The following is a 57,671-nucleotide window of genomic DNA, read 5'->3' as shown; positions in this document are numbered from 1 at the left end:
GGATATCGAATTGGAATTAGCGATTTACCTGTGGAAGCCGCAAGGGCACTCGTCACTGAGCCCGTAGAAGGCAGGCTTCTCTATTTAACCGAAGCTAGAGATCGCATTGTAGAGCTTTGTGCTCGTCAACCTTTTTTAGTCCAGTCACTCTGCAATCACGTCTTTGAGAATGCCGCCCGAACTGGCGATCGCACGATCACTCCATCACATATTGAAAAAGCCATTGAGGAAATGGCAGGGGACAACGAACATTTTCAAACCTTATGGGGATATGCCGGGAAAGAACGCAGACGGGTAATTTTGGCACTTTGTGAGCAATTGGCTGAAGGGGACGATCCCGTCAACCTTGAGTTACTTGAGGTGAAGTTTGAGGAATTGGGGATTCCTATTCCTAGGCGGGTTGGACTGGGTGCGGACTTGGAATTCCTTAGGGAACTTGAACTGATAGAACTTGACTCGTCAGACCGCCAGGGTGCCTACACTCTTGCAATTCCCCTGATGGCAGAGTGGATTCGGAGAAATGTTGATTTTGCTGATCTACAGCGTAAAGCCGTGAAAGAGGCGGAGGAGGAAGTATGATTATTTCATATCAAGTACTGGGAGTAAATGTTCCTTCTTTTTTGGGACGTGAAAATTTACTGAAGAATCTGGAACGCCAACTCCTAAAACCTACACCTGATCATGTCTGTGTCGTTGGTCCTGCACGATATGGAAAAAGTGTTTTACTTCATCATCTGGCACAGAGATACCGTCAAGGTAATGAATCCTATATCGCGGCTGTCTATCTTGACTTAAGACATTCTCCCCCAAGTACCGACGAGGATTTCAAACAACGCCTTGCTAGAGAGTTAAAGACGACGTTATCCGAAATCAGCTCAGATTTAGCTGCTTACTTAGAGCCAGATGAGAACAGCAGTATATACGAGCTTTTAGATTTGGTCTTTGAGGATTTGGATAGTAAGGGCGATCGCTTACTTGTAATCCTTGATGGCTTTGATCATGTTCTTAAAGAGGCAGGAATTACCAGAAATTTATGGGATCAGCTAAGGAACTTAGCTCAACATAGCAGTCTGCGTCTAGTCACTGGTAGTCGTCTGCATCTGCGTAACCTGCGCGATCTCATGCCAACAGATTCCCGCGTCTCAGACTTCTGGGAAATTTTTAATCCAATGCCCCTGCTAGTGGGAAAATTAGAGGACTCAGATTGGGATGGCTTTCTGCTGCCTTTGAATGTCAGAAATATTTTGCTTGATAATTCTGCCCGTAAAGAAGTCAGCAATTGGACTGGTGGAATTCCAATTCTTGCGGTCGCTCTTCTTAGAGAATTAGCTGAAAAGTTTGAAGATGGAACTAACCTCACTAAAAGTGACATTGATACAGTTTGTGAGGTAATGATTGCTAGCCATCGTCAACTTTTAGAGGATTTATGGGATGACTGTACGGATGAGATGAGGGAGGATTTAGCTAGAGCAGCTATAGAAGATATAGACGCAAATACGCTACCTCACGAACGAAAGACTGCATTGCAACAACGTGGTTTCCTTCAGTTTTCCAGCAATAAACTTAAATCAAGCTGCCGCCTCATGCAAAAATATGCTGAATTGCGAGCACCAAGCGTCAAAGAGCTACGCCGTTTATTTCAAACCAACAAGGATTTTGAGACAAACATTCAAGAAGTTTTAGAATTACGGCTCAGCCAAATTCAAGGCTGCGATCCACATCTGTTTGAGTTAATTAGAAAAGCAATTCGAGACATATCCCCAAATCCAGTAGACGCTACAAATTGGATGCGTCGTGTCGTAAATCGCGCTCTAGATATTATCTGGTTCCATGAGTTACCACCTAATCGAAGTTTGCCTAACTGCTGGATTACTGAATGGCAATCTAAAGCAATTAACTTTCCTAGTGATGGAGGCAAACTTCCTGCAAGCCCCTGGGCACAATGCATTATCTTACAGTTAATAACTGGTTCACGACAGGAACTTAATCCAATCTCCAAATACGTCACTAAGCCCACCTATCTCTTGGTTAACCATATCCGTGAAGTAGCTGATTTTGGACAACATACAACCGCCCGTGACAAAGTGACAGTCGGTATCGCCAGTGCTTATTGCCTATCGGCAATCAGTCTATGTGAGAGCCTCATTAATGATTTGCCTACATGAGTAGAACTAGCAACCAAATCAATTAGCTTTTGTAGCCTACAAGAAAACCTAGACACCACAACCAGTAGTTGTAGCGACCTGCAATCATAAACGCTCAAACCTGCAATCAAAACATTTCTCAGCCAGGATTAACTGCAACTATAATTGTGTTTCAGCCTTAATTTGGTCTGAAGTTTTGATTCAGTTTCATTTAATGTGGTCTCGGAAAAATCCTGATTGCGGTCTTGAGCGATTATGATTGCGGTCTCCTACAATTAACCTGTAAGCAGATTATTTAATAAGTGGCTATTGAGTTATGTGAGACGGCTTGTTTATCCGCCTTATTTTTTAAGAAAAGATGTCAAATGGGTTCTATATTGTCGCCTGGGTGAAATAGCAGCAAGGCGATCGCCACTAGCAGGTCCAGAAATAGCGAAGATACTGTTGGCGAAAGTAATACAAGGCATCTTAACGTAGAGTATTACTAACCCCCAAAGCCAAGATTTCTTGTCATTGTAGCACGATTAATTACATAAAAGATTGCTTTTGCCAACAGTATCGACTGCTCATTTACCCCCGTTAGCCTGATGGTTTTGTCCAAAGTTCAATTCTAAAGCAGTGGCTCATTCAGAAGCCGCCACGTCGAATTAACCAGTGAGTTGTGACTCTGACGCTGGTCATTAACAGCTTTAAAGGTTTGGATAATAGGCGTAAGGCAACGCTTAGCATCTTCATAGCCTCGCTGTTTGAGTTCTGCGATGCGTTCGGCGCTAAAGTCCAACCAACTATCAACCAAGCCGATGAGCGGTGTATCAGACTTGTTAATTCGCTGTTCTGGCCTAATTTCAATAATGGTCTGGTCTGGGAAGTCGTAGCGATTCCATACCGACCCGTTTTGCAGGTGAATGACGATCGCACTCGTTATGCCCCGCGCTGCCAACGCTCTTAGCGGGACATTATCAGCCAAACCCCCGTCCACATAAGCCTTACCATTGACTTCGCGGCTGGGAAATGCCAGAGGAAGGGCAGCACTGGCAAGAAGTAAATTGTAGATGGCCTCTTCATCAGTCAAATCCTGTACGCAGAGCCAGTGGGCATCCGTGCCAGTACGAGCGCGGACGAAATCAATCAACCAGTCGTATCCTAAACCTGGAATTTTCAGAGAAGGAAAGACTGTCACCCATAACTCGATGCCCCGTTGCAATTGGGCTGGCTTTACGACTTCGTATAATAGCTGCTCAATTGGCTCTGGGTCAAAAATGGCGGTACGGTCTTTTACTATCCCTTCCGACACCAGGAAATCAAGCATCCACCCCCGCAGGGTTGGGACAAAAGTTTGGGCTGCGTAGCTTATGGTATGGAGCAAGGCACCAGTATTCGGGCGAAGGATTGGGGCAGTCCCCAACTGTTCCCATAGTTCGTTCAAACGACGAACACCCTGTTGGAATGACCCGTGAGATGACAAAACAGCACCGTTAAGAGCGCCAATACTTGTTCCGGCAATGATTTGGGGTTCTATTCCGAGTTCGGCAAGATACTTAAGAGCGCCCGCATGGTAGGCTCCTTTAGCACCGCCACCAGTAAGTACAAGTCCAAAGTCGGGAGTAGCTGATTTCATGTTCTTTCAACTCCTGGCTGTCATAGCTAAACAATCATTGGCAGTTTCTTCAACCACAGCAGTGACGAATTCCCGTGCGTCAGTGGTGCGAGAGATGGAATCAATTTGGGTGCGACAGAGTGCCAGAGCGCACTGTCCGGGTTTTGCAGGTCTAGCTTCTTCTGGAAGGGTTGCCAGTTCCAGGGTTGTACCGATGGTAAACAGAAGGGGTGTATTCAGGAGCCGATGTTTTGGAACCGAGCGAATTTCTAGTAAGGCTGCTGTAAGAACGAGATCGCTCTCTCCCATTTCACCCCAAGAGCTATCTAACAAGTCAGCCAGCCCAAAAAAACTTTTAGGCATCTGGAAGCTGGTAGACAGTATTTTATTCACGAGTAACGGACGAAACCGGGTTGTATCGCCAGTTTCTAATTCATAGATCGCGACCGAACTGCTAAAGACTTCCCGCGCTAACAAGACAACTTGCACAGGCCAAGGTAGCTTAGTATAGGTTTGTTCTGCTGCCCAAGCTGTTACAATTCTGTCTAAATCCTCATTAGCAGCAACCCGCACCTCTAACGAACGCACTCGCGCTTCTAATTGGTTGAGTCTTGTACCAACTTGTTGAGCGAGTCGCTCGAACTGTTTGCTGAGTGCTAGCAGGGCTTGTTTTTGTTCTTGTAAGCTTCGCTTTTGTTGGCGAATGGCATCCCGCGCTTCTAGTAAAGATTGCTGGGTAACTTCCAAGGCAACTTGACTAATGCGAAGGGAATCACTCAGTTCTAGTACCCACTGATGTAGGGCTTCTTGACCTGCAATGAGGTTGCCATCGAGGAGGATTTGGCGTTGGCGATCGCTTCCATCCAATGTGTCCATCAATCGACCAAAAAAACCTCGATTCTTGCGATAGCGGATGATGTCTTTACTGACTTGAATACCATTAACCAGGTCAATTAGGGCTTTGTCACCAACAACAGGGATTCGGTGCTGAAGTTCTTCCAGATGGCGTGTAGACGGGCTTGGAGAACCAGTGGGGGGTTTCTGTAAACCAAATTGTTCAGAATAAAAAGTATTAGACATTGGTTCGATATCAGTTAACTTGTGCTGTTTAATGGAGTACCTATAGTTGGATTAATTCTTTAAATAGATTTTCCATATCTATTTTAAATTCTTGCTCTAAATACTCATTAGCCCGCTGCTTTAGTCTTTCACCTCTTTGCTCAATTAATTGGTTAACCTGTTCGCTCAGTTCTGATAAAGAAACAGCATATTTAACCGCCGTTGTTCGATTCATTTTAATTAAGCTCAATCTACCCCACGCTTTTACTTGTTTCTTTTGATATTTCTCTACTGACTCGATTTCAGTCCTGAATTGACTTCCCCAAATTTTTATTCCATCTGGTTTAATAAAAATATTTGGTGAACTGCTATTTGAAGAAAAGTTATTTTGAAAGTAGTCTCTTACTTTTTTGCTAAACTTAGAAATTTCCTCTTCTAACCTATTTTGTAACTCTTGCCGCTTCTGCTCTAACTTTATACTGATATCTTGGGAGCTTACTTCTATTAAATTATCTAATTTTTCCTTGGTATAGTTCAAAGCATAATCATAAAATTTTTCTGCCTCTTCAGGAGTTTTTAAATAGACTACTCCTGTGGGAGCAAACTGTAATCTAGATAGTAGCCAACGGCCAAAACGCTGTACGATATGAGCTTGGGGAAAGCGTTCTAAGTTATTCAATTTCACAAAAAAAGATGTAGCATATCTTGTGATAACGCTAGCTCGCTGGTACTCTTCATAGAAGAAATATTTTTCCAAATTTACCAAAGTTTTATTCTTGATAATTTCCAAGTCTTCCCGAATTTGTTCGTGGAGTAAAGGTTTAATTTCCTCCAACTCAATCAAACTTTTACGCCATAGGTCAATTAAAATCAAATCCTCAGCTATACTTCTAGCTTCCGACCTAAAACGTTTAGCAGGTTTGGTCACAGAGCTAGGCAGAGATCGAGCTTCATTACAAAGTTGTAAAAGGCGACTATTACTAATATTTAGTGCTGATTTCATGCACCGGGGGGCAGCGCGTTCAATCAGAGCATCAATTGCTGTTTCTAAGAAAGGAGCGAAGCTTGATTTTTTCCAAAGCTTTTGAGCTTTTTGCTGTAACTCTTCTACCGTTGCATCTTCTAGGTCTTCTTCCCAATCTACCCCGAATACTTCTTGAGCTAAAGGACGTGCTGTTTGTAATTTGGTCACTGCTATACGCGGATGCTGCTGCAACTCCATAAAAAAGTTAGCCGCCGCGAATGCAAATCTTGCAGATATTTCAAATACCCGTTCGGTATCATCTGCATCACCGATGCCTAATTCAGATGCCACAAACCGCCGCACTTGTTCTGGAGTCATATCTCCTTCTCGGCGTTGGTCAACTTTATTGATTAAAACATACAGGTTTTCCTTACCCCTTAACTCGATTGCTTTCTGTACCTCTTCTTTTATTTGTTCGGCTGCTTGCGTTTTGAGTTGGGTGAAGTCCAGAACAATCAATACCATTGAACTTTTTTGTAGTTGTTGTTCTACAACAGCCGCTAGCCGATGTGTCCCCGCCTCATTTGGCCCTGGCGTATCGACAATTACTAAATTTCCAAGCTGTTCCGGTTGGACAATTTTCTGAGAAGTTCGCCAAAAAGGTGTGTGCAAGCGCGGGAAATCAGTGAGAGATTCCAAAGGCTCTATTTGTGGTGTAATTAGGTGGCACAATCGGCTAATATCGTTCAGGTGAGTCAGTGTTTGGTTGACAGCTTTACACCCTGAAGCTTTGGCAAGCAGGGCAAAATTTTCCTGAAAAAATATTGTTTGTATTAACTTTGCCAGATGCGGATATTGATTAGTTTGTTCGAGTATTGGTTCAATACCGGATTCAGTAATGGAATGCCTCAACGCCAACCACGTCTGCTCAAATGTTGAGAGAAATTGGCTGCTTAGGATTAAAACTGGCTCTTTTAGTTTGGCATTCAATAAAATCTCAGTGGGAAGCATTGTCATTGCCGCATTGCGACTTGGCAGTAAAGGCTGACCGATAATGGCGTTAATAATGGTGGATTTACCAGCCTTCATCGGTGCGACAATCGCCAGTTTCAGTTTTAGGTCTTGTACATTACGGCTAGCTTGAACAATTTCCTGCTGAAATTTTATATACTTCTGGCTAGCTTCATCAGAGCCAACTGCTACACTGGTCTGATACATCAGGTCGCTGATTTTACCCAGCAACTCGATAACGTTTCTCTGTAGAGAGCAAAGATGAAATTTCAGCGCCTCAGAATCTACCGGGTTTTCTTTCATTTTGTCTTTTCCATCAATTCCATAGTGTATTTCAGATAGTTGTCTGCCTTTTCAACATATCTGGTAGCTTCTGGCACTAAAGAACTAAGTTCGCCCACCAATTTCTCTTTTTCTTCAAGAGAAAGCCGTTGGTCATTTTGTGCTTGTTTTAAACTATTTCGGTAGTTACCTAAATAGTCTTCCAGAGCTTTAAAAAATTCACTAACTCGTTCTTGGAAATCTTCGTCAAGGTATTTATTTATTCCCTGGCTTATACTATTAATACCGGTTTCAATGGATTGGTTTACATCCTTAATTAACTCATCCAAAGAAATACTGTAATAACTCTCTTGTTTGTCAGCCCGCTTTACTTTTACTTTCTCTTCATAAGGAACAATCCAAAGCCAATGCCACAAATCACGTTTTTTTACTGTTTTTTCCTCATATCCCTGATCCACATAACGAGTTTTAGTATTGACACGAGGTTTAACCAACTGTAATTCGTCAGCTTTTAAAGCAGGTTGTGGTAACGAAAGATTTACATTAAAAGCTTCATTTAGACGAGTTCTCGCTCTTTCAATTATGGGCTTTGTCTCTTTTTCTAAAAAGTTGGACAAACCCGTGCGTGCTAGTTCAATTTCTTTGGCTGTTTCTTGACGAACTCCCGATAGCAAGCTGTCAGCCCTTTGCTTAGCGTATGTAATTGCTTGATTAGCAAATTCTTCTGCTTCTGCTTGAGTCTTAAATTCAAACAATCCAGAAGGTTTAAACTCAAACGCTGACTTCATTCGTTTAGAAACCCATTTAGGGAAAAACTCAAAGTCAGCTAGTGGAGTCAGCAACCAATTTCTTGCTTCTATATCTTTTTGCTTGAGCCAGTCAGACCGTTGATATTCCTCTTTTACACAATAGTCTTCAAGGCTAACTTTAGCGGCTTTTTTGAGGTCTTGAAGAATTTTTTGGAGATTTCGATTGAGTTGTGTCTTAATTATGTCTACTTCCTGCAAGCGTGTACGACAAGCTTCAAGACTTTTCAAATCTGTTTCTAATGAGCCAACTTCACGTTGTAGTTTCTCTGCATCTTGGGCAATGGCACGACTGCGGAGTTCTACATCATCCCGTAGTTCTACAAGTCGGCTACGACTGAGTTTGAGAGCAGAACTCATACATTGAGGAGCCGCTCGTTCTATCAGTGCCTTTATTGCTTTTTCTAAAAACAGGTCAAAGCCTGATTTTTTCCATAGTCTTTGAGCTTTTTTCTGTAATTCTTCTATCGTTGCGTCTTCCAGGTCATCTTCCCAATCAATACCGAAAACTTCTTGAGCCAAAGCGCGTCCTGTTTGCATCTGTTTAGGTGGTACAGTTGGATTTAGCTCTAGTTCCTGCATGAAGTTAGCCGCGACAAACGCTCTCCTACCAGCTATTTCAAACACCCGCTCGTCATCGCTAGGATCTCCAATGCCGAATTCAGCTGCCACAAACTGCCTCACCTGTTCCGGGGTCATGTCTCCTTCTCGGCGTTGGTCAACCTTATTAATTAAGACGTAAAGGTTTTCTTTACCTCGTAAATCAATTACCTTTTGAACGTCCTTCTTCACTTTTTCTGCTGCTTCCGTTTTTAGCTGCGTGAAATCAAGGACAATTAAAACAATTGAGCTTTTGCGAAGTTGCTCTTCTACTACCGCTGCTAGTTTGAGGTTTTCTCCTGCTTCATTTGGCCCCGGTGTATCGACAATCGCGAGGTTTCCCAGCTTTTCTGATTTCTCAGCTTCTTGAGATCGCCGGAAGGGAGTCTCAATGCAAGGTACATCCGTAAGTTGTGCTAAAGGATCGCTTAATGGAGCTATTAAACTACACAGACGGATAATATCGTTTAAACCTGTCAGAGCTTTGACAATCTGCTCGCGCCCAGAAGTCTTTGGACTGGTTAATAAGCCCCACCTTCCATCCCGAATTTGCTCTGATAACTCGTTTAAATGAGGGTATTGCTCCATCTTTTTCCCAATTCCCTCAGTACCTAGTTCCCGAATTTGGCACTGGATAGTGAGAAGTGTTTCTTGGAATACGGTTAAAATTTCAGGACTTAGCCTCAAAGCTGGCTCTAGTAACTCTGCATTAAAGACAATCTCAGTAGGAAGTGTTGTCATTGCAGCGTTACGGCTGGGCAGGATATCCTGACCGACAATGGCATTGACAATCGTAGATTTGCCAGCCTTCATCGGCGCGACAATGGCCATCCTCAATTCCAGTTTGTCCACATTCCGGTTAGCATCATCCACTTCCTTTTTGAAGGCTGCATATTTTTTACTATCCCGATCTGAGCTAAGGGCTGTACTGGCGCGATACATCAGGGTGCTGATTTGCCCCAGTAACTCGATAACGTCTGTTTGCAGATATTGGACATTTGGCTTGAGCGGATTGGAAGTCATTTGGTCAGCCTTGTTGAGTGGTGAAGAAATACAGCCCTGGGAGGAGCTTTTCTTAGAATTCCCAGAAAACTCAGCCAGGATTAACTGCAACTATAATTGTGTTTCAGCCAGGATTAATTGTAACAGAGCCAGGATTAACTGCAACCGAGACTGCAATCATCCACTTCAGCCAGGATTAAGGGTCTTGGCAACTTTTGGTGATCGGAACCAATGGCGAAGAGCGATCGCATCAAACTCATATTGTCCCGGCTGAGATGTCCGGCTATTGAACGAAGTCCATCCTTGTCATTTCAAGAGTAGCGATCGCAATACTCCTTGTCTGTGCGCCTTACCTCCGTAATCTTTGTGACCCATGTAGATATGTCAGAGTAGCGTGAGCCAACTGCAAGCGATCGTCAATGCCACACAGTCACTCATGTAGTATTGAAATGTACTCACCAAATAATTCTTAAACCCTCTTATAATTGAGTGTTATTAAGCACTCTAAATGAATATTACATTGGCAGAAATTATTCCCAGTTTACTACCCAGCCCCGAAATTTTACAATTAAATAGCTGGGAGTTGGACAAAACAGCAACTCAGATCGCAGTCAATGTCACTTCTGTCCAAAATCCAGTCAGATGTCCGGTTTGTTTAGCAGTAAGTCATCGCATTCACAGCCAATATAAACGAAAATTAAGTGATTTATCTTGGGCTAATTTTCGAGTCACTTTACAGTTAAATGTCCGAAAGTTTTTCTGTATCAATCCCCGATGTCTGCGCCGCATATTTGCGGAAAGAATTACAGATGTAGCAGCAACATGGGCAAGAAAAACGCAACGATTAACTCAACATTTAACAGCTATTGGTTTATCTTTAGCTGGGAATGCCGGAGTTAGATTAAGCCAATATTTCGGCTTCAAACTAAGTCGCAATACTCTATTAAACTTAGTGCGTAGAATTCCGCTAGCACCAATTCAAACCCCTCGAATTCTGGGAGTTGATGACTTTGCTTTTCGTAAACGCCACACCTATGGCTCTATATTAGTTGACCTTGAAAAAAGTCAACCCATAGCCATTCTCAAAGACCGTGAAGCCGAAACCCTAGCCGATTGGTTAAAAGAACATCCCGGTGTAGAAATAGTCTCACGCGATCGCTCCCGAACTTATGAAAAAGGTGTTCTGCAAGGAGCCCCCAATGCCATTCAAGTTGCTGACCGTTTTCATATTTTACAAAACCTCGCAGAAGCACTCGCGCAAGTATTTGGCAGCCAGCTAAAAACCCTTAAAGAGGTGGAAAAACTACACACTGGTTCCCCAGCCAGTGATGCTAATCAAACTGAAATCGTCCCTTTACCTCCGGCATCAAATCAGACCAAAAAAGAAGTATCAAAAGCGATTCAACGTCGAGAAAGAAGAGTTATTATTCATCAACAAGTGTGGGAGTTACGTCGTCAAGCTTTGTCAGGAAAAGCAATTGCCAAAAAATTAGGTATTGGTTGCACTACCGTGTTCCGGTACTTGCGGCATTCAACATTTCAAGAACGCAACGGTCGTAGCGATCGACGACGTAGCAAGCTAGATCCCTATAAAGATTATCTCCTTGAACAATGGAATCAAAAGTGTTATGATACAAAAAAACTATTTGAAGACATTCAAAAACTATGATTATGTTAAAGCGGGTGTGACTTTATCTGTAAGTAATGGCCCGGTTTAAGGACATATTAATCGATTAAAAATGCTGAAACGACAAATGTATGGTCGCGCTAGTATTGATTTATTAAGTCGCCGATTTTTAATCAAGATGTAAAGGGTTTTTCTCTCCCTAGAAGCAGTTTGAAAAACTGCGATCGCCATTCGCGATTGGTTCCGATCACCAAAAGTTGCCAAGACCCGTAATGTGGTTTCTTCTGCACTGAATGTGGTTTTGAGACTCCCGATGAGTGGCAGTTAATGTGGTTTCAAAAATCCCCTTTTTGCAGTTTTGACCTCTGCTTTTTGCAGTTCGCTACACATAACCATGAAAAAACGCAAATATAAAATTTCTAATTTAACCGATGCGGAAATCGACGCAATCGAATCGATTGAGGATGCGATCGCCAGTAACATCCCAGAAGATGCTGGCTGGGTTCAACGCCAGTTGAACAAACTTGAAAAGCAGGGTATTGATACACTCAACATCTGGTGTGCATTAGGAGAGGATCAATATCAAGTTTTCAAAAATTTACTAAGTTCTCCTGGTGAAAGCCAAAAATACGTAGGTGCAAAAGTTGTTTATGAAGGTTGGGATTCCGATTTGATGCAAAAATGTAAAGGCAAGCTTTTGACCGTCGTAGAGATCGATCACGTTGAGGGTTTTCGTTGTCGGCTACCAAATGGGGAAAACGTTTGGGTTTTTTTAAAAAATCTGAAGGTGCTGGGTTCGTGAGAGCGAGCGCCCACAAAGCAGAGGTAAAATAAAGCCTCAGCGGCCCGCCGCATGGGAGCTGGCAGAGGATACTCGGTGATCAACCCCAACCCCTAGCTGAAGCTCAGAACTTCCTTGGCTGAAAACTCTCAGCCGTTGCTGCTGCATTGGCTTTTGAACAAATCTTAATGGATTCTAAATCAGTTCACAACACGGCGCTTATCGTTTTGTTGAGGGAGATTATGGAATTGTTAACTCTTGCCGAAGCAGCTATAATTTTTAAACTTTCACAAAGAACTATTAGGCAATTAAACTTTGCGATATTTTTCCCTGTTTCTCTATATCTTAAATATCTTACTAATCACTATATATCTCTCTGGATTAGCCAACCTTTAGCTGCCATATCAACTGCTTCTTTTGATCGACCATATACAGCTATAGAGTCATAAATTGAGTCTTGGTTCCATTTAATAATAGCTTCTGCATTTGCAGAAATAGGTTCACAAGTTTGGTCGCGATTAGAGCCTCCCAACTGTAGAAGCAGCCGAGAACTTATTGGAAATAGTCCTAGTATGATTCTTCCTTGACTATCGCTTTGCAAAAAAACGGGATCATCAGGACAGATAAAACCATCATCTTCACTACGAATTAGAAAAAGGGGGAGCTGTTCAAGCTCCTTAAAAACTGTTTGGTAAAGATCCATAAACATTGGCAAATCATATTCTGGAGCAAGCTTCATTTGCGCTTGTATTTCCATATTCATAGGTGATTCTTTAGCAATGTGAGGTAAAACAACACTGCTCATAAATTCCCTTGTAGCTGGAGAGCGTGCATATTGTAATGACGTAAAAAGTCTTAACTCTTTTTGTCGCTCAGATTCACTCGGAAGTAGTTCTTCAGAGATGACTTCTTCCAAAGCAGGTTTGAGCCAGTTTTCTAAACTGGTCAATAGCTTTTCATAACATTCAGGTCGTTTATCGTGAAGCGTTTTATATTGATTCTTTTTGACAGCGGCATTTTCCACCTTAGTCCGTACAGGTGATCCACCGCGTCGTTGCATCCAAACTTTGTCCTCTGCATCTGCAAAGTGCCTGAGAATGGATCTAGGTATGTGATGTTGTCGCATAACAACTTATTGTACGGAATATTTTTCAAGGTAATGCCTAAATCGGTCTATTATCGAGATTTTTTCGAGATATTTACCCAATGGCGGACATTATCAAGACTTTTTCTGCATGATATCCCTGTCACAGGACATTATCGAAAAAATCCGTATATTTTCAGCGTAATCGCCCGACTGCTAACTATGCTATATGACGAGCTCGATGGAAGTAAGGCTTTTGTACCTAAAAAATGCTAATGCGATCGCTGCTGAGTATAGTGACACGATTATCGCAACAACTCTGCCAGGTGAGTCTGAGTAAAATCCTGAACATGGGGTAAAGCCGAGGATACGAGCTGTCCGAGGACGAGACGTAAAGTTTTGTGTGCGATGACAGGTTGGCCGCAGTTACCGCCTTTGGGTAGCTGTGGTGATTGCGTGCGATCGCATCCAAATTGAGATTTCAGAAAAACGCTGCACAGCAATCAGCAAGCGGTTGATTCCTTTTGCGGTATAAATATATCGCTGAACATTGCCTTTGCTACCTTCTGTTTCCAACGGAGGGAGTCAGATTGATGTGCCATGAAGGTGACATTTGTGATCACAATTCCATTGCTTGCTACCATCTTTCTCTGCTTTTCCCCCAGCTTCCTACCTTGCATAAATTTGCATAAATTTGCATAAATTTGCACATTTTTGAGTTTTTAGTTGCAAATACTGTCTCGACTTCAGCTAATAATTCAAGCTGAGCTTGCATAGTTTTACTCACAAAAACTCAAAAAAACTCAAATTTATGCAAAATAATGCAAAAAAAATCATGAAAACTTAGTCCCAAAAAGTTAATTTTGAGGTTTTTTTCTGTTCCGGTACACTTAAGACTTATTTAACAATTTAACAGCAAACTCTGCACTCCCAAATTCAAGCAAATACAGTTTGTTTTGAATGTTGACAGTTGCGAGAGCATTCCGGCTGAGTTCAAAGCAATGGAGTCGGATGGGTTTATTTCGTCTATGCGCCTGTAGAAGCGATCGTGACTCCACTTATTGTCCAAGCGCGATCGTATTGAATGGGAATCGGTACCAAATATCACATCAATATCTACGGGTTCTAATGGTGACAAGCCTGTTTTCTAGTTCGCTAACCGCCAAACGCTGTTCCCGCACTCGACCTACTCTCAGTGCGTCAATCAGGCTCCAGCTTGGCGTAAAGTTCTGGATCGTTTTTAGCAGCTTGGGGGACTGAACGGTACAGAGGCGCGCGCGATCGCCTGCCCTCTGACAACACCTTGAGGGTCAGGCCAGACATAAACCTCCGACGGTGAGGCAATCAGCTTGCTTTTTAGCGGTTCAGCAGAATGCGTTGTTGGCAGTCCTCGACTTAAATTTAATGTTCGGCGCTCGTTGAAGGGCGTGAGCTATTTCGGGAGTACAGCGATCGCTTGTGCTGAGAAAGCGGTTGTAGGAGCGAGCGATTTGCGATCGCTACACAAACTTCAGAAACTTGGCTGCAACTTTCCTCTGTCATTAAAGCTTAAAAAAGTATTAAACCCGACCTTACGGTTAGGCTTCCGTAAAAGGAGGGTGCATTATTTCTCTTTCTGCACGTAAAAGTCAGATTTGTGATCACAAAAACATTGCTTGCTATCGCTCATCTCTGCTTTTTCCTTAGTTTCCCAGCTTGCATAATTTTGCATAAATTTGCACATTTTTGAGTTTTTTGTAGCTAACACGGCCCCAAATCGGGTTAACAATTCAAGCTGAGCTTGCATAGTTTTACTCAAAAAAACTCAAATTTATGCAAAATTATGCAAAAAAAATCATGAAAACTTAGTCCCAAAAAGTTAACTTTGAGGTTTTTTTCTGTCCCGGTACGCTTAAGACTTTTTTAACAATTTAACAGCAAACTCTGCACTCCTAATTCAAGGAATTGTAGCAGAGGCAAGCTCAAAAGTAGTAGCATTTATAGCACAATACGGTTCAGTTAAAGTTGGTAATTGGCATGATTTTCAATAATTGAATGTAAGAATGAGTATTTCAGCATTACAAAAGTTGAAATTTTTTGTTAACTGAACCGTATTGGGCTATAACCCTAATTTAAAAAATACGATGCTTTTGCACAACTCATTTAGACCTGCTATATATAGAACCCATTTGAGATCTATTTAGCGATCGCTCACAACAGTCGATCCGTTCACAACAGGCGATCGGGTTCACAACAGTCGATCGGCTCACAACAGTCGATCGGCTCACAGCAGTCGATCGGCGCCAAAAGCTCTTTTTTGAAGTCATTCGGTTGTGGGCGATCGCCTGGACAGATTTTCAAGTTGGTTGTCCCCCATCAAGTTTTGAGCTAAAATTACCATCAAAACACCCTAAAGCCTAAAGCCGTCATGCCGTATTCTAGTAACCTAACGGACTCCGAATGGTTTATCTTAGAACCTCTACTACATCAAATATTACCGATTAAAAAGCAAACTCGACCACCCAACTGGACAAAAAGAGAAATCCTGGATGGCATATTCTATCAACTCAAAAATGGTGGCAATTGGGAAGATTTACCAAAAGATTTACCACCCTACTCAACTGTATATTGGTATTACAAACAGTGGCGGTCAGAAGGAGCGATCGAAGAATTGATGAAAGCCTTACATTCTCAAGTACGCGAACAAGTCAAAAAAAACCGAAGTGGACTACGTTAATCATGATTGACTCACAAGCCGTGAAAAATACCTGTAATGCCAGTATTGCATCAAAAGGGTATTGTTTTTATAAATCCACCAATGGTATTAAAAGGCATCTAGCTGTTGACACGCTTGGTTTTCCCTTTTTTACTCACTGCACGAAAGCTAGCTTATCAGATGATGCAGGTTTAATTGAAATGTTAAGCAAAAACATCGATTATTTCAAATCTAAACCAGTTAATATCCCCAAAATCACCATCTTGCTAGACAACGGATATCACCCCGAACATCTGACAATTGAGTTGCAGAAGATTTATCCAAAAATTATGACTAAAATCAAGTTTGAACTTTCAAAAAAACCCTCGAAAGTAGAAAAAGAAGCACAGGGGAAGTCGGGATTTGTTCCGGTGAGAGCCAGATGGATAATTGAACGGTCAAATGCTTGGATGGAAAGGTGCAAAATACTCATCAAAAACTTTGAGAGAACTTTAGATAATGCAACAGCCAAGGTTAATGTTTGTTTTATTAGGCTGATGGTTAAAAGGCTTGCAGCTTAAAAGATATCAAATGGGTTCTATAAAAGCGATGGTTAATCCAGATATGCAAGAACCATCTTTAATTCCTCAAATTTAGACCTGAATCCTTACTCGTTAACTGTCCGGAGTATTTTTACGATTGAATTAAATTTACTTGAAGGTAATAAATACCTTCCTTAATTTGACGAGGCTGAAAGTTGAAAAAATTGTCAAAAAGCGGGCTAAGAATGGTTGAGTTGCGCTACCTCAACTTTTGTGCTGCTCAATCTCAAATCAAAAATTGGCTAACCGTCCAAAAGGATCGCTCCAAACGGGCTAATAAAAACCACTGATTGTGGTGATGTCAAATAAAAAGCATAGTCCCTAAGATGGCGTGTAAAGCACACTTCGGAGCACCGAATATAATGCCAAGAGTCAAGAAAATATCAAATCCGAATGTCATCCTGAGCATAGATTTTGGCGGTTTATCAACTCGCGCCTTTTACCGTAAGGGTTCAGAGATGCTGGCTCATTCATTAGTAATGGAATCCCAAGTCGGCACTATCAGCCAAGACACAGCCAATGCCTTCACGAAACCTAATTTAGCCTCGGCAGCCCCCGAAAATATTGCCTGGGTTGCCATCGGGGATGAATGCCGCGCTGTAGGCTACCTAGCAGCTTCCCAATTCAACGCTCACATCGGCTTAGCCGGACTCAAGTACAGTACAGCCTTGTACAAAGCACTAGCAGCTTTGTGGGTAGCCTCTTGCAAACTAGATTTAGGCAATCAATTCAGCGCAGCGCTCTCCGTCTTCTTACCTCCAGGCGAGTTCAACGACTCCCAACAGTTTTTTACACTGCTCAGACAAGCTGCTAACGCCTTTGAAACGCCTTCCGGTACGATGCAAGTAACGCTAGACAAAACCCAGGCGCTTCAAGAAGGAGGCGGTATTTGTATTGCTTACAACAGCAAACTGGGAGCAGCTTTCAAGCACCAAGTAACAGCTTTCGTAATGGTAGGTTTTCGCAATGCCTCCGTCATCGTTTCAGCACGGGGAGCCGTAGGCAAAGGCAAAACCTCCGATTTAGGCATGGTGCGGTGCTGCGAGCTAGTCCAAGAGCGCACCTCTGGCTACGATTTATCTCGTTTAGCAACAGCCATAGCTACATCAGGCGATCGCTTTAACCGCCCTCCCTTCTACCGCATTGCTCGCAACCATGACGCAGGAGCGCGGGACACTGAAGTTGACCGTTTGGTTGAAGCAGTGAAACTGGCAAGAAGAGACTACGCTCGAATCCTCACCAGTTGGCTAGATGAAGTGCTGCCACCCGATCTAGATGAAATTGTGTTCTGTGGCGGTACTTGCGGTTATCTGGAGCCGGAATTGAGAGCATATGCCCGCGTTGCCTACTCTTGGCACGCCGGGATTACAGTACCACCCAACCTAGACCCTCAAGGCTTGGGATATCGGTTAGCGGACTTATGGGGGCTATGGAGCTATTTCAGTTCTCTATTCGCTACAACTTCCGACTCTGGGAATCACAAAGTGAATTTAGCATTGGATGCCACTAACAGCGTTCAATCGGAAAACAAGCAAGACAATGATTACTTAGAGGTTGCTGATACCGACTGTTCTAGCGATCGCGCATTCGGACAAACCTTACCTACTCCTGTAACAGAAAATGAGCACTCTAGCCTACCGCTTTTAAGTGTTCAGAGCGTAAGAGAAGCCGAAGTTTCGGCAGTAGCAGGCCCCTATCGATCGCCAAAGTTCAAGGAGCGTAATTGGGGAGAAGTAACATCAGTGCGATCGCCTATCGTGGGACAGTCTAGCACAGCAGTAGAGGAGGAGAGACATGGCTAAAGAGCGAACGAACTATTACCTGCGGTGTCAACCCTACGCTGACTCCCCCGACGGCATTTTACTCAATTATCTCCTGCACCATCCCGTGTACGACTCAAAGCGAGCAGCATTTGAGGCATTCGAGGCATTTTGGAAAGCTTTGGCGTATCAGGCGCAAAGTGCAGGTTCAGAAGAAGAAGTGCGGATACTAGGCTGGGATTGCATCAATTCTTTGCTCAATCAAGTTGATTACATTCGCACTCGCCTCGAACTCGAAGGTTCGCAACTTGGAGCCTTACTCGTTTCTCGCGGGTGCGCTCACCTCCCGGGCTACCTTCCCAGTTTTGTACCAAGTACAGGTTTAACTACAGCAAGCGAGTCATTTCCCTCTAAACCATCTCGTCAATCTTCAAGAGCGCCACAAGCTATCAGTTCGGCTTTAGAACTAGAACAGGTGACAGACTCAGAATTTGACCCCAGCGAGGGTGACACAGTAAATCTAGCAGGATTCGATCCAGCCATGTTAGGGCCTACCTTTAGTTAGGGGCTAGGGACTAGGGAAAGAAGGGAATAAAATAAGCGGGCTTCGCGGCTCGACTGAGCATCACCGAACCTCACCGAAGTCCGAACGGTTTGGTGGAAATCAAAAAGTCCTAACCGACGAAAGCAGTTGCTATACCTTGTCCAAGATTGCTATTTACGAGCAACATTGTGGAGATTTTTTATGACTAATACGATTCATTTAGTTGATGGAGAAATTGGTGGTGTTGGTAAGTCTATGTGGAGTTGCCTTCTCGTAGAGTACAACAACAAGTATGACTTTCTTTATACCCTAATCGATGGTGATGCTGGCAATCCCAACGTGCAGCAGCGCTATCCAGAGTCCGCTAAGATTATTACTTTGGCGGAAGATGAAGAAAACTTTGAGGCAGACATCATTTTCGAGACAGCTTTGCAGGCTCCTGTCATTGTCAATTTACCGGCTCGTGTTTCTTCTATCATAGATGGCTGGATTGAGACGGCGGGTTTGTTAACTGCTTCTTTTAAAGAAAAGTCAGGCATAGATGTTTGCAAATGGTTTTTGTGCAGTGGGCGTGCTGATAGTATCGAGATGTTTTTGGAATCAGTTAACCGCTTTCAAGGCCGACTGAAACACATTTTAGTCCGCAATTTTGGGGTGTGCAAAGATTGGTCTCACCTCAGCAGCCATAAAAACCTAAATAAGCTGCTTGAAGAACACAGCATTTTAGTTGTTGACTTGCCTAAACTCAGTGCTTTAGAACGAAGGTTGCTCGACACTAATAAAAGCCTGTCTCTAACAGGTGCGCTATCACATCCCAGCTTTCATTTACTCAACCAACAGCGAATGTACACTTTTCTAGAAAATACTTGTGATGCAATTGAGGCAACAAGAATTTTCAATCAAGCTCCCTATCGACCTAATCTAAAAAGTGAGAATCGTTCACGGTCAGTAGTGGTACAAGATATTAAGAAACAGCCATCAGATGAAGCTGTGTTAGATACCGAGGAACATCAGTCGGCAGGAGCCGTACCAGATTCTACCACTTGAACTGAGAAACTATTGACAGAGTTTGACCGCGCCGTAAGCATCGCCCCTTCAGGAGTCGAGAGGGGTGGGAGTGTCACTGTAATTTCAGGGATTATGAGAGGAACTTATGTCAGATGATGCAACCGGAGTTAGCGATAGAAAGATTGAAAATTTGTCAGAAGTTGAGCTTGATCATGATTTTTCTGAGGAGACTGTAGAGCATTTAGTAAATGATGAGAATTTGGAGGATCAAGATGAAGAAGATGAAAATAGTGACTCATATTTGTGGCAGCAAATAGACCAGGAGTTAACTACTGCTAAAACTTCTGTGGGAGATAACTTATTCAAATTAGCTGCACCGCCTGCTTTTGAGCATGAGCGTGAGTCTCTTATCAGTCAGGCACTCAAGGGCAAAAGTGCTGAATTTCGTTCCGAAGTTATTAACAATGCTTACCGCTACGGTTTGGATAAAAATGACCCTTTGTTTATTGTGCTTCTAGCAACGGGTCAGCTTGAATTGCTCCTCGAAAAAAAGCCTCAAGAAATTGATTCATTTTTCAGGAATTGGGAGTCAAAATGGCAAGCGGAATTAAAAGACTCTGAAGCTGTTATCTCTCAAGAATTAGAGCAAGTACGGCAGCTAATTGATAACTGGGAACAGGATAGCCGGGAGTTTTTAGAACGACAGGGTAAAGCAGCAGTCAACGTACAGCACCGAAAGATTGCTAGTTCAGTTAAAACGTTAGTTCAACAAGCTGCTTTAGAGAAAGTTGCTCACGATATTTGGTCAGTAATTTTTGGAAGTGCGGCCGTGTTAGGAGCAATAGCTATCGGCGTGTTTATCGGGTTGGCAATTCCCAAATTTGCTCATACGCCACCACTCGATCCAAAAGGGCCTCGCCAGCTAACTCTCAAAGAAGCTGTGGCAATGAATTGGGGGTTGAGTGCTGAAGGACAATTTGCAATGAAAAATGCAGAAGCTATCAAGTGGGCTATGAGTAGTGAGGGAAAATATGCTCAACAATTTATGAGTTGGAATCAAGCTTTGTTGAGTGAAAAAAATGGAAAAATGTTGTGTGAAAGTGAGGTGAATCGATTGGGAGTGACGCTAACTGTAGAAGGTAAAGCGGCGACAGATGGCTTCTGTACTTTATGGACGAGAAATCCCAAAGAGCGAGTTTTTGCTCCCTAATGAAGGGGAAGGGGAAGGGGAAGGGGAAGGGAAGGAAAAACGCAGGTTATTGTTAGCTTTTATTAAAGAAAGAAAAGCAAAAATCTATCTTCCCTTCCCCTTCCCCCTCTCCCTTCCCCTTCGTTCTGTATCGCGTTTCAATCTGTTCCAAATATTGCATTTCACAAGGTGTGTGAGCGACACGCTGTTCGAGCAAATTCAAAATTTCTACCTCAAATGGGTCGAGGTTCCCTGATTCAAAGAGCAGGGAGATGCGATCGCAAATTTCTTGAAGTCCCGGTTGATTTTCGAGCGGTACAACAGTGAGAGCCGAGTGCTTGAAGGTGTATAACTGCATGGTAATGGTAGGCATGTGTCGCATCCACACAGTGGCAGTTTTCTCGCCCACTGACTGAATGCGCCCCAATCGGCCGTTAACGTCCTGGCGATCGGGCGCGTACACCTCTACTAAGGAACCAATTTTGAGCGTTAGGTGATGAGCGATGGTAGGTTGCTTTTCAGGCTTTACCGAAGGGCACCGCCCCTGTAAAGTTTTGGCAACTTGAGCCGGACGACTGCGAGCATCCGAAGCCAAAGCAAGAACTTCCTTCTTTGTCAGCCCAGCAGAGCGGGTCAGTATTTTCCACTTCACTTCGTCTCCTCCAATAGAACTGAGGGCATCCACAGCTTGAGTAAATTTGGCATCCCGGTAAATCGTCCTAGGGGAAGCTTTGAACCGTTCTCCCAACTCTCGTGCTGTTTTGTCTGTCAAGCTGCCATTTTGACAGCTTGCTTTTTCTGAAACTGTTTTGTCTGTCAAGTGGTCATTTTGACAGCTTGCCTCCTCTGGCGCTGTTTCATCTGTCAAACTGTCATTTTGACAGTTTGCCAAACGCTTGCCCCCGTGAGATTGCTTGGTTAGCTCGTACCACGTGCCGCGCAGGTAACTAACAGATTCGGGTGTCAGGTTGCGACGCCCTAGTTGGTTGCCAATCATCCAAACCTTGACTGCATTCCGGCTATCGAAAGACATCTCTACAGTTTGGTAGGGGATGCTATGTGCGACACATATGCTGTACCTGTTGTGACCGTCAATAAGAATACCCTCTTGAGCCCAGACTACTAGCGGGTTGAGACATCCTACCTCCAGAATACTGGCTTGCAGGGCTGCTTTTTCGCCCTTACTTAGGGGAGGGATGAGGGATTGGAATTCAGAGTCTATCCGCAGTTCTTCCGCAACGGAGGAGGTGTACACACCAACACCCCCTGGCAAAACGATTAACGGTTGTTGCTCTTGATAGTCGGCTTCTGATTGCATTTGACGCATTCCTGACTCGCTTGTCTCATGCCAGTCGCGCCCGCGCTGACTATTGTACGCAGCTTATGGCTAGGCGCGGGCTGAAATTTCGTTTAATTATTCAACGATAACATAGCGACTGTCGAAAACCGTCAAGAAAATGCGAAAATAGTTGAAAAAGGGAAACGTTATCGACGCTATGCCACCTAGTAAAGGAATCCAGCCTCATCCCAACTCGTTAGCCAATCTCAACCGCTCAGGCGGACAACCTCGCTATGAAGAACCCAAGAAGCAAAGAAATATCCAGGTAACGTCGGTAGGGTGGGAAGGAATTCGCGCGATCGCGATCGAACGAGGATTGAGCCTCAACGAATTGATCGAACAGATTGGCAGGGGTCTGATTCCCCTTGGCGGTGAAAAAAGTAACTAATCGCCCGATATGGAAAGGGAGGTTGGATCAATAAAACTTTCTATCAATTCGTTACTAAAAGTTTTATTGAAATAAAGCACTAATTGGGTTTATTGAAATAAAGCACTAATTTAGTCGTTGCTTCTCCGAGCATTCTAACTAGCTTTCAAAATTTGCTTAATTAGGGAGACAACTTGCTGCGGTCGATGCTCAAAGTGCTTCTTGATTTGAAATTTTAACGAATCTGCTGGCACATCTTTTTTGTTGAGTTTAAGGCGAATATGCTCACTTCGTGGGAGAGTGGAATTGAGCGCTCGAATAACGGTACGGCATTGTCGAAGAGTGAGGCTATCGACTTGAATTAAGGGTAAATTTAATGGGTCGGTATCGAGTTGAATATTAGAAGCAAATTCGGCTTTAACTTGTAGCGAAGAGGTGAGGCGCTGTTCTTCTGTTGGTTTTTGAGTTGCTGCACATTCAGCAACAGCAGGAAAGGAAGCAATTTCATTGAGAAGAGGCACCAAATTTTGGGCAATTTTTGCTGTGATTTGTTCAGAATCATTCATCCGCTTCGATGCTAACAGCGTAGCGATATAGTGAACAATTAAGCCACCGTAACCAAAAATTACCACAGTTTCAATTGTGAGGGTGAGAAAATGCTGAATAGGTTCGTACATGATTATAATTTGCAAGTGGAACATCTCTCAAACGCGCTCGCGTTTAATATCAAAGCTTTTTAACAAAAACAGTTATTTAATTTATTGCAAAACGGTTTTACGCTGACTTATTGAGCAACCTACATTCTCGGATAAAACCAATTAACCATAACTTACGGTTTGTAACTGTGTTGCAAAGGTTTAAGATTATTCGCATTACTTGCGGAAGCTTTCCTACGTTCGATGGTAAACTCCGTCAAGGGTTCAGAATGACATAATCAAGTTATTACTCCATAAGTGCTATTAACTAAATCCTTGTGAGAATGCGCTCATAAATGTCGCAAATCGAACTGATGCGGTGGGTGGGCGGGCAAATAAAATCCTGCTTGGAGCAGGATTTTATCCCCTTTATCGGGGGTCGTCATTGATTACTTGACAAAATCATCAATCTCTTCATTATCGTCAGTTGCCTTTTTCTTATGAGAAGCTTTGACTGCCGATTCGATATAACGGAAGTGCAAGTCAATCACTGCTTGCTCAGATGAAAGCCAGTAAACGTTGCTCAAGATTTCTTCAAGCATCTCGTCAGCCGAGTAGCCTTCATATTGCTTGTTAAACCAAGTATTGAACGCTTCCCAGTCAAGAGCCTTACCTTTCTGCAACTGTCGTTGTTTGGCACGTCCCGTTAACTCGCGGGCAACGTGCAAAAACATCTCGAAGCGCTGTTCTTCAAGAGTTTCTGCAAATTGCTTTTGCATCGGAGTTGGAGCGGATTTACGATTAGCCATGATTAAGCCTCAAGCGTGTTTTTTCTTCACAACTAAAGCGACGGCAGTCTGCTAATTACAATTAATTCAAAAAAATTAGTGGGTGGGTGAGTGGGTAAAATTAAATTCACAACCAAGGTTCAATTTTCCTTGATTGTGAATTTGTTGGGTATGCTTCCCAGAGCGCCCTGATTCGGACGGTGGCGACAATCATTACCCAGCATCGCGATTCGTGGAAAAGGCCTCGATAGAGGCAAAAAAATGCTCTGCTTTTTCAGCAGAGCTTTCTAATCAAACTTTAGCAATTATTCGTCGTCTTCCTCAAATTCTTCGTCTTCGTCTAAACTAAAATCATCCTCCTCATCGTCATCATCCTCATCCTCATCGCCTTCGGAGTCTTCGTCATCCTCATCAATTTCATCGAGTATGTCATCAATTTCATCATCTTCATCATCGAGTTCGTCGTCCTCATCGAGTTCTTCAGTATCTTCTTCAGAGGATTTAGCTAACTCGTTGCGACGCTTTAAGCTTTGAGCATTGAACTCCATTAAATCGGCAATGGCAGCTTGCGGGTTGTCAGCAATTGTATCGTAAAGTTGGCTCATCGCTAAGGCAACAACTTCTACATCATACTTGAGTTCATCGGGTCGGCCAACTAGCTTGGGAAACACAGTATTGTTCCACTCTTGCCAGTCGAACTTTTTACCATTGCCATTACCGTTGCGCTTATTCAACTGAGCTTGAATATCCAATCCCAGTTTTTCGCGAACTGCGTGGCCAACCTTTGTCGAAATACGGCTATCGCGACGCTGAATTGTCACACCGTACTTCTTATGAATTGTATTCCGAATCTGTTTGACTAGCTCGACAGCAAGTTGCTCAGGGCTGAGGTTAGATTGAGGTTTTGATTTTGCTCCATTGTTAATGCTAACTGTTTTACTGTTTTGCTTTTCAGGCGGTTGAGATTTGGCAGGCACTGGGGAATGAGAGCGAATGGGAGTGGCTGCGGTTTGCTTTTTACTTGTGACCATGATTGACAATTTAACTTGCATAACATCAATTTATTAGTGCCGTTAGGCACAATTACCCCCTCCAATTGAGGGGGAGAACTTCGCTCATTAGCAGGACGCTAAATTTTAATTATGTTAGTTAAATTTTTATGTTAAACATCCTCAGTTTAGTTGTATAAACTCATGAAAATTTTCACTATTTCGTCTAATTTAATAGTCCCTCAAACTCCAATATTTGCCCTCGAATATTACAGTGCCGATCGCCAAAAAATATTGTCATCATTTCATCAGTACGCCAATGAGTGTGGTTTACCTGTTTATTATTGGAATCCTGGCTATGCAACTCTTCAACAGGTGCGGTGTTTAGATAAACATCTCCCGACTTTAGGTTGTCATTCAGATAGGACAAGCGTTTCAGATATTTCCCAGATGTATAATAGTGAATGCGTCTTATGTAAAACTGAGCTATCTGTCGAGAGTGATGTCCTGCAATTTCTGCTGGAAAATGACTGTCCCGGTATCTTTTTGTTAGAGGATATTTTGGAGTCAGACAGTACCGAACAGCCTCTTATCCGCCGTTATTCTCAATTGGCTAACGCATTCTTTGACTTGAAAGGGCGTTGGGCCAACCAATATTGGGTACTGCTGGGCGAGTACATCCAATTGCCATCAAAGCTAAGTCCATTAATTCCTCTACTCAAATGTCCGTTACCCGATCGTTTTGAAGTCGAAGTTCTTGTAGATAATTTTTGCGGTCGCAATTGTTCCCTTGATTTTGGTTCAGATGCGGTAGCTGCTAAAAAACGGTTGGCTGTTTCTAGTCTAGGGCTGCCACAGGCTGAAATTGAATTAGTGTTAGATCGATCGCTCTCTATGACTGCTTCAGTTGTCCAAATCGCACAGTTGGTATTGGAGCATAAAATATCGCAACTTCGAGACCAGGGGTTGGAGTTCATTGCTTCTCCCGACGTGCCTCATGCTGGCGGTTTAGATTTATTAGACGCTTATTTGAGCGAAGTCGTAAAGCTGTCAGAAGCTGATGCCAAGAAATATCACCTCAGACCTCCCAAAGGAATGCTGCTGTGGGGACCGCCGGGGACGGGCAAAAGTTTGAGTGCAAAGCTAGCTGCTAAGAAACTAGGTTATGCGCTTTTAGCAGCAAGTTGGGGCAATATTCTAGGTTCTTCTAATCCAGATCGCGCTCTCAACAAAATGCTGGATACAGCCGATAATTTGGGCGGCTGCGTGCTGTTTTTTGACGATTTTGACAAGGGTTTTTCTGGCTGGGAATCTAATGCTGATGGCGGTGCAGCTAGGCGGCTGTCGCAGAAATTGCTCACCTGGATGCAGGAGCATGAAAGCCCCGTGTTAATGTTAGCTACTGTTAACCGCTTAGAAATGCTGCCGGCTGAACTTATCCGCAGATTTGACGACGGCGGAATCTGGTTTGTGGATTTGCCCCACAGCGGCGCTCGCTATGAGATTTTCAATTTGCATTTGGCTAAGTATTTCCCAGATCAGTTTGGGGAAGGAAAAGAGAATCTTTGGAGCGACAGGCAGTGGTATTCACTACTATCTGATTATGCGGGAGCAACGAGTGCTGAAATTGCGATCGCAGTAAAGCGCTGTGCTGAACGAGCCTATTGTGAAGGGCGACCGGGTTCGATTGAATTAGCCCATTTGCGTTATCAGAGAACTCAGTTTGTGCTGTCGTCTGAGCGTTCTTCTGAAGATATCCAGGGGATTCGTAATAAAGCGTCCTTTGCTCGACCTGCAACTGGTCGCGATCGCTCTTTGTTTGCAGCAGGAGAACAAGAATTGTTTGAGTACCGGCCACCTGCTTACGATCCAATTTGATTAAGGATTAGACTCTCCGTTTAGTGATATTGAAATGTCAAACCGGGATACAGGCTGGATACACCGTTCTAGTAGAATCGTCCAGCCTGTATCTCGGTTTAATAATAACCAGTACATCCGGTTAACAACAGATGCACTGGTTATCGTATAAGCTAAGACTTAACTTGGACGTGGTAGCCGCAATTTTCAAGGCATAGTTTGACTCCCTGCCAAGTTAATCCAGTTTCTGCTTCAAGCGGAACCGTTAAAGCATTGGTCGTGTAGCCGCGATCGCCCTCCTGCCTGATAACGCTATATTCAGCTTGTTGCAGCATAGCAATGGCATATTTTGATAGTTTACCAACAATATTTGCGGCTTTGTTGCTAACTGTGAGAATTACATTCATTTTGATTTGAACTCAAATCTTCACTTGCACCACAACAATCGTTGTTTATGGGTGGGAGGTTGGGTAATATCAAATTTGCTTACATCGGAATTAGTCCTCTTTTTCTCTTTCTCTGCGTTCTCTGTGCCTCTGCGGTTTTTTAATGATTAAATGTAACCAAAAACGAGATCAAAAATCGTCGCCCCTTAATCTATTACCCTCCCCAACTTTCAATCACATTAATTTCTACTTGGCAAGGAATCGGAGAAAGAAACTTATTCCCGGCTCTCACCATACATTTTTCAAGCATTGCTTTAACTGACGACACTTTTTCAAAAGGACACTCGATTAAAATTTCATCGTGAACGACACAAACCAGTCTCGCTCCCGTGTAACTTAGAGGCTTAAACAATAGAGCAAGAGCGAGTTTAGTAATGTCAGCACTCATTCCTTGAATCGGGTTATTTAGCATCTCATTAAGCAACGGTTTAGTATCTTTTGACCATAATCTCCTTCTGCCTAAAACGGTGCGACTTTCTCGAATACCTCGGCTCCATGCACTCCGAACTTTGGCGTGAAATTGTTTGATACCTGTATAGGATTCAAAGAACTTCTTACGAAAGTACGAAGCTTGTTCCAGCGTTAAAATGACTCCATGCTCTGCTTGAGCCATAAGCTTAAATTTCCTAACTCCCATGCCATAAATTAAACCGAAGTTAATGATTTTGCCGAGTTGTCTATCTTCGATAGTAATTTCAGCTAAAAGTTTTCCCAACACCAAGGAAGCTGTCAAAGAATGCAAATCTTCTCCTTGAGAGTAAGCTTTCACCATCCTAATATCCCCTGACACTTTAGCCATAATTCGCAGTTCAATCTGGCTGTAATCGGCTTTAAGTAAGACGTAAGCGGGTGCAGCTTTAAAACACTGCCGGGTTTCTTTATCTCTGGGGATATTTGTTAAATTTGGCTTTCGACAACTAAACCGCCCTGACCGAGCACCAATCTGAAACCAATTAGGATGAATGCGCCCTGTAATGGGGTGAATATGTTCAGCTAAACCCAGAGCAAAAGTGTTGATACGAGCTGATAAGCTGCGGTATTCTAAGAGTGCTTGAATAACGGGATACTCGCCCTGCAAAGGAATTAAATATTGAGAATTAGTGGAAGTAACAGGAATGCCTTTCTCTTGCAAAGCCGCTAAGACTTGTTTCGGAGAACGAGGATTAATTGTATCCGTAAATTCCGGTAACAAAGAGATTTGTTTGTGAGGGTTAGGTCGATGGAGTTGTGAATTAATTTCTCTTGAAAGAGAATCGCGCTTAGTCGCGAGTTTCTCTCCTAAAATACCCCACTGTTCTCTATCTAAAAGCATCCCGTTAAGTTCCATAGAAGCCACCGCAGGCAAACAGGCAAATTCTAGTTTCGCAGTCTGCCAAAGTTCTGCTGAATAAAGCTGGCGGTGAAGTACCTCACATAGTGGTAGTAAGATTGCAGCATCAGTAGCAGCATATTGCAGTTGAGTTCTACTCAGTTCTCCCGACCAGTCGCTAACCTGCTGTGCTTTATCTAGCTTAACTTTCAGCAATTTGTCGGCAACAGCTTCCAGAGACGAAGTGCGCTTGAGTCCGGCTGTCAGCACCCGGTAAGCCAGATAAGTATCGAAAAAAGGTTTGGATGGTGAAAGCCCAGCCCTAGTCAGCATCAGCCAGTCAAACTTGAGGTTATGTCCAACTTTGAGGGCATTTCCGGCTAACAGGGAGCGCAGGGGGCCGAGATCGGTGGGCGCGATCGCAAAGAGATCGACGATCGCTACTGGCATATCGGGAATAGCAAGCTGTACGAGGCGAACTTTAGCTCGGTATGGGTCAATTCCAAAAGCGGTTTCGCAGTCGAGTCCAAAGCATGAAGCCTGTTGAAATGGTTTAAGAGCTAATTCTAATTCTGAACCACTATTTAACAGTTGATAAGGAGTTTGAACTAGGTTAAGTTTCATTTGAGGGGGAGGGGGAAGGGGAAGGTTAAGAGAAAGGGAGGGAGAAGGGGAGAAGGGGAGAGGGTGAGGAAAAATAAGTTATTTAGGGAAGGGAAAGGGGAAGGAAAAATCCAGTTTATTGTTAGTTTTTATTGAAGAAATAAAAGTGAAAATTTATCCTTCCTTACTTCGACTGGGTTCAGCAACCATCCCCTTCCCCTTCCCCTTATTTTTTAGCAATTACTAACCACGATTCGACAGTAACAGGTCTTAATGTTCCCCAAAAAGCTTCTAGGGGCAGTTCAATTAGTTGGGCATCAATTCTAACGCTACAATGCCAGGAGTGACTTGAGCATATTTTAACATTTCTTCTAAAACAAATTCTGATGATGGAAACCACGAATAAGGTGGATTAGTTAATAGTTTCTCGTACAGGTTTGGAGGATGGATAGGTAAAGAATTCATAATCCCAGGAGTAGTTAATAGTTTGTTGGCAACCGCAATCGACAGCAAGCTATTGCTAAAGAAGGTTGTTGTTTACAGTTAAACCTATCCCCCTCCATTAGGATCGATCCAGTTGAGGTATTAAAGATTGTCGATTGTGGTGATGGCATTAGTTTTATCGTTAATTTAGGCTAGAAGTGTTTTCTAGTTTCATGTATTGTTATGAACCCTAATTACTCAGACGAATCCACATCAAGCTACAACACTTCTGGCTACCAGTCAGAGGGCTATGAATCAGCCGGCTATTCACTACCTCAGAAATCTCAACAAGGTAATTTTGAAGACGGCTATCAAGAAAATGTGTACGACGAGTCTAATCTAGCCGATCATGCTTGGACAGACACAGCATCTCATCCCAATCCACAGTTTGAGCTAGAAATTTAACAGTTGGGAGTGGGAAGGGCAGCTTTATGACACTCATAACATAGGCAACCCAACCTTCCCACTTATAGCAGTTTTCAATTGGGTAGGTACTGCTTTTAATTAGCAATTAGCAATTAGCAATTAGCAACTACCCTGTTATCAGGCAACTGAAAACCGCTCTACTTATTGGAACTGCCAATGCTATGAAAGTGCTAAATAATGTTCGCTTTGACCTGAATAAGTTAATTTGGCTCTTAATAAGAGCTACAGCAATTGGGTTAATTTCTGTTGCACTAGCACTGGAATTCCCAGGGATTGCTAATGCTTCTGAGTTAAATTCCTTACCAGTTCGGATCTGGGAAATTCCTGGTAATGACCAACAAAAGTCTGCTACAAGAGTTTTATTGCCTGACTGGAGCCAAATTACTTTTAGCAGCTTACCACCAGTTTCTAATTCATCTAGTTGGGGAGGTCGTAGTTGGTCACAAGGCAACACTCCTGACCAAATCTTGCAACTCGGAGACATCAGCGAAGCTCTCAAACCAGAAATCTTTTCTATTGAAAGCATTGAACAGTTAGCAACAGGAGGAACAAACCTAGAAAATATCTCTCTAGCAGCATTTCCACTCTTGGGCAGACAAAAGGTAGAGAAGCTCATCCAAATTGTGCCGAATTTAAGCTCTTTTAAATTGAAAGAAGTTGCCCCTCTTGCATCTTTAGCTTCTCAAACTCCACTCATAAATGTCTCTAATGCTGGCGAACTTCCGCTCAGTCAACTTATGTCTAAATTTCCCCAGTTCGCTGAAGCTTCTCTCAACCAAATAGACTTTTCTGGGTTTTCTTTAATGGACATTCCCTCTTTGTCAAGTGTCAATTTAGAACAGTTTGAGGGATGGATATCAGAGCGGATTGCTGACATTCCCTTACTCAATCAAGTGCCTTTGAGCAGTTTCCCAATTCCTGTGGGAGAACTGGGTTTAACTGCGATGCGAATTGACATGATCTATGGGACGGCTGAAAGTAAGCGCTCTAATACAATCTCAGGTTCTAACGTAGAAGGATTTGCGGTAGCGTGCGAGAAAGATTGCGCTTACATTGAACTTGATGACTTAGAAAACAGCGGTCGCAAGCTTGCATCAAAACTGGAAGGGAAGCAGTGGATTAGCGGTAAATATCAGGAAGTGCAAGGCGGTTCTGGCTGTTTGGCTGGTTGGGAGCCAACGGGTCGGCATCCCTTTGGAGATGCGTTTAAAGTAGTAGTAATGGAGCCATCAGAAACCAGCGATACTGTTGACACGGCTCTGTACTTCAGGTTTAGTTTGCCTTGTGGGAAATCGCCTTACATTATTGGCCCATTTCCGTTCTTGTCCTACCAAACAAATTCCCCTATCTTTGTTGGCAAAGTGGAGGGGGGTGCTTCTAACAGTATTTCTCGCCCTACTGATGCTGTATCCTCACCTAAACTTTCCCAACCAAAAGGCTCAAATCAACAGCCGTCTCAGCTTAAACAAAACCGTCTGCCCACAAAGAAGGCCATTCCCGAATCAAAGGGAGATTGCGTCCAACCTGCCACCTACATTAACAATGTTGATGTGGCTGCTTTATCCGAGGCGATCGCCAATTTGGAAAGTGCAGGTAGTGGTGACTACGAAGCAATCGGTACCGCTACCTGTGCAGATGGCGATCGCAACTGCGGGCGGGCATTCGGTCGCTATCAATTGATGAGCTACCGGGAAGATGTGCAGGAGGCGATCGCTTCTGTACCTGGGGGTGCGGAGTTCCTCAAGAAAGTTAATAGTGGCACCCAGCCTACTTCTGAGGAGCTTTTTCAATATTTTCCCCCAGCGGTTCAAGATCGGGTTTTGCAAAATTCTCTGGCTGAGAGTGTAGTTGGCACGCAGCAGGAAATTGACCCGAAAACTAGGCAGTTATTCAGTGGCGATCGCTTAATTGAACGAGTGGCACAAAAGCACTTTGGGGGTTCTGGTAGCAAGGTGGATGCCAGCTACTCGGACATTTTAGGAGGCTACTCGCTTAAGCAGTACGGAGAAAAAGTCAAAACGCTTTACAACTATAACCGCAACAATAGCAGTTGCATTTCGAGTTCTATCAGCAACCACTCTGGCGGTGAGACATGGACTTGGCGTACTCGTTGGTTGCCAATAGCCGCGACTATCAGCATGGTTTTAGGGTCAATACAGTTCTTTAGGGGAGAATTTTCAGTACGCCAGTTCAAATCATTCCTACTACAAGCCATTTTGGGTTTAGCAGTAGCAATAGCGGCAACTACACTCACTCATTGAATTTATTAGCATTTGAATAGAGGAAAATATGCAAGAGTTGAATGAACAGGTAGTCAAATACAGTCAACCCCCAGCTTGGTTGAATCGGGCTGGCTATTGGTTTCGCATTGGTTTAACAGTTTTTATTGGCTTAGCAATGCTATTGGGTACGGCTGCTTGCAGTGCGAGTAGTGATACAACTTTGTCTCAGTTGTCCTGGGAGAAAGCTAGTGGAATTGCTCCCGCAGAAATTTTGAGCGAGATTGTACAGTCTCATAGCAGTATTTTGGAGCCAAAAGAAGCGATCGCCACTATGCGTGTCCAACAAGTGACGGGTAAGAAAGGTCAACTGAATTTGTACGACTTTAACAATTCTAAGCTGTGTGGCAAGATGGGCTGTCTTTACGTTGGCTACTTAATTCCTAATGATAAAAATCAGGCTCAGAGCGAAGTTTTCACAGCTTACCTTAACCCCAATATTGCCCCAAAAACAGCTTTATTTGAAGTTGAAAGAGGCGAACAAGGTGACGTGGAATTGCCCTGTTTACTGGTCAACCAACTCGTAAAAAAAAGCCAACGCAGGCTGAAGTTTTGCTATAATGGGCTTGTCTATCAATTGACATAGAAAAGGGGAATGCGGAGTGCAGAGTATCGCACAGTTTTTGATTACCAACGACGACAGGATAAGAGTTTGAGAAAAATTACCACCAAGAGCCAATTAACCCTTGTAGTCATTTTCCCCAAACTTTCCGAAGTATTGATTGAAGAAAGGAAAGCTAAAATTATCTTTCCTTCCCCTTCCCTCGGTTCTTCAAAACTTAATCAAGGTCTGTTTCTCCATCCACCTCAATTTGAACCTCTGTCGGTTCTTCAAAGTCATCCAATTCGTCTAGTTCTGTATCAAATTCTGACTCAACTTGTGCTATTTTACGAGGTAGCTTGGATTGACTTTTCGCTTGACCTTTACGGTGGTCTGAATTTTTACTTAAAGCAGGCAACACCTGAACTTTAAGGGATGCTGAACGTTCTGGTTGGTTATCAGTATCAGCCGCTAAAGCTGGTAATTGAGCTTCTCCAGCTTCAAGAAAGCCACCAATGCTATTGTGTAAATTCCAAACCTCTTTTTTCTGCTTCGGCTTACCGAGATATAGTTTAGGCAAATTCGCCTGAGTTGGCTTAGTAATGCTGTAAGTTTTGCAGCAGAACGATTTATTTTTGCCTTCCCCTTCTTTGATAGCTCGGAAGTGAACATTCAAAACTCCTAATGAGCGCCATCGGTCATTTTTGCCACTGTATTCTACCTCAAAGTAATCAGCAAATGCCCTTTCTAAGTTGCGGTAAAACTCTTCTCTAGCACTCTTAAAGCTCCAAAGAGATACATTTTTGAACCGCACTACTATGGGGGATTTGTGCAATGGTAAATTCTGGGAATTTAAGAAAATGAGAGCGTGTTCTGAACAGACTTCCTGCATCTTTTTGTTGAAACTATGGCGGTATTCGTCATACAATCCAACAAATGCACCAGCTAATTCACCATTTTCTTCAATATCCTTGTATCGAATGTACTCTGGCATAAAAGCTAATACCAAAATTTTCACTTTTTGGAGCAGCAATCCTGTCACTTCTTCAGTTAACTCAACTGTTGTTAAGTCTGATTCAGACGGGATGGAGTACCACTCAGCTTTGATGAGTTGGTCAGTAGGAATTAAGATGCCAGCAGGGTTGTCATTGATGACAATACCGTAGGGTAAAGACGGTTTGCGTGCTTGATTGTATCCACTGCCGAATAGTTCTGGGTCAACTTGATATGCTTCAGAAGTTGTGTTTTCTTGAGTAGCTTCCTTTGCACTTTTAGGTGTTGATATTTTAGTCTTTGTTTGGGGTGTGGCGTTATTAGTTCTGACCATTATTTACTTATTTGAGTCGTTATCAACCCTTCATAGGCGATAGCCGTTCTTTTAATGTAGAAGGGGAAGGGGAAGGAAGGATACAGCAGATTGCAGGTTTGTAGATGACAGCTTAGTAGCAATAAAAGCTAACAATAACCTGTTTTTCCGTTCGGTATATCTCACGGCGCAGCCTTCTTCTTCCCCTTCTCCTTTCCCCCTCCCCCAATAACCTAGTTTTTCCTTCCCCTTCCCCTTCCCCTTCCCCTTCCCCTTCCTATGAAAAATCTTCAATTGTTTTCTCAAAACAACCCAAAATTAGTGCTTCAAGTCCAAACCCAGCCTGTCACTAAACGCCCGCTTATTGGTATAGACTTCAAGGGTTTGATTGGTCAATTTATCAATCCAGAAGGACTTTCAATGCTAGGCTTATTACTAGCTTTGTTTGTTTTCTCCAAGATCATTGGAAGTGGCAAAGGGAAAGTTACTTCCGGTCGGTTGTGCGGTACGGCTGAAAAGATGGCAGCGACCAGTTTAGCGCTCAAACAAATGAAAGAAAAAAAGCGGCAACCCGTTACTTTATGGAGCGGCACGCCGACTTATTGGTTCAAAAATATAAAGGTATTGAGCGCTCAGTTACAAACGCTATTAGGCGCAAATCCTACTGTTTGGTTTCCTCATGCTGAACGCGGTACTTTAGTAATTGGTGCTCCGGGTTCTGGCAAAACCTTTAGTGTGATTGATCGGATGGTTGAGAGTGCATTTCAGCAAGGCTTTCCTGTGATTATTTACGATAAAAAAGGAGACCAGATGAAGCTGCACGCGCCCCTGGCAGTGCGCTACGGCTATGACGTGCAAGTGTTTGCACCGGGGGAAGCTTACAGTGGTACTATTAATCCTCTGGATTTTATGAGGGATGCACAAGATGCTGTAATGGCAGCAGAAATTGGGCAAGTTATTGCTCGCAATGCAAGTCCGGGAGAGAGTAAAGGTAATGAGTTTTTTGAGAAAGCAGGGGAGTTAATGGCGAAGGGTTTAGTGCAGTTAGCAAAAGGCAGTCCTTACCCGGATTTGGCTTTTGTTTATGCGATTATTCAGCTTCCCGATTTAGTTAGTCGCATTCACCATGCTGTCCACCGCCCGGAGGGTCATCCTCTCAAAATGGACAGGTGGATTGCCTCTAGTTTTTCACAGTTATTAAGTTCAAAAGATGCTGAAAAAACAGTGGCGGGTATCAAGGCAAGCGCAGAGGCAACTTATTCAAGTTTTATTCAAAAAGATTTGCTGCGGGCATTTATTGGTCACAGTACCATTCCCATTGTTTTGTCGGGCAAAAAGTGCATTATTTTTAAATTAGACGACCAAAGGCGCACTGTAGTGGGGCCGTTGTTAGCTGCTGCTATTCACTTATGTGTAGTGTCTAATTTGAGTCGAGTACGTTCTGACCCATTTGTGTACTGTCTCGATGAGTTTCCGTCTCTCAAGTTCGATAGAATGGATCAGTGGGCTAACGAATATCGTTCGGCTGGTGGCGTGCCGATTGTTGGCATTCAATCCCTCAATCAACTCTATAATCTCTATGGGGATAAAAAAGGAGCGGCGATCGCAAGTGCTTTGTCAACTCATGTGTTGTTCAACCCCGGTGATTTTGATACAGCGGAGAAATATTCTAAGCGGTATGGGGAAGTGGAAGTGCTGGTAAAAAATCGCTCTACAGGTAGCTCGACGGGGCAACAAACAAGCCGTTCTGTCAATTGGAGCGAGCAGTTGCAAAAGAAACCGCTTTTGAGTGCCGATGAGATTCTGAGGTTTCCGCAAGGGAAGTGCGTTATCACTTCACCGGCTTACAGTTCGGATTCAGAAGCTCTGTTTCCCTATCCCTTGAAAATCCCGGTTCGACAACGAGACTTAAAGCAAGCTAAAGAGTCAGAAGCTCTCTGGGACAGTCATATCTGTCCGCAGTTGTCTCAAAGAGCGGCATTGCTGTCTGTTAACCGATTGACAGGACAATTAATTAATATCGATCAGGAATTGGAAAATCGGATTCGAGCTGCTGAAAAATTGCTGCCTCATCCCAATGACCCCGATGAACCAGTGACAACTGGAGAGGTGGAGGTTAGGAATGTTGCCAATTCTTCTAAGTCTCTGGCTGCGGAAGCATTAATTTTTAGCAGTCTTAGGAAGAAACTGCTAAATGCTGAGATTGGGAAAGAAGGGGAGGGGGAAGGGTAGAAAAAGCTGATTATTTGGGGATAATGTACCAATTGCGTAAATCCTGCTTTTATTGAATAAAGAAAAGCGAAAATTTATCCTTCCTTCTCCTTTCCCCTCGCCTTCTCAAAAGTACAAAGAAGTGAGTAGGAAGTAAACCTCTAATCCCCTCCGTTCCCTTTCTCCCCCCTTCCCCTTCCCCTTCCCCCTCCCCCTCTTAAATTATGCAAATAAAAGCTGATATTTTGATTGTAGATGACAGCCGTGACAACATTCACTTACTGTCTAAAGTGCTGGTTGAAAGTGGCTACAAAGTCAGGAAGGTCATTAGTGGAGAGCGAGCGTTAAAAGCAGTGAGCCTCCAGCCTCCCGACTTAATTTTGTTGGACGTAAAAATGCCAGGGATGGATGGCTATGAAGTCTGCCGTCACTTAAAAGCACAAGAGAATACGGCAGAAATTCCGATTATTTTTATTAGTGCTTTGGATGATATTTTTGACAAAGTAAAAGGGTTTGAAACAGGCGGCGCTGACTACATTATTAAACCCTTTGAGCCGATGGAAGTGCTGGTACGAGTGGAAGCTCAGCTAAAAATGAGCCGATTGCAGCAGCAACTTCTTTGTGCTAACAAACAACTGGTTACACAAAATAGCCAACTCGCTCAGGAAATTCAGGAAAGACAACAGGCTGAAATGGGTTTGAAAGTTTTTATGCACGCTGTTTCCCACGACTTGCGAAATCCCATTACAGGAATGTCAATTATTTTGCAATGTTTCCTCAAAGAGCAGTCATTTGAACCGAAGAAAGTGGTAGGAGAAAATGAAGTTGTTATTGATAAGTCAAGTTTAGAAAGTATCCTGCAAAGCTGTTCGCGCCAAATCAAACTGATTAATTCTCTGATTGAAATGCAGCAGGGTGATATTGTAGGTGTCCCTTTGGAGTTACAGCCAATGGATCTCTACAGTTTGACACGCAGCATTCTCTTAGAGTGGGAATTAATGTTGGCAAAACGCCAAGTTGTCCTCAATTATCAATTTACTCCTGATTTACCTTTAGTTAATGCCGATTCCGCTCAGCTCAGGCGAGTCTTTGAAAATTTGATTGGCAATGCTCTCAAATACAATCCAATTGGATTTACGTTAACATTAGGTGCATCGCTGGAGCCAGAGGCCTCTTATCTACGCTGCACGGTGAGAGATAATGGGGTGGGAATAAAATCAGAGCAGTGTGCTTCATTGTTTGAATTGTACGTGCGAGGTAGTGGTGTTAAGCGTACTGCTGGGGTTGGCTTAGGGCTTTACATCTCGAAGCAAATAGTCGAGGCGCATGGTGGAGAAATTGGTGTAGAGAGTGAGCTAGGTAAGGGTACTACTTTTTGGTTCACTTTGCCAGTGTTTAAACCAGACCACTACGCAGGGCAATAACCGCAGCTTGTACGCGATCGTTAGTCTCCATTTTGTTGAAAATCGCTTTAATGTAACCTTTGATAGTATTAGGGCTTAAGTGCAGTTGATAACCGATATCTTTATTGCTTTTGCCCTCTGCCATTAGTTTTAATACCGTCAATTCTCGCGCGGTAAACAGGGATTCTTCGCAGTTAGTTGTTGGTTTTCTGAGATTTTGAATGACACAAGTGGCAATTTTAGCGTCTAGGTAGGTGCTACCTTCTCGGACAGCATTGATGGCTGTTAATAGCTGTTCTGTGCTAGTCCCTTTAATGCAATAACCCTCTGTTCCACAAGATAAGGAAGCCAATACTTCTGTATCACTGGTGTGTGAAGTTAGCATGAGGATGCGGGTATGGGGTAGCAATGCTTTTATTTGACTGGCAGCAGCAATGCCGTCAATATCAGGTAAGCCAATATCCATGAGGATAATATCTGGTTTTAGCTTTGAAGCTACATCTATTGCTGAATTGCCATCTTCTACCTGCCCGACAATAGTAAATTGAGGTTCTGTTGCTAGGAGTCGTGATAGTCCCAATTGCATCATGGGATCGTCTTCGACAATTAGGATGGTTGATGGTTTGGTTGCTTTTACTCCAGCGATCATTTTTTTCTCCAGATTAAAGGTAGGAGGCGAACTTTCTGCCGAAATTTGACAGAAAGCTTTAGCTCGTTCCTAAATTGTTGAACTTGTAAGCTAGTAGTGTCCTCATCTGTTGGGAAGATTTTTGATACTGCTAGTCTGTCTTTGGTTTGAGAGTCGTAGGGAGGAGGTACATTAACTATAGTTGAGCTAGTCTCCCTTGAAGTCCACCCCCCTATCAATGACCCTATCAGTAGAACATCCTCAGTCTCATACGCCCCGTTGCTAAACCCTTCGCTGCTTAAGTGCCAGAACCATATTGGCGATCGCCTATATGTCCACCTTAGTCCAACTCTACTCGCTTGGCTTTCTCAGTGAAGGCTCAAGCAAGCATTTCTGTTTCTAAGTTCCTTTTCATAGCTCAGATTGCAGGTTTGGATAGGGTTTTCTCCCAAGTTTCACAAATTCCAGTAGTGGTATAACTGGCAAATTTTTTGATAATCAATGTAGCAAGTAGAGTAGCAACAACAGGAGCAAGTCCCAGTCCAGAAATTAGAACAGGAGCTAACATACCAGCAGCTTTTATGTAATTCTGGCTGATAGCTTCATCCAAAATTTTCTGAGTCTCTAAATCATTTCCTCCCAAAGGTTTGCACATAAGCTCGTAAACCAAGGGATTTACGCGCTCAAAAAGTCGCCCGCCAGCTTCTAGGAGTCGGGGATCGAGTGGTGCTTTAGCTGCAACGTCTAAATCAATAGATTCCAAGGAAGCTGGGTGTATCCCTGTTGTTCCACGTCCAGCTATATCATCTCCTATAGCTTGAGCGCGAGAGCCAATATGTGTTTCTAGCTCATCCTCATCAAGTTCCCACAAACTTTCTATAAGGGCTTCAACTTCTGTCATTATTGCTTGTCTCCAGACTTAAGTTAACGATAATATTACGATTATATACTTGGAGAAGTTCCAGCAGAGGATTTATAAATTACAACGCGGATGTGTCCAAGATATTAACAATGTCAAAACTTATTAAAAAAATACCTTTATATAGAATTAGGAGTACACAATGCTCAATCAACAAAAAGGAATTTTTGTAAAGATTTGCAAAAATCCTGAAGTTAATTCTGCAAGTGGTGTATAATAAGTAACATTTAGTCCGCCAAAGAAAAACTTTTCCTAACGAAGTATCAACCAATATACTTTACTTAGTAATTGTGAGAGGCAATCAAAAGTTTTGCGATCGGGATCTTCAGGATGCTTCTTTGAACCGCATTTGCGTTTTAAAAAGGAAAAAATAAAATGCCAAGATCGCTTGAACTCTTCGGCGATGGTCGCCTATACGAAATAGAAAACGGCCTAGCTATTAAAGTCACGGAGACAAATGGACAAGTAAAAGCATTAATCGATGCTTTACGGTTCAGTGTGGCTAAAACATATAATATTCATCCTCCCGACAAACAACCGCCTGATGTGGTAGAACGTAGAGGTTCAAAGCACATCAATCAAGAAGGCTTTAAGCTTCTCACTACGTTTGAAGGATGCAAGCTAACTGCTTATGATGACGGCGGTGGAGTTTGGACAATTGGTTATGGGCACACTGGCGATGATATTTATCAAGAATTGACCATTAGCCAAACACAGGCAGAAGAATGGTTGAGGGTAGATTTGGAAAAATTTGAATCCTATGTTGAGGATGCCGTTGAAGTTCAGCTTAATGACAGTCAGTTTTCTGCACTGGTTTGCTTCTGTTTCAACGTGGGTCCAGGAACAGACGGTTTTGGAGGTTCAACTCTTCTCAAACTTTTGAATGAGGGAGATTATCAAGGAGCAGCGAATCAGTTTCCTGTTTGGAATAAGGTCAATAGTGAACCTTGGTTGGGACTCACACGCAGACGAGTGGCTGAACGAGCGCTGTTCTTGGGAAACCCCTGGGAGTTCTTCTTAACCTATGAAGGAACAGGCGAAGAAGTAATAGGGGAAACAATCCCAGAAGCATCTCGCACCTTGAAACTTACTGAGCCAATAATGCAAGGTGAGGATGTGCGTCATGTCCAGGAATCTCTCAAAAAAGTTGGAATCAATATCGAACCTGATGGCTCTTTTGGCAAAGACACCGATAGTGCTGTGCGGCAATTTCAACAGCAAAAAGAGCTAACAGTAGATGGTGTTGTCGGTACCCAAACACGAAAAGAATTGGGGATAATCGAGTAATTTTTCCATTGTTGGTGAAATTAAGCGGCAACAATAGCACCATTAATATAGAGTTGTGCGTCTAGAAATGACCAAATTCAAACTTATTCGAGGAAAAAAGAAAAAATTATGACTGATTCAAGCAATATTCTATTTAATCAACCTGTTATTGTCGAGGCCTGTGAAGAATTTGTCGAACGGGATCGGTTGGGAATTAGAAGCAGTTTCCCCGGATTACTCCAAGATGCACCCATGTCTTCGACTGCGGTGGTCAATGGTTTATCTCAGCAGTTAATTTATCAACTGCAACTGATGATGCCCGATGCTTTTGTCAGTTTTGATGACCTCAATGTAGACTTGCTGGATGCAGCATTTCCCTATGTACAAGCCCCTGCAAAACAGGCACTCCAGAGAGCGATTCAAGATCGAGGTCAAACTATGCAGGTGAACTCTGCCTACCGCACGATCGCTCAGCAAATGCTGCTATATAACGATCGCATCAACAACTCTAATCCTGTAGCTCCACCGGGAGCCAGCAACCACCAAACTGGGTTAGCGATCGATATTGAAGATGCAACAGGCTGGGAAGTTTATTTGATGCGGTATGGCTGGAATCCATTACCAGGCGACCCACCTCACTTCGACTACCAAGGCGGCGGCACGATCGATCTTCGCAGCAAATCAATACTCGCATTTCAGCAGCTTTGGAATCACAATCATCCTAATCAAAAGATTAGCGAAGATGGCGATTTTGGTCCTCAAACTGAGAATGCACTTAATCTCTCTCCTGCTCCAGGGTTTCCTAAAGCGCCGTGGGATGACAAACCCAGAACGTTGCGCTTGGCGATGCCCCGAATGGAAGGTTCGGATGTACTCAAGCTTCAGGAAGGCTTAAAAAAGGCTGGGATTGTAGTTGGGGCTGATGGTGAATTTGGACCAGCAACAGATAAAGCCGTCAAGGAATTTCAGCAGAAAAAGGGTTTGAAGCCAGACGGCCTTGTCGCTGTCAAAACCCGCGAACAAATGGCTTGAGCTGTTCGCGATCGAGTTAACAAAATATTGAGCAGAAGAATAGGTTGCTGAATTGGCAGAGTTTTCTGAAAAGCTATAACTTACGGCTCCATAACTCTGCTGATACATCAACTCTCTGAGTTAAATACAGATGCTGGAGTGATGAGGAAAAAATGGCTGACCAATCCGATCAAACACTAAATTTTTACGCCTTATTAATAGGTATTGACTACTACCTACCCAATCGGTTGTACAAGAATCTTAAAGGAGCAGTGCGTGACATTAACCTTGTAGCAAGCTACCTCTCCGAGACACTGAAGATTCCATCCGAACGGATTTTCAAGCTGACTTCTCCGAATCCTGAAGTCGCGGAAATAATCGAAACCAAAAACCCGGAACCAACTTATGAAAATATTGTGGCGAAGTTTAAGGCTATTACAGAACTAGCGCAGCCGGGACAGCAAGTATACATTTACTACTCTGGACATGGGGGACGGACGACAACTATTTATCCAGACCTGAAAGGGGCTGACCAATATGACGAAGGTATTGTGCCATCAGATATTGGCGCTGGAGGTCGTTACCTACTTGATGTGGAATTGGCGATGCTGTTGAAGCGGATGACGGACAAAGGGTTGATTGTCACACTTATTATGGATAGCTGTCACTCTGGAGGAGTAACCCGAGGTGATGGTGCTATCCGCAGCGGAGAAGAAACCGACAAAACACCGCCAAACCAGGAAAGCTTGGTTGCTCCGCTTGAGGAGTTGATCGCAAACTGGAAGACTCTAACTGAAGGAGTAGATAGTGACATTGCATGGATTCCTCCAATAAAGAATTACCTTCTTTTAGCAGCCTGCCGCCCCAATGAGTACGCTTATGAATATGCGTTTGATGGTAAAGAGCGACATGGAGCGCTGACTTACTGGCTAATTCAGACTCTGGCGACCAGTTCCACAGGATTGAGTTTCAGAAAGCTGTACGATCGCGTCTGTGCTCAAATTCAGAGTAAGTTTCCCCAACAGTTACCCATGTTAATCGGTGACGGCACTCGCGCAGTATTTGGGAACGAGAGCTTACCGCATCACTACAGCGTGACCGTTATAAGTGTAGATTCTAACCAAAAGCAAGTCACCTTGAATGCAGGGTTAGCGCAAGGACTTAGTAGCGGTACGCAATTCGCTATCTATCCACTCAATGCCACAGATTTTTCCAACAGGCAGCAGCAACAGGCGATTGTTGAAATTGTAGAGGTTCAAGCCTCGAAATCAATGGCTAGAGTTCTGGAGCCTGAAGAGGGAGGCATTGAGGTTCCAGAAGAACTCAAAATCGAACCAGGCTCTCCTGCTGTCATGGTTGCTGCTCCCGTCACCCTCGTGCGTCGAGTCCTCTTGTTAGATAACAAAGAGGCAGGTGATAAGGAGCATCAATTACCAGCCGAGTTGCTTGACAAACAAAAGGAAGCTTTAGAGGCAGTTCGGCAAGCTTTGACAGGGAATGGTTGGGTTGTTGAAGTGAAAGCAGGCGATGACCTAAAGTCTCACTATCAAGTTGGGGTTGGCAGAGATGGCGAGTACGAAATTTCTAGTGAAAATCCTTTCAAAAACTTAGGAATACCCCTAAAAATTGACGATACAGATTCGGCAAATGCTGTCGTTAAACGCTTAGTTCATTTGTCTAAGTATCAGGCAGTTCAATCTCTTGATAATCCGAATTCAGAAGTTACTAAATATGTCGAATTTGAATTGTTAGATGTAAACCGTAAACCTTTTGCAGAACCCAGCAATATTGTGATAAAACAGGGTGAATCAATGGTCTTGCGGATCAAAAATACCTCGTCTCAACCCCTGAATATTGCGATCTTAGACCTTGACTCGACTTGGGCGATATATAAATTATCTATCAAGGGCAACGAAGACATATTTTATCCCCTTGATAGCAAAGAAGAGATTTACGATACCGTGAATACTGAATTGCCAGATGGCGAAGCCTACAAACAAGCGAAAGAAACGCTCAAGTTGTTTGCAACTCGCGGTATCGCCCAATTCGACTGGCTTACCTTACCTGCTCTTGATGAAGATTTAGGTAAAAAAGGAAATCTTGACGAAGAGCTTGAGAACGTAGCCAATCAAAAGGGTTTAGGGATTAACCCTCTCAACCAGCTATTAGGTACTATTGGTGCCGATCTTGATAATCCGCCACCTGAAGGTCGTAGAGTGCGCTCTAAACCGAATCCGAATGCTGAGTGGGTAACGAAGCAGGTGACATTCACTCTCACTCAATCATAGCTTTGAAATTAGGCTGTCGAAGGACTGAGAGTTTGAGGCGGCTAAATTTAAGCGAACGACTTCAGGTCAGTGACTGCAAACCCTAACAGAACATTTAGAAGCGAAACTTGCAGTTACTTTGAATCCCGATCGCAATCTCATTAGGTGTGGCGGCGACAAGCTTGGGGCATCAGGTTTGATGCCCTTAATCAGGTGAGAGCGCCCGTATCTGAGTAGCGAGCTTGATAAAAAATATTCAGTGGAGGTAGACCCGTGACTTGGGAATATAACAAAACGAACTTTGATCGCAATTTAGCTGTCGTCATCGGTATTGATCGTTATAAAAACCATCCTCACATTCACCGTCTGAGAACGCCAGTCAACGATGCTAGGGCGCTTGCCGATGTGTTAGAAACAGAGTATGAATATAAACCTGAAAATGTCGTTCGTCTGTTAGACGAAGCCGCTACGCTGACAGGACTCCAAACGCTACTTAATGATACCCTTCCCAATCAACTCAAGCCGACTAAAGGCGATCGCCTCATTTTCTACTTTGCAGGTCATGGCATTCCCCGCAACAGTGAAGACGGTCCAAAAGGATATCTAGTCCCACAGGATGCAGACTGGCAGAAAGAAGGCTCTTTTTTAGCCATGTCTGAGGTGTATGAGGCACTCAGCAAACTGGAGTGTCATCATTTGCTAGTCATTCTGGACTGCTGCTTCGCTGGAACGTTTCGCTGGGCAGGTCGCCGGAAAATCATTCCCATTCTAGAAACGGTACGCCGGGAACACTACGATCGCTTCATTCGCTATCCAGCATGGCAGGTAATAACCTCGGCGGCGCACGACCAAGAAGCATTAGATGTGGCTAAATTAGCTGATCCTAAGCGCGATCGTGATGCAATTCCAGATGAGAAGCAGGTACTGCATTCTCCGTTTGCACTGGCACTACTGGAAGGATTGCGCGAAAACAAAGCTGACTTGATTCCAGATGGCGTTATTACTGCTCACGAGTTGTATGTGTATCTAGATCAGGAGGTCAGCCAGTTGTCTGGCTCTCGTCAAAAGCCTGGAATCTATCCCATGAGGCTAGAGTATGACCGAGGAGAGTTTGTTTTTACAAAACCTGGATTCACGTCCGAGCAACTCAAGCCTGCGCCACTCCTGAACGAGAGCAATAATCCCTATCGCGGGTTGGCATCGTTTGATGAAAAACACGCTAACTTCTTTTTCGGTCGAAAGATATTAGTTGAAGAACTCCAGCATCGCCTGTCTCAAGCGAATCGTTCTCTCACGGTCGTTTTGGGAGTTTCGGGTTCCGGTAAATCCAGTTTAGTTAAAGCCGGATTGATTCCTGAGTTGAGGCAGGAATCAAAATGGTACATCCTCGATCCAATACGTCCGGATCGGTATCCATTTACAGCTTTAGCACGAGCCATTCTGCCCATCGCTCAGCCGGAACTGATCGAGCAACTCTCTCAAGTGAGTTTTCTTGATGAGGTGTTCAAACCCAAGGAAGAAAGCGGTCAAGATAAGGGTGATGAATCAACAAATGCAGTGTTTTTCAAACTAGCAGAGTCTTGGAACAGTGCAAAGCCAGAAGCTCAACTTTTGGTCATTGAGGATTACTTCAAGCAGCTCCAGGATTTTTGTCGCAATTCTCAACAAGAGGAGCAGTTATCCCAGCTTTATCGGGCCATTTTTCAACAGCTAGAGTCTCTGAGTAATAGACTCGAAAACTCGCCGCAACACCTCACCCGTGTGATTAGAAAGTGGAGCGAAACTCATCTCCATGTCAAGTTGCTGTTAACAATCGACCAGTTTGAAGAGTTGATTACGATGAGCCAGGAGAGTCAAACAGAAACTCATGGCGGTGACAGGCAACAGAGCGATCGCGCTGCTGAATCCCAACCTTGGCTACCGTTTTTGCAGGTGCTGAGAGAGGCAATTGTTGAATGCTCTCAGCAGTTGCATATTGTGTTGACACTACGATCGGACTTTGAACCGCGTTTTCTTTCTTCACCGCTTTCGGCTTACTGGAAAGATGCCCGATTCCCCGTGCGGGCGATGAATTTGGATGAGTTGCGACAGGCGATCGAAGGGCCTGCCCTGAAACAAGCGTTGTACTTTGAGCCACCGGAGTTGGTGGGTAAGTTGATTGATGAGGTGGGGCAGATGCCGGGAGCATTGCCGTTGCTCTCGTTTACCTTGAGTGAACTGTATATCAAACTGTACGATCGCTGGACGAAGGATAATGCAACCGATCGCGCTTTACGAATCAAGGACTACGAGGAACTGGGTGGAGTGGCAGGAGCGCTGACTCGTCGGGCGACGCAGGAGTATGACAATCTCGTAAGAGATTTTGGCGAAGCACCGGGCAAGGCATACCAAGCGACGATGCGACGGGTGATGCTGCGGATGGTGACGATCGAGGGGGGAGCAGTCGCACGGCGACGGGTGTCGGAGTCAGAGTTAGCCTACTCCGATGCTGAGGAAAGCAAACGGGTAGAATATGTGGTCAATCGACTGGTTGAGGCTCGCCTGCTGGTAAAGGGACAGGAAGCAGGAACAGTTTACGTTGAGCCAGCGCACGATTTTCTAGTGCGGGGTTGGGATGAATTACAAAAATGGATTAAGAACCAGCAAGACGATTTAGCCCTGCAACAACGGTTAACTGTCGCAGCAAATGACTGGCGTAATCAAAGCCAACAGGAAAAAGAATACAAAACGCTGCTCAGTATTTTGAAACAAGCAGAAACATTTTTTATCTGTAAAGTTCAAGATTGGCAACTCGATCGAGAACGTCGCAAACAACGAAAAGCAGAGTCTTCTAAACGTTCCCGTGAAAAGTCTGTTCAGTACCTTTGGGACGACGATCCTCGCCTAGAACAGCTAAAGCGAATTCTCATTGGCAACAACTGGTTCAATCGTACAGAGGACAGTTTTGTAAGGGAAAGTTTGATTGAACAACGGAGAAATTCTTACAGATTCATTGAGATTGTCACGGCAGTAGGAGTTGGACTGGTCGGTTTGACAATCGCTGCATTGTATCAAGCTGAAATATCATCCTTGCGAGAAAAAGCTGCTAGGGCACAAGTCTTATTATCCAGTGGCTCACCTATGGATGGTTTAATTTTAGCCATTCAAGCGGTTGGCGAAAGTCAGGATAGATTAAGGTATGTCTTGCCGCAATTACAGCCTATTCTACCTGAAGTAATTAATTCAGTACGAGAACGCAATATTCTGCGAGGACATCAAGGATGGGTGATTTCTGTTGCGGTAAGTCGTGATGGTAAATATATTGCCACCGGGAGTGAAGACAGTACAGTGCGAGTATGGTCAATCAAAGGTCAGTTATTGCAAATTATTAAAGGACATCGAGGCTGGGTTAATTCAGTGGCTATCAGCTCTAATGGTAAATACATCGCGTCTGGGAGCGCCGATTCTACTGTTCGACTGTGGTCGATTGAAGGTAAATTACTTAAGATTTTACAACTGAAAGATAGAGTGAATTCCGTGTCTTTTAGTCCTAGTAGCGACCGTATTATGACTGGAAGTTCGGATGGAACTGTTCAGTTATGGTCAACAGAAGGTCAATTGCTCAGGACTTTTAGAGGATCTCAAAAATCAATTCGTTCAATAGCTTTCAGTTCGGATGGTAAATATATTGTGAGCGGCAGCACAGATTCTACAGTTCGGTTATGGACAGTTGAAGGTCAATTATTGAAGATTTTTAGAGGACATAAATACTGGGTTTTATCAGTTTATTTTAGCCCTAATGGTAGATATATAATCAGCAGTGGTCAAGATCGAACCCTGCGCTTATGGTCTATAGAAGATGGATTGCTTGCTACAAAACAGCATGAAGCCGGAGTCACTTCTGTTTCCTTTAGCCAAGATGGTAAATATATTGTTAGTAGCAGTTTTGATAATTCCTCGCGACTATGGACGATAGAAAATGGGTCAGATTTAGTTGAACTCGCTGCTTTTAGAGGGCATGAAGGAGAGGTTAATTCAGTCGCTATCACACCCGACAATAAACTTCTGGTTAGTGGAGGTCGAGATCAAACAGTTCGAGTGTGGTCTAGACAGGGACAACCTAGTCAATTGCTGAAGAAGACTGAAGATGATCCAGGAATCGTTGGGTCGGTGGCTTTCAGTGCTGATGGTAAATATATTGCTGGTGGTAATAAGAATTTCACCATACGCATTTGGAGTACGCAGGGTAATGCACTACGAATTCTCAAAGGACACAAAGATTTGGTTTACTCCGTAACCTTTAGCCCAAACAGCGAATACATTATCAGTGGTAGTCGCGATAATACAATTCGTGTTTGGTCGATAGAGGGAAAATTGCTCAATACCTTAAGGCAACCTGATAAAGTAATCTCTGTAGCAATTAGTCCTGATGGGAAATACATCGCCAGTGGAAGTGCAGATTCTACAATTCGGCTGTGGTCTGTGAAAGGAAGTCAAGCAAAATTGTTATCTACCTTTAAGGGACATGAAAAGCCCGTTTACTCTGTGGCATTTAGCCCTGATAGCAAATATATAGTCAGTGGCGGCGAAGATTCTACGGTTAGGTTGTGGTCTGTAGCAGGGCAGTTATTAAATATAATCAAAGGACACGAGGGGAGGGTTTCTTCTGTTGCTTTTAGCCCTGATGGTCAATACATTGCTAGCAGTGGCATTGACTCTACCGTGCAGTTATGGTCTCTAAAGGGGGAGCGACTGAATACGCTGACAGGACATCAGGGACCTGTTTACTCGGTTGCTTTTAGTGTTGATGGTCAACACATTGTTAGTGGTGGTCGTGATGGAACAGTAAGGCTATGGTCTTTTAAAGCTGGTCAAGTAAACAATAGTCAACTTTTAGCTGTTTTTAAAGGGCATTTTGGGGAAGTTCAATCGGTAGCTTTTAGCCCTGATAGTAAGTACATTGCTAGTGGTGGGCAGGCTAACGAACTGAGATTATGGTTTCAAACCGACTGGAGAGACTGGCTTCAGGTCGCTTGCGATAATTTGCAGGCTCACCCTATCTTCAAAGATCCTCAAGGAGTCACACGCGATGCTAAGAACACTTGTGTAAGGCACATCCGGTAAGGGAATCGTGGATTTAGCACTTCTCCTCTATAAAACGCTTGTGTGAACAATCTAGAATTGCCTCAAAAATTTATCCAGACCTCCTAAATTTTTTGCCAATGGTTTCCGAAATCGTTCACAGTTACGCTGTATAGATGATTAGAGTTGGATAAGTAAATGTTCTCCAACTAGAGTAGCCCCCTATTTTTAAGGAGTTAAGTTATGTTTGCAAAGCGCGTGTCTACCTTTAAATTGTTTCTTGTTCTTTCTACCCTTATCGGTTTTTCCAGTTTCCTTCTTACTTCTCCTACCTTTGCTGGAAATCCAGGAGGGAGTAACACTGGTAGTCAAGATTCGGGATCTCCTAGCGGTAGTTCACCCCAATGCACAGATATTACACAACAAGTAGACTGTCAGCCTTAACACAGTGCAAATTTAGTGATTGTCAAAAGGACTATCAAAAATTTAATCTTGTTGAAAATGACAAGGAGAAGTAAGAGTTGCAATCCTATTTAATTTTCACCAAGGTCATGTTTTAAGGTGGTCTAAGCGGAACTTACCTCGCGTGCGAGGGAAGTTCTGCTTAAATTTTCCGAAGGTTGAGCGATCGCCTCCTCATATAATTTTTATCACTAATCTTTGTATAAAGCTCAGCTTGCAGGTTTTACTAAACTTTTATCCCAAGTCTCGCAAATGCCAGTAGCCACGTATTTGGAAACTTTTTTGATAATTAGATGTAGCGACCTGCAATCATAAACGCTCAAACCTGCAATCAAGAAATTTCTCAGCCAGGATTATTTGCAACTATAATTGTGCTTCAGCCAGGATTAAGTGCAACTGAGACTGCAATCATTGGTTTCAGCCAGGATTAAGTGCAACTGAATAATGTCCAAGTAATGAAACTCGTTGCGATCGCACGAGATGTTGCCTTTGATTTATTTACCGGGTTTCGTTACTAAACTTCAGACCGGAACTGGCGAGATTGGAGGAAGGGTTGCGATAGTAAAGAAAAGGAGGGTTTTCTTTACTATCAGTAGCGGTTGATTCTGATGGGACGTGACAAGAGACCGACGAAAGGCCCAGACGATTGCGTCGGACGCAATTGATTAGGTCGCTTAAGGCTGAATTGGCGGGCGTGAGGTTGTTTGATGTGACCAGCGATTTCAGTTGCAAATAATCCTGGTCGTGGTGGATGATTGCAGTCTCAGTTGCAGTTAATCCTGGCTCAGTTGCAAATAATTCTGGCTGAACTGTAATTTCAGTTGCAGTTAATCCTGGCTCAGAAATGGCTTGATTGCAGGTTTGAGCGTTTAGTATTGCAGGTCGCTACAATTAGAGTTGCCAGGAGAGTAGCAACAGCAGGAGCTAACCCAACTCCACTGACTAAAACCGGAGCCAACATCCCAGCCGCTTTGGTATAGTTCTGATTTATTGTTTCATCTAAAATCTTCTGAGTCTCTGCATCGTCTCCGAGGGGTTTGCACATAAGTTGGTAAACTAAGGGGTTGAAGCGATCGAAAAGCTGCCGACCAGCATCTAAAAATCTTGGATCGATCGATGCTCTAGCCGCAACGTTCACATCAATAGATTCCAAGGAAGCTGGGTCTACCCCTTTTGCTCCACGTCCAGCAACATCATCCTCTATGGCTTGTGCGCGAGAGCCTAGCTGAGCTTCCAATATATCATCATCCAGATCCCACAAACTTGCCACAATGGTTTCAATGGTGCAATCGACCAGACTTTCAATCGACTTACTCAAGCACTTCAGAGCCTTGAACGAGTTAGAGCATAATTTCATCAATTTCATCCAAATTAATAGCTGTTGCTATTGACTCTGATTTTGCCCCTAAAGAATAATCGAAACTAACAAATTCACTGATTGTTTGAGAATGAATTTGAGTTTGCAACCAATTTCTGGTTTGTCGATGTTGCTTAGTGTCCCAGACAAATTTAACTTTTTGTGCAGGTTGATTTGGATGCAACGCCAAAACAATTAGTTGCAGCTTTTCAGGCTCTATCTTAAAGAATTGAGCAGCTACCCATAACTTTACCCGGTCTTCCCAAGTCATTACAGGATGCCGAATCGCCCACTCAAATAGCTTTGGTCGTTCTTTGACAAAACCAACATTTGCGGGAACTTGTATTACTTTAAATGAAGGGGAAGAGTGTTTTACTGTTTCTCCCTGCTTTCTTAGGTGTAGCTTTGCTTGAATTGGAATATCAACAAACAGTTTTCGCTGCGGTAAAAATAGCGTTGGCGATAGTTCTTTAAGTTCGTTAACCCACTGTTGCAACTGGGGATTACTGTTGAGAATTGGCTCAACAGGTAATCCCATTAAAATTTGCTTGACAAGTAGTTGCAAATGTTGTTGGAGATAGTTGGGAACTAAAGATGGTTTTTGTAGTTGGTTAGGCTGGACAGTTTGATTGAGGTTGGACAGAGTAAGAAGATACATTGCTCAGAGCATAAAAGGCTGAGCAATGGTGGCGATCGCCACAAAAAAAGTCCGAGAGCGCACAATAGGAGTGAACAAACCTGACGGTTAACGGAGTACCGTTAAACCGCAGGCTTCTTTTTCCTTTTTTCCAAAGGCTTTTTTGAGTGACGTAGAACCACCGCCACTTTCGTAGCTTAGACCAATCTTCTGAATAAGCTTGGCTGAATTTTCATCTCTATCCAAGGATTCTCCACACTGACAAGAATGCCATCTGTCCGATAATTCCTTCGGCACTTTATTGAGACAATTCCAGCAATGTTGAGAAGTTCCTTTGGGATCAACGAATAAAACGCTTTTACCCAATTTCCAAGATACATATTTGAGTACAGTAGCGAACTGACCATGAGCAGCATCAAGCATTGATTTATTCAAACCACTCTTAGCTGCTTGACCATTGGGCAAATAAACCAAATTACCATTGTCAATGTCGGTCTTAACTTTGGCACGCCTGGTCAAATTCTTAATACTCAAATCTTCAACCACTAAAACAGCACATTTACTAAACAAGTAATGTGCTGTTTTAAATTGAAAATCAAGTCTCGCTCTGGCAACAAATTGGTGAAGCCTAGAAATCTTACCTTTGATAATTTGCCAAGACTTAGAACCCTTAGCTCTCTTAGCTAGTTTCGCTTGAAGTCTAGCTAATTTCTCAGCCGACTTTCTCAAGAATCTAGGATTCTCAATCCTTTCGCCATTAGAAAGGTAGGCGTAATTGTTAATCCCCAAATCAATGCCGAGACTGTTTTCTGCGGTCGGTTGAATTTCTGCAACCGTTACGGGGACTGTTTTATCTTCTAGCGTCAGGGAAATATACCACCCATCCGCTTCTCTGATAACTGTTCCCGTCTTAACCGTGAAATTCGGCGGTATTGGTCTATGGAAAACCATCGGCACTTGACCTATTTTTGCCAGGTCAATACAAACTCTATCTTGCTCATCCTTGATGATATCTAAATTATCTAATTGAGGATAAGTAAAAGATTTATAGTAATGGGAGCCTTTAAACTTGGGTTTACCTCTACGGTTGCCGTTTTTGTCAGGTGTAGTGAAATTGGAGAAGGAAGTTTCTACCCTGTTAACTACATCCTGTAAAACTTGGGAATCTAAACTTTTGTAATCAGGAAATAGCTTCTTAGTGTTTTTCAGATCAGTTAACTGAATATTCAACCATTGGACATAACCGCCTTCAATATTCGAGAAAACATCTCCCTTTTTAGTTAAAGGGTTGCCTGCTTCATCCTTTTTCCTGCCATTTCTGGTTTGCGTTCTGGTTAGAGGAATGTTTTGATATATTTCTTCAACTGGAACTATGGATGCTGTCAGAGGGCAAGCATTGACTAGCGTTCTCGTTGCTTCCCACCATTTAAATCTTTCTCCTAAGCGGTAGTTGTACTGCCTACGACAGAGTTCTAGATGCGCCACAATTGTTGTTAATTGCGCTTTTGTGGGCTTGAGGCGGTATTTGTATGTTAGCTGCATGGAAACTTCTTCTTTTCGACCTGGTTTACTATAGCATTTTCTGATCTATTAATACTTGGAATGTACACAAAAAATTAAGGTGTTCCCGAAATATAGTTGTCGGGCTCCGTACCTCCGACCGACGCGCCTTTCATCCCTGCGGTAATTTATTCGGGGTACTCCGCGCTAGCGCTCCGAGACATCCCCTCTAAATATACCGAGGGACTTCCCGGCTGTTAGTTAAAAGTTTATAGCCACATCTGCTTTACCACGATCAGGAACAGATTGGTCTAGATTTGCTGTGATCCCGCAGGAATTGTTTGACTACCGTCCCCCTGCAAAAGATCCAATTTGACGGTTGGCTGCTCGGTTTCTTCTAAAAACTGTGCCACAGATTTGATGACATCTGTTGCGGTTTTGGGTACGAGAACCAAATCTCCCGATGCCAGCATATCTAGTAGGGCACCGGGTTTTCCCTTCCCTCCGTACAAGTGACCCATAGAAGCTGCAAGCTTTTCAAGTTTTTCTGGTGTCTGTCGCGCAACTCGCGCTCGAAAAACAATGCCTGAAGGCGATCTCTGTTTCCGTCCCATGCTCGACCTTATATCTGTGCTACAGTTTTAACAAGCGGTAAGCCTATACTAAAAATTGTACAAGACACGAGGTTTGAGTGGAAACTTTAGCCCGCTTGTGCTCTATCAGTTTAGGGTGCAATGACTCAAGATTTGCAGAGTATGCTATCGCTTTTGCCCCATAAATTTGACTGGTTATGCCCAAAAAGCGCAGTTGTTCCGTGAAAATTGCAACGCTGCACAGCGTGTTGCAGGATTGCTATCAACTTAAGCTGGAAGAGCTCAAGTACCTGAAGGATGCAATTGACGTGCTAATTGACGCTGAAGAGAAAAGGTTGTCGGAGTTGGAAGCCGACTCAGACTGGGAAGAAAAACGAGAAGAAAAAATGGCTGCTACTGGTGCGCGCGGTAGTACGGGATACATCGAATCCAAGACAATCAAAGGATGCGGCCCTTATGCCTACTTGAGATTTCGTAAAGGCGGCAAGCATCATTCGTTCTATCTGGGCAAGCTCAAGCCTTAAGTTTTTAGGGTGCATAGCGATTGATAGATTAATGGTTCTGACGTTTATGCACCCTAAATTATCGGCGTTTAGGGTGCATAGACATTGATAGATTAATGGTTCTGGCATCCATGCACCCTAAATTACCGGTGTTTAGGGTGCATAGCGATTGATAGATTAATGGTTTTGGCATCCATGCACCCTAAATTACCGATGTTTAGGGTGCATAGACATTGAAAAATTAGTGGTTCTGGCGTTTATGCACCCTAAAGCAAGCGAGTCATTTAGGGTGCATAGACATTGATAAATTAGTGGTTCTGACGTTTATGCACCCTAAATTACCGGCGTTTAGGGTGCATAGACATTGATAAATTAGTGGTTCTGACGTTTATGCACCCTAAATTGGTTGTGTAGTCGCGCTCGCAACTGAGTGTCTGACGGCGCTTTCTTCGGCTTGTTGCTTTCCGAATTACGAACTCATGCGTGATAGCTTGCCAGCAATATCGGTAGCTTGGTTGCTAACAGTGAAAAAAACCTTAAATGCGATTTACTCAACTCTTCACCTGCACCACAACAATCGTTCGATAGGTAGGTATTGAGCTAGAACTCGTCTAAATTAAACAGCGTAAATTGGTGAGGCGATGTCGTCATCTTTCTGGGTCGGCGTTTGCCCTTAACAACTTCTTGAACTAATGGATTTGAGTGAATTGATGTCTGATCATTCAAGTCAATAACTTCTGAGCTTTCTCCTGAACTTATTTCAGGTTCGACTGGACAATCAGTATAATTTTCAGCCTGAGACTCGACTGGCTCAAACCACTCATTATACCAGTAAGCAGCGTTCATTGATTGAGGTCGATCGCTACTTAAAGTATTGCCAAGGAGCAAATCAGTTTTACCCAACCACCAAATCGGAACAGCCAGCCAAGGTGAAAACATATAAAACTGAAACAAAGCGCATTTTAACAGAGTAGGGTCTATATCTTGACCGATACCGCTCAGACAGTAATTCGACTGTGTTAACATTAAAGCACCCGTACCGCACGCAGGTTCATTGAAGCTGGAAATTCGCTCTGTCTTATCACCACTGACCAACTTAGATATCAACTGGCACAAAGCTAAGGGTGTCGGATAAAATCCTGAACTTTTTTGAGCAGTCTTTCCGCAGATTTGGGGTAGCAGTCTGCCCATATAATCTTCAGGATACAGCATGAGAATTGACAGGTCAAACATCTGATAAAGGCGCATTGATGCACCTTCACAGCCGGCGGGTTCTTTGGGTAAAATCTTGTAAGCTGGATGTCCGAATGCGAACAAAACCCAGTCCAAGAAAAACTCCAAATAGTCCCAAGCTGACCAAGTTTTCCATTCTCCGTGTTGGGGAATGCAATTGAGGCTATTATCTAACATGGCTTCTGCGGCAGGAGAATGCTGCCATTCAATTTGGGGAATCGGTTCTGCTGGCAAAGTTTCCTCAATTACAAATTTGGGTAAATTTTCTGGTTTTCTGTTTTCCAGAATGGCTAGCATTGGCTCCATCTTCCACCGCATCCAGGCATGAGCGGGGACAGCTTGACACAAAGCCCAATAATCCCACCTTCCCCATAAACATCGGTCTATTTGTGCGAGAATTGTTAAAAGCCAGCCATGCTTTAAATCTCGTTTGAGGTTGAGGATTAAAGCTTGCTTTTTCTTTTGTTTATAGGGTTGCTTTCTGAAATGTAACAGCGTTAACTCTCTAGTTTTGGAGTCAACAACTGGTAACACAAGCTTGTTTTTCATGAGTACAAGTCTGAAAATTTCACCCCTAAAAACCGCAGTAGCGGTTCGCACAATTCTATGTTGATGCAAGCATCGTCTTTAATAAAAATAGAAAAAACAAATTTGGAATAGAGCGTAGCTTTTTTGTTTGAAAAAAGCTACACTCTATTCCCCACTCCCATTTTCCCTATTTCTCTCTCCCCATTCCCATTTCTCAGCCGTCTATTCCACCAATTTTTTGATATTTAAGGAGTAGAAAATGCTTCGCATAGCAGCAGCCCCACCTGCTTGAGTAAAGCTTTGTTACCATCAGGGCATCCCGACTGAATCAAACATTTAGGACAGCCAGAACTGCAAGAACAACTGCGGGCTAACTCAGCAGCCGCATGAGCTAATTGAGGGAGAGAACGAAAAATAGCTTCCGAGGTTCCCGAACCCCCTTCTGCTAAATCGTAAAATAGTCCTGCATAGTCATTTGCACCTCTCTTCTCTACCAGAAAATTCACATCATTAGGTGAAGCCAAAATAGTCAGAGGTAAAGCTGCTAAAATTTGATGGCCGAAACTGTGAATAGCCAACAAATTCGCGGGGTACTCCCACAATTGCTGATATCCGGGAGGAATCGGCTGTTGAGACTGAAGCAATTCCTGGCGAGTAGCTGTTACTACCTGTTGCAGATAACATTCAACCGGGGAATTAAAACTAATTTGCAGTACAGGAGTCGCAAATTTGATTTCGTAAGGTTGCTCAAAGTTTACCTCATTAAGAACCGATGTTAGCTCAGCAGAGCGAGTTCTCTTGCCACAAACAGGACAAGCCGTACATTTTGGTAAATGCTCTTTGTAATTGACACACTTTCTATTGAGACAAGTTAACTCGTAATTGCGAGTTAATAATTGATAACCAGTGACGAGTTGGCTAATTTCTCCCCAAACCAGTTCCAGAATAGCTTGAGCTGGAATTGCCTTACTATCCGTTGAATTGGTTTGAACATTTCCTTCAACTTCTGGAATGACCAACGGGATTTGTTGAGGCAAGCTCAAATTCTGTTTGAGGCTGGTATCAGTGTGGCTAATCGCTACAGTAAACAGTCGAGTTTCAGGGGTGTTTTGCAAAATAGCTTTGCCATTCAAGAGCGAGCGCGAAGTATAAGTCACCAAACAGCCGTCTGAGTTTTGCGTGCGGTAAATAGCACCAGGAAATACCTCTCGATAAGCAATCTCCGCACTGAGGAGTTCAATCTCTTCTTGAGTCTCCGCATCCACCAGTTGTATCGTGCTAGAACCCGTTCCCCCTCGAAAGTTTACATCTTTATGCGGAAAGCCCTTAGCCCATAATTTATCCCGGCTTCTGTGAAGAACACCTTGCTCAATTAAAGCCGTTGCAATTATATGAGCGCTCTTGCCAAAGTAGTGCTTGAGCTTATTGGCGGGAATGCCTGTTTCGACAGCCGCGCACATCAAATGTTTGGCAATATCTATGGGATAATTGGCATTAAAGCTCACCAATTCAGATTCGGCCGACAGCAACAATTCAGGGCGATCGGCAAAATAGTTATCCAAAGGTGATTGTGCAATGGGAATGAAGACAATTAAACCGGAGTTTGCGCGACCAGCCCGGCCAGCCCTCTGCCTGAAAGCTTGCAAGCTTCCCGGCCATCCCCTAATAATAGCAAAATCAAGTTGAGGCAAATCAATTCCCGCTTCGAGAGCGCTGGTGCTGAGGATACACTTAACTGTTCCTGACTGCAAAGAGTTAATAATTCCCATGCGGCGCTCGCTTGTTAAACTGCCGTAGAAAATTGCTACTTGCGACTCAATTCCACAGTTAGTTTGAGCTATAGCTTCTTGCTTAAAAGTTGCCCACAAGTTCTTAATTGCTTGTCTGCCGTTACCGAAGCAAATTCCGCTTTTCCCTTGCTGCAACAAAAACATAATGATGCGAGCAACATCGGAATTAGCATCATGAGTCGGTTTAGTAACAATTAATT

Annotated in this window: 47 protein-coding genes (1 of these 47 running past the window's edge); 22 read left to right on the top strand and 25 right to left on the bottom strand. The window is 43.4% G+C overall.

Features of this window, described 5'->3' with window-relative positions; translation table 11 throughout:
- Both QUA00_RS19910 and QUA00_RS19905 read left to right on the top strand, forming a co-directional pair.
- Window positions 1-579, top strand: partial view of an N-6 DNA methylase gene (locus tag QUA00_RS19910; protein WP_333410890.1) — the final stretch only. It extends 3,345 nt beyond the left edge of the window; the window shows 579 of its 3,924 coding nt (coding positions 3,346-3,924); its start codon lies beyond the left edge, outside the window; its stop codon occupies window positions 577-579.
- On the top strand, window positions 576-2,165 hold the full coding sequence (locus QUA00_RS19905) for an ATP-binding protein (protein WP_333410889.1): 1,590 nt from the start codon (window positions 576-578) through the stop codon (window positions 2,163-2,165). The genes QUA00_RS19910 and QUA00_RS19905 overlap by 4 nt, the downstream gene beginning before the upstream one ends.
- A gap of 589 nt (window positions 2,166-2,754) precedes the next feature.
- On the opposite strand, the gene QUA00_RS19900 is transcribed toward QUA00_RS19905, so the two are convergent.
- The 4 genes from QUA00_RS19900 to QUA00_RS19885 are packed head-to-tail and all read right to left on the bottom strand — an operon-like array spanning window position 2,755 to window position 9,486.
- On the bottom strand, window positions 2,755-3,762 hold the full coding sequence (locus tag QUA00_RS19900) for a patatin-like phospholipase family protein (RefSeq protein WP_333304895.1): 1,008 nt from the start codon (window positions 3,760-3,762) through the stop codon (window positions 2,755-2,757).
- Between the two features lie 6 nt (window positions 3,763-3,768).
- Window positions 3,769-4,821 (bottom strand): diguanylate cyclase regulator RdcB family protein, encoded by a 1,053-nt coding sequence (locus QUA00_RS19895; protein ID WP_333304897.1) that lies wholly within the window; start codon window positions 4,819-4,821, stop codon window positions 3,769-3,771.
- Between the two features lie 40 nt (window positions 4,822-4,861).
- Entirely contained in the window at window positions 4,862-7,078 is a 2,217-nt protein-coding gene (locus tag QUA00_RS19890; RefSeq protein ID WP_333410888.1) for a dynamin family protein, read from the bottom strand.
- Window positions 7,075-9,486 carry a dynamin family protein gene (locus QUA00_RS19885; protein WP_333410887.1) on the bottom strand — a complete coding sequence of 804 codons (2,412 nt, stop codon included), beginning with the start codon at window positions 9,484-9,486 and terminating at the stop codon, window positions 7,075-7,077. Before QUA00_RS19885 ends, QUA00_RS19890 begins: the two co-directional genes overlap by 4 nt.
- A gap of 487 nt (window positions 9,487-9,973) precedes the next feature.
- Between QUA00_RS19885 and QUA00_RS19880 the strand changes: the two genes are divergently transcribed.
- Together QUA00_RS19880 and QUA00_RS19875 are read left to right on the top strand one after the other, a co-directional pair.
- The gene (locus tag QUA00_RS19880; RefSeq protein WP_445300644.1) at window positions 9,974-11,134 is read left to right on the top strand and encodes an ISL3 family transposase; all 1,161 of its coding nucleotides are present in this window, start codon (window positions 9,974-9,976) and stop codon (window positions 11,132-11,134) included.
- 352 nt (window positions 11,135-11,486) lie between these two features.
- The gene (locus QUA00_RS19875) at window positions 11,487-11,894 is read left to right on the top strand and encodes a hypothetical protein (protein WP_333304902.1); all 408 of its coding nucleotides are present in this window, start codon (window positions 11,487-11,489) and stop codon (window positions 11,892-11,894) included.
- Window positions 11,895-12,237: 343 nt separating this feature from the next.
- Here QUA00_RS19875 and QUA00_RS19870 read toward each other — a convergent pair whose 3' ends face one another.
- From QUA00_RS19870 to QUA00_RS19850, 5 genes are all read right to left on the bottom strand, one after another.
- Window positions 12,238-12,999, bottom strand: coding sequence for a DUF4238 domain-containing protein (locus QUA00_RS19870; protein ID WP_333410886.1), 762 nt, complete (start codon window positions 12,997-12,999; stop codon window positions 12,238-12,240).
- Between the two features lie 384 nt (window positions 13,000-13,383).
- Window positions 13,384-13,533, bottom strand: coding sequence for a hypothetical protein (locus QUA00_RS19865; protein ID WP_333410885.1), 150 nt, complete (start codon window positions 13,531-13,533; stop codon window positions 13,384-13,386).
- A 325-nt stretch (window positions 13,534-13,858) separates the two neighbouring features.
- Window positions 13,859-14,095 (bottom strand): hypothetical protein, encoded by a 237-nt coding sequence (locus QUA00_RS19860; protein WP_333304906.1) that lies wholly within the window; start codon window positions 14,093-14,095, stop codon window positions 13,859-13,861.
- 62 nt (window positions 14,096-14,157) lie between these two features.
- The gene (locus QUA00_RS19855; protein ID WP_333304908.1) at window positions 14,158-14,280 is read right to left on the bottom strand and encodes a hypothetical protein; all 123 of its coding nucleotides are present in this window, start codon (window positions 14,278-14,280) and stop codon (window positions 14,158-14,160) included.
- 885 nt (window positions 14,281-15,165) lie between these two features.
- Entirely contained in the window at window positions 15,166-15,297 is a 132-nt protein-coding gene (locus QUA00_RS19850; RefSeq protein ID WP_333304910.1) for a hypothetical protein, read from the bottom strand.
- 67 nt (window positions 15,298-15,364) lie between these two features.
- On the opposite strand from QUA00_RS19850, the gene QUA00_RS19845 reads away from it, so the two are divergent.
- The 6 genes from QUA00_RS19845 to QUA00_RS19820 all read left to right on the top strand — a co-directional run bounded on the left by QUA00_RS19845 (window position 15,365) and on the right by QUA00_RS19820 (window position 20,755).
- A complete protein-coding gene (locus QUA00_RS19845) occupies window positions 15,365-15,673 on the top strand; it encodes a transposase (RefSeq protein WP_333304913.1) in 309 nt (102 codons plus the stop codon).
- A 2-nt stretch (window positions 15,674-15,675) separates the two neighbouring features.
- The gene (locus QUA00_RS19840) at window positions 15,676-16,212 is read left to right on the top strand and encodes a transposase (protein ID WP_333410884.1); all 537 of its coding nucleotides are present in this window, start codon (window positions 15,676-15,678) and stop codon (window positions 16,210-16,212) included.
- A gap of 383 nt (window positions 16,213-16,595) precedes the next feature.
- Window positions 16,596-18,035 carry a ParM/StbA family protein gene (locus QUA00_RS19835; protein ID WP_333410883.1) on the top strand — a complete coding sequence of 480 codons (1,440 nt, stop codon included), beginning with the start codon at window positions 16,596-16,598 and terminating at the stop codon, window positions 18,033-18,035.
- Window positions 18,028-18,558: a hypothetical protein gene (locus QUA00_RS19830; protein ID WP_333410882.1), complete on the top strand. Its 531-nt coding sequence runs from the start codon at window positions 18,028-18,030 to the stop codon at window positions 18,556-18,558. Before QUA00_RS19835 ends, QUA00_RS19830 begins: the two co-directional genes overlap by 8 nt.
- Window positions 18,559-18,738: 180 nt before the next feature.
- A complete protein-coding gene (locus tag QUA00_RS19825) occupies window positions 18,739-19,584 on the top strand; it encodes a mobilization protein MobD-like protein (RefSeq protein WP_333304923.1) in 846 nt (281 codons plus the stop codon).
- A 106-nt stretch (window positions 19,585-19,690) separates the two neighbouring features.
- Window positions 19,691-20,755, top strand: a complete 1,065-nt coding sequence (locus tag QUA00_RS19820; protein ID WP_333410881.1) for a DUF6753 family protein — start codon at window positions 19,691-19,693, stop codon at window positions 20,753-20,755.
- Between the two features lie 52 nt (window positions 20,756-20,807).
- On the opposite strand, the gene QUA00_RS19815 is transcribed toward QUA00_RS19820, so the two are convergent.
- A complete protein-coding gene (locus QUA00_RS19815) occupies window positions 20,808-22,052 on the bottom strand; it encodes a hypothetical protein (RefSeq protein WP_333304927.1) in 1,245 nt (414 codons plus the stop codon).
- A 151-nt stretch (window positions 22,053-22,203) separates the two neighbouring features.
- On the opposite strand from QUA00_RS19815, the gene QUA00_RS19810 reads away from it, so the two are divergent.
- Window positions 22,204-22,461 carry a hypothetical protein gene (locus tag QUA00_RS19810; RefSeq protein ID WP_333410880.1) on the top strand — a complete coding sequence of 86 codons (258 nt, stop codon included), beginning with the start codon at window positions 22,204-22,206 and terminating at the stop codon, window positions 22,459-22,461.
- 134 nt (window positions 22,462-22,595) lie between these two features.
- Here QUA00_RS19810 and QUA00_RS19805 read toward each other — a convergent pair whose 3' ends face one another.
- From QUA00_RS19805 to QUA00_RS19795, 3 genes are all read right to left on the bottom strand, one after another.
- Window positions 22,596-23,117: a hypothetical protein gene (locus QUA00_RS19805; RefSeq protein WP_333304929.1), complete on the bottom strand. Its 522-nt coding sequence runs from the start codon at window positions 23,115-23,117 to the stop codon at window positions 22,596-22,598.
- A 407-nt stretch (window positions 23,118-23,524) separates the two neighbouring features.
- On the bottom strand, window positions 23,525-23,884 hold the full coding sequence (locus QUA00_RS19800) for a hypothetical protein (RefSeq protein WP_015179737.1): 360 nt from the start codon (window positions 23,882-23,884) through the stop codon (window positions 23,525-23,527).
- Window positions 23,885-24,168: 284 nt separating this feature from the next.
- Window positions 24,169-24,894 carry a hypothetical protein gene (locus QUA00_RS19795; RefSeq protein ID WP_333304931.1) on the bottom strand — a complete coding sequence of 242 codons (726 nt, stop codon included), beginning with the start codon at window positions 24,892-24,894 and terminating at the stop codon, window positions 24,169-24,171.
- 162 nt (window positions 24,895-25,056) lie between these two features.
- Between QUA00_RS19795 and QUA00_RS19790 the strand changes: the two genes are divergently transcribed.
- Entirely contained in the window at window positions 25,057-26,730 is a 1,674-nt protein-coding gene (locus tag QUA00_RS19790; RefSeq protein WP_333410879.1) for an AAA family ATPase, read from the top strand.
- A 152-nt stretch (window positions 26,731-26,882) separates the two neighbouring features.
- Here QUA00_RS19790 and QUA00_RS19785 read toward each other — a convergent pair whose 3' ends face one another.
- The 3 genes from QUA00_RS19785 to QUA00_RS19775 form a co-directional block, all read right to left on the bottom strand.
- Window positions 26,883-27,116 carry a hypothetical protein gene (locus QUA00_RS19785; protein WP_333195861.1) on the bottom strand — a complete coding sequence of 78 codons (234 nt, stop codon included), beginning with the start codon at window positions 27,114-27,116 and terminating at the stop codon, window positions 26,883-26,885.
- A 193-nt stretch (window positions 27,117-27,309) separates the two neighbouring features.
- Complete coding sequence (locus tag QUA00_RS19780) at window positions 27,310-29,088, bottom strand: bifunctional 3'-5' exonuclease/DNA polymerase (protein WP_333410878.1); 1,779 nt, start codon at window positions 29,086-29,088, stop codon at window positions 27,310-27,312.
- 285 nt (window positions 29,089-29,373) lie between these two features.
- A complete protein-coding gene (locus tag QUA00_RS19775) occupies window positions 29,374-29,532 on the bottom strand; it encodes a hypothetical protein (RefSeq protein WP_333410877.1) in 159 nt (52 codons plus the stop codon).
- Between the two features lie 201 nt (window positions 29,533-29,733).
- Here QUA00_RS19775 and QUA00_RS19770 point away from each other — a divergent pair, with 201 nt between their 5' ends.
- The 3 genes from QUA00_RS19770 (at window position 29,734) to QUA00_RS19760 (ending at window position 32,841) form a co-directional block, all read left to right on the top strand.
- The gene (locus QUA00_RS19770; protein ID WP_333410876.1) at window positions 29,734-29,955 is read left to right on the top strand and encodes a hypothetical protein; all 222 of its coding nucleotides are present in this window, start codon (window positions 29,734-29,736) and stop codon (window positions 29,953-29,955) included.
- A gap of 182 nt (window positions 29,956-30,137) precedes the next feature.
- Complete coding sequence (locus QUA00_RS19765; RefSeq protein ID WP_333410875.1) at window positions 30,138-32,237, top strand: hypothetical protein; 2,100 nt, start codon at window positions 30,138-30,140, stop codon at window positions 32,235-32,237.
- A 28-nt stretch (window positions 32,238-32,265) separates the two neighbouring features.
- The gene (locus QUA00_RS19760; protein WP_333195854.1) at window positions 32,266-32,841 is read left to right on the top strand and encodes a hypothetical protein; all 576 of its coding nucleotides are present in this window, start codon (window positions 32,266-32,268) and stop codon (window positions 32,839-32,841) included.
- Window positions 32,842-33,034: 193 nt separating this feature from the next.
- Here QUA00_RS19760 and QUA00_RS19755 read toward each other — a convergent pair whose 3' ends face one another.
- Window positions 33,035-34,123: a DUF5895 domain-containing protein gene (locus QUA00_RS19755; protein WP_333304942.1), complete on the bottom strand. Its 1,089-nt coding sequence runs from the start codon at window positions 34,121-34,123 to the stop codon at window positions 33,035-33,037.
- A 258-nt stretch (window positions 34,124-34,381) separates the two neighbouring features.
- Between QUA00_RS19755 and QUA00_RS19750 the strand changes: the two genes are divergently transcribed.
- Together QUA00_RS19750 and QUA00_RS19745 are read left to right on the top strand one after the other, a co-directional pair.
- Complete coding sequence (locus tag QUA00_RS19750; RefSeq protein ID WP_333410874.1) at window positions 34,382-36,334, top strand: type IV secretion system DNA-binding domain-containing protein; 1,953 nt, start codon at window positions 34,382-34,384, stop codon at window positions 36,332-36,334.
- Window positions 36,335-36,537: 203 nt separating this feature from the next.
- The gene (locus QUA00_RS19745) at window positions 36,538-37,737 is read left to right on the top strand and encodes a hybrid sensor histidine kinase/response regulator (RefSeq protein WP_333410873.1); all 1,200 of its coding nucleotides are present in this window, start codon (window positions 36,538-36,540) and stop codon (window positions 37,735-37,737) included.
- Here QUA00_RS19745 and QUA00_RS19740 read toward each other — a convergent pair.
- Complete coding sequence (locus QUA00_RS19740) at window positions 37,709-38,365, bottom strand: response regulator transcription factor (protein ID WP_333204906.1); 657 nt, start codon at window positions 38,363-38,365, stop codon at window positions 37,709-37,711. The genes QUA00_RS19745 and QUA00_RS19740 overlap by 29 nt on opposite strands.
- A 397-nt stretch (window positions 38,366-38,762) precedes the next feature.
- Window positions 38,763-39,245: a hypothetical protein gene (locus QUA00_RS19735; RefSeq protein ID WP_333410872.1), complete on the bottom strand. Its 483-nt coding sequence runs from the start codon at window positions 39,243-39,245 to the stop codon at window positions 38,763-38,765.
- A 393-nt stretch (window positions 39,246-39,638) separates the two neighbouring features.
- Between QUA00_RS19735 and QUA00_RS19730 the strand changes: the two genes are divergently transcribed.
- The 4 genes from QUA00_RS19730 to QUA00_RS19715 all read left to right on the top strand — a co-directional run bounded on the left by QUA00_RS19730 (window position 39,639) and on the right by QUA00_RS19715 (window position 48,910).
- Entirely contained in the window at window positions 39,639-40,550 is a 912-nt protein-coding gene (locus QUA00_RS19730) for a glycoside hydrolase family protein (RefSeq protein ID WP_333410871.1), read from the top strand.
- 108 nt (window positions 40,551-40,658) lie between these two features.
- A complete protein-coding gene (locus QUA00_RS19725; RefSeq protein WP_333410870.1) occupies window positions 40,659-41,561 on the top strand; it encodes a peptidoglycan-binding protein in 903 nt (300 codons plus the stop codon).
- Between the two features lie 152 nt (window positions 41,562-41,713).
- Complete coding sequence (locus QUA00_RS19720; RefSeq protein ID WP_333410869.1) at window positions 41,714-43,828, top strand: caspase family protein; 2,115 nt, start codon at window positions 41,714-41,716, stop codon at window positions 43,826-43,828.
- A 252-nt stretch (window positions 43,829-44,080) separates the two neighbouring features.
- On the top strand, window positions 44,081-48,910 hold the full coding sequence (locus QUA00_RS19715) for an nSTAND1 domain-containing NTPase (RefSeq protein WP_333410868.1): 4,830 nt from the start codon (window positions 44,081-44,083) through the stop codon (window positions 48,908-48,910).
- Window positions 48,911-50,168: 1,258 nt separating this feature from the next.
- On the opposite strand, the gene QUA00_RS19710 is transcribed toward QUA00_RS19715, so the two are convergent.
- From QUA00_RS19710 to QUA00_RS19695, 4 genes are all read right to left on the bottom strand, one after another.
- Window positions 50,169-50,648 carry a hypothetical protein gene (locus QUA00_RS19710; RefSeq protein WP_333410867.1) on the bottom strand — a complete coding sequence of 160 codons (480 nt, stop codon included), beginning with the start codon at window positions 50,646-50,648 and terminating at the stop codon, window positions 50,169-50,171.
- Between the two features lie 22 nt (window positions 50,649-50,670).
- Window positions 50,671-51,345, bottom strand: a complete 675-nt coding sequence (locus QUA00_RS19705) for a hypothetical protein (protein WP_333410866.1) — start codon at window positions 51,343-51,345, stop codon at window positions 50,671-50,673.
- Window positions 51,346-51,432: 87 nt separating this feature from the next.
- Complete coding sequence (locus QUA00_RS19700; protein ID WP_333410865.1) at window positions 51,433-52,866, bottom strand: transposase; 1,434 nt, start codon at window positions 52,864-52,866, stop codon at window positions 51,433-51,435.
- Window positions 52,867-53,135: 269 nt separating this feature from the next.
- Window positions 53,136-53,438 (bottom strand): hypothetical protein, encoded by a 303-nt coding sequence (locus QUA00_RS19695; protein ID WP_333410864.1) that lies wholly within the window; start codon window positions 53,436-53,438, stop codon window positions 53,136-53,138.
- A 176-nt stretch (window positions 53,439-53,614) separates the two neighbouring features.
- Between QUA00_RS19695 and QUA00_RS19690 the strand changes: the two genes are divergently transcribed.
- Entirely contained in the window at window positions 53,615-53,941 is a 327-nt protein-coding gene (locus QUA00_RS19690; protein WP_333212478.1) for a hypothetical protein, read from the top strand.
- 579 nt (window positions 53,942-54,520) lie between these two features.
- Here QUA00_RS19690 and QUA00_RS19685 read toward each other — a convergent pair.
- Together QUA00_RS19685 and QUA00_RS19680 are read right to left on the bottom strand one after the other, a co-directional pair.
- Window positions 54,521-55,702, bottom strand: coding sequence for a hypothetical protein (locus tag QUA00_RS19685; RefSeq protein WP_333410863.1), 1,182 nt, complete (start codon window positions 55,700-55,702; stop codon window positions 54,521-54,523).
- 224 nt (window positions 55,703-55,926) lie between these two features.
- On the bottom strand, window positions 55,927-57,671 hold a 1,745-nt coding region (locus QUA00_RS19680), incomplete at its 5' end, for a helicase-related protein (RefSeq protein ID WP_333410862.1).

Origin of the sequence: Microcoleus sp. T2B6 (assembly GCF_036700475.1) — a bacterium.
Classification (GTDB): Bacteria; Cyanobacteriota; Cyanobacteriia; order Cyanobacteriales; family Microcoleaceae; genus Microcoleus.
This window is presented reverse-complemented; position numbering and strand designations above follow the sequence as displayed.

Coding starts and splice junctions, on each gene's coding strand:
- QUA00_RS19905 (WP_333410889.1), top strand. CDS start 576: ATGATTATTTCATATCAAGTACTGGGAGTAAATGTTCCTTCTTTTTTG.
- QUA00_RS19900 (WP_333304895.1), bottom strand. CDS start 3,762: ATGAAATCAGCTACTCCCGACTTTGGACTTGTACTTACTGGTGGCGGT.
- QUA00_RS19895 (WP_333304897.1), bottom strand. CDS start 4,821: ATGTCTAATACTTTTTATTCTGAACAATTTGGTTTACAGAAACCCCCC.
- QUA00_RS19890 (WP_333410888.1), bottom strand. CDS start 7,078: ATGAAAGAAAACCCGGTAGATTCTGAGGCGCTGAAATTTCATCTTTGC.
- QUA00_RS19885 (WP_333410887.1), bottom strand. CDS start 9,486: ATGACTTCCAATCCGCTCAAGCCAAATGTCCAATATCTGCAAACAGAC.
- QUA00_RS19880 (WP_445300644.1), top strand. CDS start 9,974: ATGAATATTACATTGGCAGAAATTATTCCCAGTTTACTACCCAGCCCC.
- QUA00_RS19875 (WP_333304902.1), top strand. CDS start 11,487: ATGAAAAAACGCAAATATAAAATTTCTAATTTAACCGATGCGGAAATC.
- QUA00_RS19870 (WP_333410886.1), bottom strand. CDS start 12,999: ATGCGACAACATCACATACCTAGATCCATTCTCAGGCACTTTGCAGAT.
- QUA00_RS19855 (WP_333304908.1), bottom strand. CDS start 14,280: ATGTCTGGCCTGACCCTCAAGGTGTTGTCAGAGGGCAGGCGATCGCGC.
- QUA00_RS19845 (WP_333304913.1), top strand. CDS start 15,365: ATGCCGTATTCTAGTAACCTAACGGACTCCGAATGGTTTATCTTAGAA.
- QUA00_RS19840 (WP_333410884.1), top strand. CDS start 15,676: ATGATTGACTCACAAGCCGTGAAAAATACCTGTAATGCCAGTATTGCA.
- QUA00_RS19835 (WP_333410883.1), top strand. CDS start 16,596: ATGCCAAGAGTCAAGAAAATATCAAATCCGAATGTCATCCTGAGCATA.
- QUA00_RS19830 (WP_333410882.1), top strand. CDS start 18,028: ATGGCTAAAGAGCGAACGAACTATTACCTGCGGTGTCAACCCTACGCT.
- QUA00_RS19825 (WP_333304923.1), top strand. CDS start 18,739: ATGACTAATACGATTCATTTAGTTGATGGAGAAATTGGTGGTGTTGGT.
- QUA00_RS19820 (WP_333410881.1), top strand. CDS start 19,691: ATGTCAGATGATGCAACCGGAGTTAGCGATAGAAAGATTGAAAATTTG.
- QUA00_RS19815 (WP_333304927.1), bottom strand. CDS start 22,052: ATGCAATCAGAAGCCGACTATCAAGAGCAACAACCGTTAATCGTTTTG.
- QUA00_RS19805 (WP_333304929.1), bottom strand. CDS start 23,117: ATGTACGAACCTATTCAGCATTTTCTCACCCTCACAATTGAAACTGTG.
- QUA00_RS19800 (WP_015179737.1), bottom strand. CDS start 23,884: ATGGCTAATCGTAAATCCGCTCCAACTCCGATGCAAAAGCAATTTGCA.
- QUA00_RS19795 (WP_333304931.1), bottom strand. CDS start 24,894: ATGGTCACAAGTAAAAAGCAAACCGCAGCCACTCCCATTCGCTCTCAT.
- QUA00_RS19790 (WP_333410879.1), top strand. CDS start 25,057: ATGAAAATTTTCACTATTTCGTCTAATTTAATAGTCCCTCAAACTCCA.
- QUA00_RS19785 (WP_333195861.1), bottom strand. CDS start 27,116: ATGAATGTAATTCTCACAGTTAGCAACAAAGCCGCAAATATTGTTGGT.
- QUA00_RS19780 (WP_333410878.1), bottom strand. CDS start 29,088: ATGAAACTTAACCTAGTTCAAACTCCTTATCAACTGTTAAATAGTGGT.
- QUA00_RS19775 (WP_333410877.1), bottom strand. CDS start 29,532: ATGAATTCTTTACCTATCCATCCTCCAAACCTGTACGAGAAACTATTA.
- QUA00_RS19770 (WP_333410876.1), top strand. CDS start 29,734: ATGAACCCTAATTACTCAGACGAATCCACATCAAGCTACAACACTTCT.
- QUA00_RS19765 (WP_333410875.1), top strand. CDS start 30,138: ATGAAAGTGCTAAATAATGTTCGCTTTGACCTGAATAAGTTAATTTGG.
- QUA00_RS19760 (WP_333195854.1), top strand. CDS start 32,266: ATGCAAGAGTTGAATGAACAGGTAGTCAAATACAGTCAACCCCCAGCT.
- QUA00_RS19755 (WP_333304942.1), bottom strand. CDS start 34,123: ATGGTCAGAACTAATAACGCCACACCCCAAACAAAGACTAAAATATCA.
- QUA00_RS19750 (WP_333410874.1), top strand. CDS start 34,382: ATGAAAAATCTTCAATTGTTTTCTCAAAACAACCCAAAATTAGTGCTT.
- QUA00_RS19745 (WP_333410873.1), top strand. CDS start 36,538: ATGCAAATAAAAGCTGATATTTTGATTGTAGATGACAGCCGTGACAAC.
- QUA00_RS19740 (WP_333204906.1), bottom strand. CDS start 38,365: ATGATCGCTGGAGTAAAAGCAACCAAACCATCAACCATCCTAATTGTC.
- QUA00_RS19735 (WP_333410872.1), bottom strand. CDS start 39,245: ATGACAGAAGTTGAAGCCCTTATAGAAAGTTTGTGGGAACTTGATGAG.
- QUA00_RS19730 (WP_333410871.1), top strand. CDS start 39,639: ATGCCAAGATCGCTTGAACTCTTCGGCGATGGTCGCCTATACGAAATA.
- QUA00_RS19725 (WP_333410870.1), top strand. CDS start 40,659: ATGACTGATTCAAGCAATATTCTATTTAATCAACCTGTTATTGTCGAG.
- QUA00_RS19720 (WP_333410869.1), top strand. CDS start 41,714: ATGGCTGACCAATCCGATCAAACACTAAATTTTTACGCCTTATTAATA.
- QUA00_RS19705 (WP_333410866.1), bottom strand. CDS start 51,345: ATGTATCTTCTTACTCTGTCCAACCTCAATCAAACTGTCCAGCCTAAC.
- QUA00_RS19700 (WP_333410865.1), bottom strand. CDS start 52,866: ATGCAGCTAACATACAAATACCGCCTCAAGCCCACAAAAGCGCAATTA.
- QUA00_RS19695 (WP_333410864.1), bottom strand. CDS start 53,438: ATGGGACGGAAACAGAGATCGCCTTCAGGCATTGTTTTTCGAGCGCGA.
- QUA00_RS19690 (WP_333212478.1), top strand. CDS start 53,615: ATGCCCAAAAAGCGCAGTTGTTCCGTGAAAATTGCAACGCTGCACAGC.
- QUA00_RS19685 (WP_333410863.1), bottom strand. CDS start 55,702: ATGAAAAACAAGCTTGTGTTACCAGTTGTTGACTCCAAAACTAGAGAG.